Origin of the sequence: Acetobacterium bakii, from assembly GCF_001263355.1 — a bacterium.
Lineage (GTDB): Bacteria > Bacillota > Clostridia > Eubacteriales > Eubacteriaceae > Acetobacterium > Acetobacterium bakii.
The window spans coordinates 1-57,671 of the sequence record NZ_LGYO01000011.1; the positions used below are offsets into that span (position 1 = coordinate 1).

59 protein-coding genes and 1 pseudogene (1 of these 60 running past the window's edge) are annotated in these 57,671 nt (G+C 41.4%); 44 read left to right on the forward strand and 16 right to left on the reverse strand.

The window, feature by feature from the left end:
• Positions 1–97: 97 nt before the first annotated feature.
• The 3 genes from AKG39_RS05130 to AKG39_RS05140 form a co-directional block, all read right to left on the reverse strand.
• A complete protein-coding gene (locus tag AKG39_RS05130) occupies positions 98–670 on the reverse strand; it encodes a biotin transporter BioY (RefSeq protein WP_201780247.1) in 573 nt (190 codons plus the stop codon).
• Entirely contained in the window at positions 667–1,653 is a 987-nt protein-coding gene (locus AKG39_RS05135; protein WP_050739298.1) for a biotin--[acetyl-CoA-carboxylase] ligase, read from the reverse strand. Before AKG39_RS05135 ends, AKG39_RS05130 begins: the two co-directional genes overlap by 4 nt.
• Positions 1,654–1,743: 90 nt before the next feature.
• Positions 1,744–3,264 carry a Sapep family Mn(2+)-dependent dipeptidase gene (locus AKG39_RS05140; protein ID WP_242852558.1) on the reverse strand — a complete coding sequence of 507 codons (1,521 nt, stop codon included), beginning with the start codon at positions 3,262–3,264 and terminating at the stop codon, positions 1,744–1,746.
• A gap of 142 nt (positions 3,265–3,406) precedes the next feature.
• Here AKG39_RS05140 and AKG39_RS05145 point away from each other — a divergent pair, with 142 nt between their 5' ends.
• Positions 3,407–4,030, forward strand: coding sequence for a DUF975 family protein (locus AKG39_RS05145; RefSeq protein ID WP_050739299.1), 624 nt, complete (start codon positions 3,407–3,409; stop codon positions 4,028–4,030).
• A 262-nt stretch (positions 4,031–4,292) separates the two neighbouring features.
• On the opposite strand, the gene AKG39_RS05150 is transcribed toward AKG39_RS05145, so the two are convergent.
• The gene (locus AKG39_RS05150) at positions 4,293–4,577 is read right to left on the reverse strand and encodes a hypothetical protein (RefSeq protein ID WP_050739300.1); all 285 of its coding nucleotides are present in this window, start codon (positions 4,575–4,577) and stop codon (positions 4,293–4,295) included.
• Between the two features lie 256 nt (positions 4,578–4,833).
• On the opposite strand from AKG39_RS05150, the gene AKG39_RS05155 reads away from it, so the two are divergent.
• Complete coding sequence (locus AKG39_RS05155; protein WP_050739301.1) at positions 4,834–5,637, forward strand: HAD-IIA family hydrolase; 804 nt, start codon at positions 4,834–4,836, stop codon at positions 5,635–5,637.
• 84 nt (positions 5,638–5,721) lie between these two features.
• Here the strand turns inward: AKG39_RS05155 and AKG39_RS05160 are convergent, their stop codons facing one another.
• From AKG39_RS05160 to dnaA, 9 genes are all read right to left on the reverse strand, one after another.
• Positions 5,722–6,006 carry a PTS sugar transporter subunit IIB gene (locus AKG39_RS05160; RefSeq protein WP_050739302.1) on the reverse strand — a complete coding sequence of 95 codons (285 nt, stop codon included), beginning with the start codon at positions 6,004–6,006 and terminating at the stop codon, positions 5,722–5,724.
• A gap of 32 nt (positions 6,007–6,038) precedes the next feature.
• Positions 6,039–6,689, reverse strand: coding sequence for a ribulose-phosphate 3-epimerase (gene rpe / locus AKG39_RS05165; RefSeq protein ID WP_050739303.1), 651 nt, complete (start codon positions 6,687–6,689; stop codon positions 6,039–6,041).
• Positions 6,690–6,733: 44 nt separating this feature from the next.
• On the reverse strand, positions 6,734–7,186 hold the full coding sequence (locus AKG39_RS05170) for a PTS sugar transporter subunit IIA (protein WP_050739304.1): 453 nt from the start codon (positions 7,184–7,186) through the stop codon (positions 6,734–6,736).
• Positions 7,186–9,687 (reverse strand): DNA gyrase subunit A, encoded by a 2,502-nt coding sequence (gene gyrA, locus AKG39_RS05175; protein ID WP_050739305.1) that lies wholly within the window; start codon positions 9,685–9,687, stop codon positions 7,186–7,188. Before gyrA ends, AKG39_RS05170 begins: the two co-directional genes overlap by 1 nt.
• A 20-nt stretch (positions 9,688–9,707) precedes the next feature.
• Entirely contained in the window at positions 9,708–11,624 is a 1,917-nt protein-coding gene (gene gyrB / locus AKG39_RS05180) for a DNA topoisomerase (ATP-hydrolyzing) subunit B (protein WP_050739306.1), read from the reverse strand.
• Entirely contained in the window at positions 11,608–12,762 is a 1,155-nt protein-coding gene (gene recF, locus AKG39_RS05185; RefSeq protein ID WP_050739307.1) for a DNA replication/repair protein RecF, read from the reverse strand. Before recF ends, gyrB begins: the two co-directional genes overlap by 17 nt.
• Entirely contained in the window at positions 12,762–12,995 is a 234-nt protein-coding gene (locus AKG39_RS05190; RefSeq protein ID WP_242852559.1) for an RNA-binding S4 domain-containing protein, read from the reverse strand. Before AKG39_RS05190 ends, recF begins: the two co-directional genes overlap by 1 nt.
• Before the next feature lie 190 nt (positions 12,996–13,185).
• Positions 13,186–14,298 carry a DNA polymerase III subunit beta gene (gene dnaN, locus AKG39_RS05195; RefSeq protein WP_050739309.1) on the reverse strand — a complete coding sequence of 371 codons (1,113 nt, stop codon included), beginning with the start codon at positions 14,296–14,298 and terminating at the stop codon, positions 13,186–13,188.
• Positions 14,299–14,508: 210 nt separating this feature from the next.
• Positions 14,509–15,864, reverse strand: coding sequence for a chromosomal replication initiator protein DnaA (dnaA, locus tag AKG39_RS05200; RefSeq protein ID WP_050739310.1), 1,356 nt, complete (start codon positions 15,862–15,864; stop codon positions 14,509–14,511).
• 468 nt (positions 15,865–16,332) lie between these two features.
• Here dnaA and rpmH point away from each other — a divergent pair, with 468 nt between their 5' ends.
• From rpmH to metG, 25 genes are all read left to right on the forward strand, one after another.
• Positions 16,333–16,467 (forward strand): 50S ribosomal protein L34, encoded by a 135-nt coding sequence (gene rpmH, locus AKG39_RS05205; RefSeq protein WP_050739311.1) that lies wholly within the window; start codon positions 16,333–16,335, stop codon positions 16,465–16,467.
• A gap of 60 nt (positions 16,468–16,527) precedes the next feature.
• A complete protein-coding gene (rnpA, locus tag AKG39_RS05210) occupies positions 16,528–16,869 on the forward strand; it encodes a ribonuclease P protein component (protein ID WP_050739312.1) in 342 nt (113 codons plus the stop codon).
• 1 nt (position 16,870) lies between these two features.
• Positions 16,871–17,083 (forward strand): membrane protein insertion efficiency factor YidD, encoded by a 213-nt coding sequence (gene yidD, locus AKG39_RS05215; RefSeq protein ID WP_164730792.1) that lies wholly within the window; start codon positions 16,871–16,873, stop codon positions 17,081–17,083.
• A 40-nt stretch (positions 17,084–17,123) separates the two neighbouring features.
• Complete coding sequence (gene yidC, locus AKG39_RS05220) at positions 17,124–18,080, forward strand: YidC/Oxa1 family membrane protein insertase (protein ID WP_050739313.1); 957 nt, start codon at positions 17,124–17,126, stop codon at positions 18,078–18,080.
• 35 nt (positions 18,081–18,115) lie between these two features.
• Positions 18,116–18,745 (forward strand): RNA-binding cell elongation regulator Jag/EloR, encoded by a 630-nt coding sequence (gene jag, locus AKG39_RS05225; protein WP_050739314.1) that lies wholly within the window; start codon positions 18,116–18,118, stop codon positions 18,743–18,745.
• A gap of 165 nt (positions 18,746–18,910) precedes the next feature.
• Complete coding sequence (gene mnmE / locus AKG39_RS05230; RefSeq protein ID WP_050739315.1) at positions 18,911–20,290, forward strand: tRNA uridine-5-carboxymethylaminomethyl(34) synthesis GTPase MnmE; 1,380 nt, start codon at positions 18,911–18,913, stop codon at positions 20,288–20,290.
• A gap of 10 nt (positions 20,291–20,300) precedes the next feature.
• A complete protein-coding gene (gene mnmG / locus AKG39_RS05235; RefSeq protein WP_050739316.1) occupies positions 20,301–22,208 on the forward strand; it encodes a tRNA uridine-5-carboxymethylaminomethyl(34) synthesis enzyme MnmG in 1,908 nt (635 codons plus the stop codon).
• Positions 22,201–22,920 (forward strand): 16S rRNA (guanine(527)-N(7))-methyltransferase RsmG, encoded by a 720-nt coding sequence (rsmG, locus tag AKG39_RS05240; protein ID WP_050739317.1) that lies wholly within the window; start codon positions 22,201–22,203, stop codon positions 22,918–22,920. The genes mnmG and rsmG overlap by 8 nt, the downstream gene beginning before the upstream one ends.
• A 210-nt stretch (positions 22,921–23,130) precedes the next feature.
• Entirely contained in the window at positions 23,131–23,895 is a 765-nt protein-coding gene (locus AKG39_RS05245) for a ParA family protein (protein ID WP_050739318.1), read from the forward strand.
• 2 nt (positions 23,896–23,897) lie between these two features.
• Positions 23,898–24,794 carry a ParB/RepB/Spo0J family partition protein gene (locus AKG39_RS05250; protein ID WP_050739319.1) on the forward strand — a complete coding sequence of 299 codons (897 nt, stop codon included), beginning with the start codon at positions 23,898–23,900 and terminating at the stop codon, positions 24,792–24,794.
• Positions 24,795–24,845: 51 nt separating this feature from the next.
• Positions 24,846–25,940: a hypothetical protein gene (locus AKG39_RS05255; protein WP_050739320.1), complete on the forward strand. Its 1,095-nt coding sequence runs from the start codon at positions 24,846–24,848 to the stop codon at positions 25,938–25,940.
• Positions 25,937–26,581, forward strand: coding sequence for a CvpA family protein (locus AKG39_RS05260; protein ID WP_050739321.1), 645 nt, complete (start codon positions 25,937–25,939; stop codon positions 26,579–26,581). The genes AKG39_RS05255 and AKG39_RS05260 overlap by 4 nt, the downstream gene beginning before the upstream one ends.
• Before the next feature lie 9 nt (positions 26,582–26,590).
• Entirely contained in the window at positions 26,591–27,463 is an 873-nt protein-coding gene (locus AKG39_RS05265; RefSeq protein ID WP_050739322.1) for a mechanosensitive ion channel family protein, read from the forward strand.
• Positions 27,453–27,647: a DUF951 domain-containing protein gene (locus AKG39_RS05270; protein WP_050739323.1), complete on the forward strand. Its 195-nt coding sequence runs from the start codon at positions 27,453–27,455 to the stop codon at positions 27,645–27,647. The genes AKG39_RS05265 and AKG39_RS05270 overlap by 11 nt, the downstream gene beginning before the upstream one ends.
• A gap of 8 nt (positions 27,648–27,655) precedes the next feature.
• Complete coding sequence (locus AKG39_RS05275) at positions 27,656–28,282, forward strand: stage II sporulation protein M (RefSeq protein ID WP_050739324.1); 627 nt, start codon at positions 27,656–27,658, stop codon at positions 28,280–28,282.
• Positions 28,283–28,430: 148 nt separating this feature from the next.
• Positions 28,431–28,718, forward strand: coding sequence for a 30S ribosomal protein S6 (rpsF, locus tag AKG39_RS05280; protein ID WP_050739325.1), 288 nt, complete (start codon positions 28,431–28,433; stop codon positions 28,716–28,718).
• Positions 28,719–28,729: 11 nt separating this feature from the next.
• On the forward strand, positions 28,730–29,170 hold the full coding sequence (locus AKG39_RS05285) for a single-stranded DNA-binding protein (protein WP_050739326.1): 441 nt from the start codon (positions 28,730–28,732) through the stop codon (positions 29,168–29,170).
• A 17-nt stretch (positions 29,171–29,187) separates the two neighbouring features.
• Positions 29,188–29,415: a 30S ribosomal protein S18 gene (rpsR, locus tag AKG39_RS05290; RefSeq protein WP_050739327.1), complete on the forward strand. Its 228-nt coding sequence runs from the start codon at positions 29,188–29,190 to the stop codon at positions 29,413–29,415.
• A gap of 195 nt (positions 29,416–29,610) precedes the next feature.
• Positions 29,611–30,564 (forward strand): YybS family protein, encoded by a 954-nt coding sequence (locus tag AKG39_RS05295; protein ID WP_050739328.1) that lies wholly within the window; start codon positions 29,611–29,613, stop codon positions 30,562–30,564.
• On the forward strand, positions 30,561–32,537 hold the full coding sequence (locus AKG39_RS05300) for a DHH family phosphoesterase (protein ID WP_050739329.1): 1,977 nt from the start codon (positions 30,561–30,563) through the stop codon (positions 32,535–32,537). The genes AKG39_RS05295 and AKG39_RS05300 overlap by 4 nt, the downstream gene beginning before the upstream one ends.
• The gene (gene rplI / locus AKG39_RS05305) at positions 32,534–32,983 is read left to right on the forward strand and encodes a 50S ribosomal protein L9 (protein WP_050739330.1); all 450 of its coding nucleotides are present in this window, start codon (positions 32,534–32,536) and stop codon (positions 32,981–32,983) included. Before AKG39_RS05300 ends, rplI begins: the two co-directional genes overlap by 4 nt.
• A gap of 14 nt (positions 32,984–32,997) precedes the next feature.
• Positions 32,998–34,353, forward strand: coding sequence for a replicative DNA helicase (gene dnaB / locus AKG39_RS05310; RefSeq protein WP_050739331.1), 1,356 nt, complete (start codon positions 32,998–33,000; stop codon positions 34,351–34,353).
• 12 nt (positions 34,354–34,365) lie between these two features.
• Complete coding sequence (locus AKG39_RS05315) at positions 34,366–35,754, forward strand: NAD(P)/FAD-dependent oxidoreductase (RefSeq protein WP_050739332.1); 1,389 nt, start codon at positions 34,366–34,368, stop codon at positions 35,752–35,754.
• A gap of 1 nt (position 35,755) precedes the next feature.
• Positions 35,756–36,598 (forward strand): 16S rRNA (cytidine(1402)-2'-O)-methyltransferase, encoded by an 843-nt coding sequence (rsmI, locus tag AKG39_RS05320; protein ID WP_050739333.1) that lies wholly within the window; start codon positions 35,756–35,758, stop codon positions 36,596–36,598.
• Between the two features lie 53 nt (positions 36,599–36,651).
• Entirely contained in the window at positions 36,652–38,595 is a 1,944-nt protein-coding gene (gene metG / locus AKG39_RS05325) for a methionine--tRNA ligase (protein ID WP_050739334.1), read from the forward strand.
• Between the two features lie 98 nt (positions 38,596–38,693).
• Here the strand turns inward: metG and trxA (AKG39_RS05330) are convergent, their stop codons facing one another.
• The gene (gene trxA, locus AKG39_RS05330) at positions 38,694–39,020 is read right to left on the reverse strand and encodes a thioredoxin (RefSeq protein ID WP_050739335.1); all 327 of its coding nucleotides are present in this window, start codon (positions 39,018–39,020) and stop codon (positions 38,694–38,696) included.
• A gap of 108 nt (positions 39,021–39,128) precedes the next feature.
• Between trxA (AKG39_RS05330) and AKG39_RS05335 the strand changes: the two genes are divergently transcribed.
• The 14 genes from AKG39_RS05335 to abc-f all read left to right on the forward strand — a co-directional run bounded on the left by AKG39_RS05335 (position 39,129) and on the right by abc-f (position 52,138).
• Positions 39,129–40,577 (forward strand): aminotransferase class I/II-fold pyridoxal phosphate-dependent enzyme, encoded by a 1,449-nt coding sequence (locus AKG39_RS05335; protein ID WP_050739336.1) that lies wholly within the window; start codon positions 39,129–39,131, stop codon positions 40,575–40,577.
• Positions 40,567–41,262 carry a dTMP kinase gene (locus AKG39_RS05340; protein WP_050739337.1) on the forward strand — a complete coding sequence of 232 codons (696 nt, stop codon included), beginning with the start codon at positions 40,567–40,569 and terminating at the stop codon, positions 41,260–41,262. The genes AKG39_RS05335 and AKG39_RS05340 overlap by 11 nt, the downstream gene beginning before the upstream one ends.
• Entirely contained in the window at positions 41,255–41,545 is a 291-nt protein-coding gene (locus tag AKG39_RS05345; RefSeq protein WP_050739338.1) for a putative signal transducing protein, read from the forward strand. The genes AKG39_RS05340 and AKG39_RS05345 overlap by 8 nt, the downstream gene beginning before the upstream one ends.
• Positions 41,546–41,574: 29 nt before the next feature.
• Positions 41,575–42,567 carry a DNA polymerase III subunit delta' gene (gene holB / locus AKG39_RS05350; RefSeq protein WP_050739339.1) on the forward strand — a complete coding sequence of 331 codons (993 nt, stop codon included), beginning with the start codon at positions 41,575–41,577 and terminating at the stop codon, positions 42,565–42,567.
• The gene (locus AKG39_RS05355; RefSeq protein WP_050739340.1) at positions 42,567–43,406 is read left to right on the forward strand and encodes a PSP1 domain-containing protein; all 840 of its coding nucleotides are present in this window, start codon (positions 42,567–42,569) and stop codon (positions 43,404–43,406) included. The genes holB and AKG39_RS05355 overlap by 1 nt, the downstream gene beginning before the upstream one ends.
• Positions 43,407–43,473: 67 nt before the next feature.
• Positions 43,474–43,638, forward strand: coding sequence for a DUF362 domain-containing protein (locus tag AKG39_RS19285; protein WP_083439425.1), 165 nt, complete (start codon positions 43,474–43,476; stop codon positions 43,636–43,638).
• 179 nt (positions 43,639–43,817) lie between these two features.
• On the forward strand, positions 43,818–43,979 hold the full coding sequence (gene rd / locus AKG39_RS19290) for a rubredoxin (RefSeq protein ID WP_083439426.1): 162 nt from the start codon (positions 43,818–43,820) through the stop codon (positions 43,977–43,979).
• A gap of 96 nt (positions 43,980–44,075) precedes the next feature.
• A complete protein-coding gene (locus AKG39_RS05360) occupies positions 44,076–44,570 on the forward strand; it encodes a hypothetical protein (RefSeq protein WP_050739341.1) in 495 nt (164 codons plus the stop codon).
• A 237-nt stretch (positions 44,571–44,807) separates the two neighbouring features.
• Entirely contained in the window at positions 44,808–45,383 is a 576-nt protein-coding gene (locus AKG39_RS05365) for a flavodoxin family protein (RefSeq protein WP_050739342.1), read from the forward strand.
• Between the two features lie 14 nt (positions 45,384–45,397).
• Positions 45,398–45,718, forward strand: coding sequence for a thioredoxin (trxA, locus tag AKG39_RS05370; protein WP_050739343.1), 321 nt, complete (start codon positions 45,398–45,400; stop codon positions 45,716–45,718).
• 372 nt (positions 45,719–46,090) lie between these two features.
• Positions 46,091–48,052, forward strand: a complete 1,962-nt coding sequence (locus tag AKG39_RS05375; protein WP_050739344.1) for a YhgE/Pip domain-containing protein — start codon at positions 46,091–46,093, stop codon at positions 48,050–48,052.
• Between the two features lie 291 nt (positions 48,053–48,343).
• Positions 48,344–48,943 (forward strand): TetR/AcrR family transcriptional regulator C-terminal domain-containing protein, encoded by a 600-nt coding sequence (locus AKG39_RS05380; RefSeq protein ID WP_050739345.1) that lies wholly within the window; start codon positions 48,344–48,346, stop codon positions 48,941–48,943.
• 80 nt (positions 48,944–49,023) lie between these two features.
• Positions 49,024–50,382: a 23S rRNA (uracil(1939)-C(5))-methyltransferase RlmD gene (rlmD, locus tag AKG39_RS05385; protein ID WP_050739346.1), complete on the forward strand. Its 1,359-nt coding sequence runs from the start codon at positions 49,024–49,026 to the stop codon at positions 50,380–50,382.
• Between the two features lie 277 nt (positions 50,383–50,659).
• A complete protein-coding gene (gene abc-f, locus AKG39_RS05390) occupies positions 50,660–52,138 on the forward strand; it encodes a ribosomal protection-like ABC-F family protein (protein ID WP_050739347.1) in 1,479 nt (492 codons plus the stop codon).
• Positions 52,139–52,497: 359 nt separating this feature from the next.
• On the opposite strand, the pseudogene AKG39_RS05400 reads toward abc-f, so the two are convergent.
• Positions 52,498–53,396, reverse strand: a pseudogene (locus AKG39_RS05400) (transposase); the annotation flags it as partial.
• Between the two features lie 294 nt (positions 53,397–53,690).
• Between AKG39_RS05400 and AKG39_RS05405 the strand changes: the two are divergent.
• From AKG39_RS05405 to AKG39_RS05415, 3 genes are read left to right on the forward strand one after another with little or no spacing between them, the layout of a single operon-like run.
• Positions 53,691–55,811: a xanthine dehydrogenase family protein molybdopterin-binding subunit gene (locus tag AKG39_RS05405; RefSeq protein ID WP_050739350.1), complete on the forward strand. Its 2,121-nt coding sequence runs from the start codon at positions 53,691–53,693 to the stop codon at positions 55,809–55,811.
• A complete protein-coding gene (locus AKG39_RS05410; protein ID WP_050739351.1) occupies positions 55,804–56,271 on the forward strand; it encodes a (2Fe-2S)-binding protein in 468 nt (155 codons plus the stop codon). The genes AKG39_RS05405 and AKG39_RS05410 overlap by 8 nt, the downstream gene beginning before the upstream one ends.
• Positions 56,265–57,083, forward strand: coding sequence for an FAD binding domain-containing protein (locus tag AKG39_RS05415; protein WP_050739352.1), 819 nt, complete (start codon positions 56,265–56,267; stop codon positions 57,081–57,083). Before AKG39_RS05410 ends, AKG39_RS05415 begins: the two co-directional genes overlap by 7 nt.
• Before the next feature lie 36 nt (positions 57,084–57,119).
• On the opposite strand, the gene rsmH is transcribed toward AKG39_RS05415, so the two are convergent.
• Positions 57,120–57,671, reverse strand: the 3' portion of a protein-coding gene (gene rsmH / locus AKG39_RS05420; RefSeq protein WP_050739353.1) for a 16S rRNA (cytosine(1402)-N(4))-methyltransferase RsmH. 498 nt of this gene lie beyond the right edge of the window; the window shows 552 of its 1,050 coding nt (coding positions 499–1,050); its start codon lies off the right edge, out of view; it ends in the stop codon at positions 57,120–57,122.

A 57,671-nucleotide genomic window follows, 5' to 3' on the forward strand; every position in this document is an offset into this window, starting at 1 on the left:
TTGTGAAAACTGACATCAAAGCAACAATTGTTCGATTCTTTTGAGTTTCGCAATTACCTTTAAAATATTAAATAAAAAGGAACCCTTTTTTCTTATTTCATGCTTCTTTCAACATAGCTCTGTCGATAAAAGGTGCCAGTCGTTTGGCCAATACGACACTCAATGCTATTTTGATTAGATCCGCCGGGAAGGTCATCAGAAATCCGGAAACCATCAAAGCGCCTGCACCCATGGGGGTCCCCAGATAATAGTTGGCAATAAAATAGTACCAGGTCAAGCCCAGGGCATAGATCACCGCGGTTCCGGCCAGCCCAGCCAGGATCAAGCGAAAAATCGATGACTCCGGCTTTCGTTCCGCTATCAATCCAGTCACAAAAGCCCCCAGGGCAAAACCGATGATATAACCAAAGCTTGGTTTTAACACATAGAGTATTCCACCACCTCCGGAAAATACCGGGATGCCCACAAGTCCAATGAAAATATAAACCAAAACCGCAATGGCGCCACGCTTTGATCCCAATAGCATCCCCGCTAAAAGCACAAAAAGAGTTTGGAGGGTAAAGGGAATTCCCGGAAGCGGAATTTTTATAAAGGCGCCCACCGAAATAAGGGCTGTAAACAATGCGCAAAGCGCCAGATTGCGGATGTTGAAAGTATTGTTTTTGATCATTTTTTATCCATCCTTCTTATACTGATTTCACCTGAATTTAAGGTCTGTAACTGACCAGCTTCATTTTCGATAATCAAACCGCCGTCTTCGCTGATGTCAATCGCCCGGGCCGGTAACCAGCTATTATGCTGACACACGCTGATTTCATGGCCCAGCACCATGGAATGGGCTTTGTATTCTTTTAAAAAATCACGGTTTCCCAAATCATTACACAGTTCCAGAACGGCGTTGATGATTTCTGCCGCCAAACGATTTCGGGTCAGGGTATCCGGCTTTTCTCGGAATAACGACCCGGCAACGTCATTTAATTCCCCGGGAAAATTATTTTCAGGCAATCTGAAATTCACTCCAATTCCAATAATCACACATTCCACCAGTCCTGTTTCAAAATTGGTGACAGCTTCGGTGAGGATTCCACAAATTTTCCGGTCTTCCAGATAAATATCGTTCACCCATTTAATTTGAGGGTCTTTATCGGTGACCTTTTTGATGGCCCGATACACTCCTACCGACGCTGCGGTGGTTACCAGTACCGCTTCACTGGCATATACATCAGGGCGTAGAATCAAACTCATGTAAATGCCACTGCCAGCCGGAGAGTAAAAATCCCGGCCCATCCGTCCCCGGCCCTGGGTTTGTTCCTCGGCAATGACTACGGTCCCATGGGATTCCCCATCCATGGCCATTTTTTTGGCCACCTGATTGGTGGATCCAATAGTTTTATAGGCTTTAATCACTAAATTTTTATTTTCTGGTGCCAGCCAGGGAACCATGCCTTCAAAAGACAACACGTCTGATCCGGTTTCCAGACGATAGCCCTTATTGGTGGTAGCTGCGATATCATAACCCTCTTCTTTTAAAGACTTAATGGCCTTCCAAATCGACGAACGGGATACACTTAATTTTTTTGCCAACTGCTCTCCGGAAACACAAATTTCTCGGTTTTCTTCTAATGCCTGAAGTACCGACTGTTTTACTGACATTTAATCACCTCTCTCCATTATTTTACACGAAAAAATCCCATTGTCAACCAAAATTATTTTATGGTCGACAATGGGATTGGTTTGATTTTTTTATTTTGCCAAAACCTCCAGGGCTTTGAGAATGATATCAAAATTTTTCTTCATGCTTTCCAGGCTCCAATATTCATCGGTTTGATGACACATATTCGCTTCCCCGGGAAATCTTCCGCCAAAAGCCACGGCATTATCAAAGGCTCGGGCATAGGTCGCCCCGCCACTGGTCATCGGACCACTGCTATCACCGCTATATTCCCGGTATACTTTTTGGAGGGATTTCACCAAAGCGCTTTCCCGATCCACATGCAATGGTCCTAATTCTTCCAGAATTTCAAATGAAAAACCGTAGGGTTTTACCGCTGCTGCAATTTGTTCTTCGATATCTTTTATTTCAACAGACACCGGATACCGGATATCGCATTCCAATACCGCTTCTTCGGCATCCACCCGGGCAATCGAGGGGTTTAAAGTCAACGCTCCGGAGATCTCATCGGATATCCTGATATTAAAACCATCTAAGCTTACTACTTCAAGCAATTCCAGGAAAGGATGTTTTATTTCTCTTGCCTTTAATTTTTGGGCTAACCGAAAAATTGCATTTACGCCGTTATCCGGTTCGGAGGCATGGGCAGATTTTCCATAACTTTTATAGGTTACCCCATCCACAATGGCTTTTGCATAATCAGGCACTGTGTTAATTTGGTTGCCACTGAAAAAAGTCATTTCATTCGTACCAGAATCCAGGGCCTTCTTTAAACAGATTCTTAACATTCCTTTTTCTGCAAAAATAGCCGGGAAACGGGAATCCGGTGAGAAAGAAGCGCCGGGCAATTCTTCGGTATCTTTATAACGCTTCATACATCGCCATGCATCCCCTTCTTCATCTCCGCCAATAATCAGACGGACTCTTTTATTTAAAGGGATTCCGGTTTCGGCTAAGGCTTTCATGGCATAAAGCGAGACCATGGCAGGCCCTTTGTTATCGATGGCCCCGCGGCCATAAATTTTATCATCCTGAAGGGTTAGATCAAACGGGGGTACCGTCCATCCTCCCCCGACGGCAACGGTATCCACATGATTAAGCATGGCTACCATTTCGTCACCTTCACCCATTTCGATATAACCACAATAGCCATCTAAATTCTTTGTTTTAAATCCGAAATTTTTCCCCAGATCAAGCAGATAATCAATGGCATCATTAATCCCCGTTCCCAGCGGCGCTTCGGAGGTAACCATTCCAGCTTCGTTATTGGTGGATTCAATTTTCAATAGCCCTTTTAAATCAGCTAAAAAAGCTTTTACATCTAAATTACTCTCTGTTTTAATCTCATTTTCAAGAGTTTCCCCTATATATTTAAAGCGTTTCAAGGTAACTCCGTCACGCTCAATTTCTTCATTCCACATCGATGCCGGGCGAACCCAAATACCCTTTTCACCATACATCGGTCGATAAATTACCATGGACTCCAGGGTTTCACTATTCTTTCCGATATGGATTACTTCATATTCTTTTCCTTTGAAATGTCGATAACGACCGATCATAACATTTTCTTCTGCAATTGATTGAATTGTCATCATTCTCCTTCTTTTTTTAGAATCATTCTATTATCGCCGACGAGTCTAAACTGTACCTTAAACCTGTTCGCTGTATACCAAGACTTGTTTAAAACCATTCATTATGATACTATATATTGGAATAAATGAAAAGGAGATTTTTATGAAAACACGACAAGAGATCAAAACACTTTCAAAACAGCAATTTTCTAATAATTATTGGATTGCGGTCGGAACAACTGTTCTAGCCTTTTTAATCATTGGTACCGTTACTGCTGCTTCTTCATTCCTTATGGGCCTTGGTGCACTGTTTTTAGCGCCCCCCATTTTAGTCGGCCTAAACTACTTTTCTTTATGTATTTACCGAGGTGAAAATCCAACGGTTGAAACCATGTTTTCGACTGGATTCAGCAATTATGGACGAAAACTGGGTGGCATGCTGTGGATGTACCTCTTTATTTATCTTTGGACATTACTTTTTATTGTCCCCGGTATTATCAAATCCCTTGCCTACTCCATGACACCCTATATTCTGGCTGATCATCCCAATGTCACCGCTAAAGAAGCCCTTAAAATTTCAATGCGTATGACTGAAGGCTATAAAGGCGATATTTTCGTTATGATCCTCAGCTTTATTGGCTGGTCACTGCTCAGCGGGATCACCTTTGGAATCGTCGGTATTTTCTATTCCAACCCCTACCTGTACATTTCTTTGGCCGGTCTTTATGAAGAATTAAAAGACAACGCTTTGGCAACCGGTACCGTTCATGCTTCAGAATTAGCTTAGATTTTTCCATTCACGTTTACTGTACTTTTATTTTTTTTGTAAAAAAAGAAGACCTCTGCTAAGCTAGCGGTCTGTGAATGTAGGCAAAGTAAAAAGTAAGTCCCGGGGACAATCGTAACATCAGTTGTCGGCATCATGGCGAACAGGCGCTAGCCTGTACGATCATGCAGCCGACAACGATTTACCATTGTCCTCGGGACGATTTTGTCGCCAACCGCGAAGACCTCTGCTAAGTCAGAGGTCTTATTTTTTTGCGCTTAAACTAACGGCCGGTGTAGGGGTTGTATATGGCGAGCTTGCTTTTATCTTCTTCAAGGTTGGCAATTTCTTTTTGCAAAGCTTCAAGTCTTAATATTAAAGCTTCTATCGCCTCTTCATCGACCGGACGTTTTGTCACTTCTCTTGTGATACCTAAAACCAGGAGCTCATCATCCTTATCGTTGTATTCCTTTTTTAATTCTTCAAGGGAATGATCGCAATTGAGCAACTGTTTTTTTATCATACGCATAATCCGCATATCATCATACTTTTTTAAAATCGTTTCCATTGGGTTCCTCTGTCTTCCTGAAATTCATATATTTAAATCTGGGTTTTCAGTTTATCATGGATCCTCGTGTAAATTCATACTCGACAATGAAAAAAATTAGTATCGTTTCATAGAAACTTTTTAATAATATTTGGCCCTATTTTTGTCAACCGATTTTACATGAAACCCCTATTTATTTAAGTCGATTCATGCTTTAATAGTATATAATAAAATGCAAATTATTAAAACAAGTAAAAAAAAATACTGGAGGTAGCAAATGAACGAAGAATTAATCGATATACTTAAGGCAAAAAAAGGCTTTCTGTGCGATATGGATGGTGTTATCTATCATGGCAACCGGCTTTTACCGGGAGTCATCGAATTTGTAAACTGGCTTTATGCCGAGGATAAAAACTTCCTGTTTTTAACCAACTCCAGTGCCCGTTCGCCCATTGAATTAAAGGAAAAGCTCAATCGGCTGGGCCTGGAAATTGATGAAAGTCATTTTTACACCAGTGCTTTAGCCACGGCTAAATTTATTAAAGATCAATGCCCCGATGGCTCAGCTTACGTAATTGGTGACCCCGGGCTAATGAATGCTCTGTACGATGCAGGGATTTCCATGAATGATATGAATCCCGATTATGTCATTGTCGGAGAAACACAGAATTATAATTACACTAACATTTTAAAGGCCGTGCGCCTTATCCAAAAGGGTGCCAAGCTCATTGGCACTAACCCGGATTTAACCGGACCTGACGAGGAAGGGATTATCCCTGCCTGTCGTGCCTTTTTAGCCCCGATTGAACTTGCCACAGGGAAATCAGCCTATTATGTTGGCAAACCAAACCCTTTGATGATGCGCACCGGCATTAAGCGCCTGGGGGTTCACAGTGCCGATGCGGCCATTATTGGCGATCGTATGGATACCGACATCATCGCGGGTATCGAATCCGGTTTAACCACTTTTCTAGTTCTCAGTGGGGTATCCAGCTGTGAAACGGTAAAGGATTTCCCCTATCGACCTGACCATATCTTAACCGGAATTGACGAAATTGTTTCATGTCTGGGTTTAAAATAATACTCCTTACTTGTATAAAAAAAGCCGCAATTCCAGCATGAGTTAACTCACGTTGGAATTGCGGCTTTTTTTATTTTTATTTTTCTATTTTTTTAAGATCTCCACTAACTGATCAATGGTACTTTGGATGTTGATACCCGTCAGAAATGCCCGACCATTAATGATGGGAATGTCAGATTCACCATCGAGCTGGCAAGTACAGACAATGGCATCCGGATGAAGCTCCTGGGATTTTTTAAAGGCATCCGCGGCTTTGGCCTGGATGGTCCGACACTCAATCCCATGCTCTTTCGCAATTGTTTCAATCTTTCGCGCCACCACCGTGGAGGTTGCCAGGGCTGTCCCACATGCAACTAAAACAAGTTTCATCGATTTTTCTCCTCTTTCAGGTTTTTAAACCTTTACTCTTGGATGATTTTTCTAAACCGTTTCATATTTTCTTTCATATCGCCTTTAAAAAGGCACGAGCCTGAAACGATCACATTGGCTCCGGCTTTGACTATTTCTTTAATGGTTTCGAAGTTGACACCCCCATCAACCTCTAAATCAATCAAACGTCCATTGATCATTTTTCGACATGCTTTTATTTTTTCGGTGCTTTCCTTAATATAACTTTGGCCGCCAAAGCCAGGGTACACACCCATTAATAAGATCATATCAATCTGATCAAGATAGGGTTCGAGAACACTCAAAGGTGTATCCGGAGATAAAACAAGTCCGGGCTTGACCCCTTTTGCAACAATAGCATCAATACAAGCCTGGATATCATTTTCCGATTCCATATGCACCGTGATAATATCAGCTCCCGCGTCGGCAAATTGATCAATATATTTGAGTGGTTCACTGATCATTAAATGGACATCAAAAGGAATCGTAATTGTCTTTCGCAGCTGGGCAACCTGGTCCGGCCCCATAGTAATATTAGGAACAAAATGGCCATCCATAATATCCAGATGAAGAAGGTCGGCGCCTGTTTCCTCCACTTTTTTTAAATCTCTTTCAAGATTGGCAAAATCTGCACTGAGCATAGAAGGAGCTATTTTAATAGTCATGATTTTTCTCTTTCTTAACATAATAAATCATTTTTTGATAAAAATTAAATAAACTGATTAATTAGATTGTATATGGTTTTGGGATCTTTTGCACCTTTTATTTTTTTTAAAACCATTTCATTTTGAATAATGGTAATAATAGTCTGCAAAACACCCAATTGTTTGGCCGGGTTTTTAATGGCTAGTAGGAACAGTATTTCTACCAAAACCTTTTCTTTGGGATTTCCCATGCCGGCAAATAACACCGGTTTATCCAAAGTGAGAATTGAGATGCCCTCTTTAATCACATATTTCGCCTCGGTATGCGGAAGCGCAACCCCAACCCGGGTTGGTAAACCCGTGGGAAAATTTCGCTCGCGTTCCATCACCGCTGCTAAAAAACCTTCATCGACATAACCTTGTTCCCAAAGGGGTTTTGCAGCCATTTCGATGGCTGCAAACTGATTCTCGGCACTGAATTTTACTTGAATCCGATCTTTATCGATTAATGATTCCATTATTCCTTTTCAACAGGAACCATGAGGGCTAGTTGTTCTCCCGTTTCATCCTCGAGTTCATCCGTCGGATCTTCCTTGTATACTTTAGAAATGGTTTTAATGGCTTCTTCGGGTTTAAGCTTCATAAGTCGAACACCCTGAGTATTTCGTCCGACAGCAGTAATATCGTTTCCTGAAAGCTTAATGACAACTCCCAGATTATTGATCATCATAATTTCGCCATCCCGGCTAATCACACAGAAACCAACCAATTGTCCGGTTTTCTTGGTGACCTTATAAGTTTGAACACCTTTGCCGCCGCGTTTTTGGGGACGATATAAATCAGAAGCACTGAGTTTTCCATAGCCATTTTCACTGACACACAGAACAAAAAGCTCTTCTTTAACAATATCCATTCCCACAACCACATCATCTTTGCGCAGATCGATGCCACGAACGCCAATGGATGTTCGGCTGATCGATCTGACTTCTTCAGAATTGAAACGAATGGCATAACCGCTTTGAGTACCCATAACGATTTCTTCATCCTGTTCGACCAGTCGAACATTAATAAGTTCATCATCTTCTCTAAGGTTAATGGCAATGATCCCATTTTTTCGGGATGTATCATATTCGGTTAAATTGGTTTTCTTAATGATCCCCTGTTTGGTTGCCATAATCAGGGATTTATCCTCAGTAAATTCTTTTACGGGAATCATGGTGGCAATCTGTTCCCCTGGTTCCAATGGCAACAGATTTACAATGGCTGTCCCCCGGGCGGTTCGTCCGCCTTCAGGAATCTCAAAGGCTTTTAAACGATAAACCTTGCCGAGGTTGGTAAAGAACATCAGATAGTGATGGGTGGTGGTGGTAAAGAGATGTTCGACAAAATCATTTTCCCGGGTGCTCAGCGCAGTAATCCCTTTGCCGCCGCGTTTTTGGGAACGATAATTATCAGCGGTGATCCGCTTTACATAACCGATATGGGTCATCGTTATAACAACTTCCTCTTCTTCAATGAGGTCTTCAATTTCAAAGTCATCCACATCAATATCGAAGGCGGTGCGACGCTTATCGGCAAATTTATCCTTAATTTCCAGCATTTCTGCTCTGATTATTTTTAAAACCAATTGTTCATCGGCTAAAATTGCTTTTAACTTGCCAATGAAAATGAGTAGCTCTCTGTATTCTTCTTCGATTTTTTCACGTTCAAGACCGGTCAAACGCTGGAGCCGCATGTCCAGAATCGCCTGAGCCTGAATTTCGGATAAACTGAATCGTTCGATGAGCTGCGCTTTGGCTATTTTACCATCGGCTGCGCCTCTGATAATCCTGATGACTTCGTCGATATTATCCAGGGCAATTTTCAAACCTTCTAATATATGCGCTCTGGCTTCGGCCTTTTTTAAATCAAAAATAGTTCGTCTGGTGATAATTTGTTTTTGATGCTCAAGATAGTGGAATAATACCTCTTTTAAAGTCAGAACCTTAGGTTCATTCTTAACCAGAGCCAGCATAATGATCCCGAAAGTATCCTGCAACTGGGTATGTTTATAGAGTTGATTGATAATAATGGTTTCATTGGCATCACGTTTTAAATCGATGACAATGGATATGCCCTTTTTAAGGTCGGTTTCATCTCTTAAATCGGAAATACCTTCAACCTTTTTTTCCTTAACAAGGTCGGCAATTTTTTCAACCAGTTTGGCTTTATTGACCATATACGGAATTTCGGTGATAACGATCTGTTTTTTTCCTTTTTTAGTGGTGATAAATTCGACTTTTCCGCGCACCTTCACCCGGCCGCGGCCAGTACGATAGGCACTTTTAATGCCTGATTTACCCAGAATAATCCCAGCTGTCGGAAAATCAGGACCTTTGATATGCTTCATCAGTTCATCGATGGTAATCTCCGGATCATCAATAAATGCCACGGTGCCATCAATGATTTCACCCAGGTTATGGGGCGGAATATTCGTTGCCATTCCGACGGCAATTCCCGAAGAACCATTGACTAAAAGATTGGGATATTTTGAGGGTAATACCGACGGTTCCTGTTCTGATTCATCAAAGTTCGGAACAAAATCAACGGTTTCTTTATTAATATCGCGCAGTAATTCAACTGTTATTTTCCCCATTTTGGCTTCGGTGTAACGCATTGCCGCAGCACTGTCGCCATCAACCGAACCAAAGTTTCCCTGACCATTGACGATCAGATACCGGGTGGACCAATCCTGGGCCATCCGGACCATGGCATCATAAACAGATGAATCGCCATGGGGATGGTACTTACCTAAAACATCCCCAACAATACGCGCTGATTTACGAAAGGTTTTTTGGGGATCCAACCCCAATTCACTCATGGCATAAATGATCCGCCGATGAACCGGCTTTAACCCGTCTCTGACATCCGGCAAGGCCCGGCCGATAATGACACTCATGGCATAGTCAATATACGAGGTTTTCATTTCTTCTTCTATGTTAACGTGTTTTATGCGATCAAATTCAATTAATTCTTCCATTTATTATTACTCCTTCTTGTCTATATGTCCAGATTCTTAACTTTTTTGGCGTTACGTTCGATGAATTCTTTACGTGGCTGGACCTTATCTCCCATCAGAATGGTGAAGACTTCATCCGCGTAAGAAGCGTCATCGATATCAACCTGCAGCAAAGTCCGGACACTGGGATCCATGGTGGTTTCCCAAAGCTGATGGGCATCCATTTCCCCAAGGCCTTTATATCTCTGAAGACTGATTCTTGAACGATCTTCCACACCTTCCAGCTTTTTTTCCAAATCTTTATCGGTAAAAGCATATTCAACATGTTTTCCCCTGGTTATTTTATAAAGTGGCGGCTGAGCAATGTACACATAGCCTGCTTCAATAAGCCCTGGCATATAACGGTAAAAAAAGGTCAGCAGCAGGGTCCGGATATGAGCGCCATCCACATCAGCATCGGTCATGATAACAATTTTATGGTAGCGGGCTTTGCCAACATTAAAATCTTCGCCAACCCCGGTACCAAAGGCAATAATCATGGATTTCAAGGAATCCGTGGTTAAAATTCGATCCAATCGCGCTTTTTCAACATTTAAAATTTTACCGCGAAGGGGTAAAATTGCCTGGGTTTTAGAATCTCGACCGGATTTAGCCGAACCACCGGCGGAGTCCCCTTCGACAATATATATTTCAGATAAAGCGGGATCTTTTTCACGGCAATCCGCTAATTTCCCCGGAAGTGCCGTTGAATCTAAAGCACTTTTTCTTCTTGTAAATTCGCGGGCTTTTTTTGCTGCTTCTCTTGCTCGGGCCGCGGATAGTGTTTTTTCAATAATACTTTTAGCGATGGCAGGATTTTCTTCCATCAGGGCCGAAAGCTGATCTCCGACAATGGCTTCAACAATCCCCTTCACTTCAGTGTTGCCAAGTTTGGTTTTGGTCTGTCCTTCAAATTGAGGATCAAGCAGTTTAATGCTCACAATGGCGGTTAAACCTTCTCTGGCATCTTCACCGGTAAGATTTTTATCATTTCCCTTTAAAAAGCCATTTTTTCGGGCATAGGTATTAACACTTCGGGTGAGAGCGCTTTTAAAACCATTTAGATGTGTTCCCCCTTCAGGGGTATTGATATTATTGGCATAGGAAAAGATGTTTTCCGAATAACCGGTGGTATATTGAAAAGCAATTTCGATGGCATAGTCATCCTGCTCTTTTTCAAAATAAGAAATTTTATCGTACAAGGGATCCTTGTTGCGATTCATATATTCGACGTAAGAATGAATCCCCCCACTGTAGCAGTAGGTTTCTTTTCGCTTAGGGGTATCTTTTTCATTATTGAGTTTTATGCAAAGCCCTTTATTTAAAAAGGCCAATTCTCTCAGGCGATGTTCTAAAACATCAAAATCAAATTCAGTTTCTTCAAAAATGTCCCGATCCGGTTTAAAATAAATGGTCGTTCCAGTCCGATTGGTGGTTCCGGTAACTGTTAAATCATCGACTGGTTTGCCCTTTTCATAGGTTTGAAAAAATATCTGACCCTTTTGTTTGATTTCAACGGTGAGTTTTTCGGATAAGGCATTTACCACCGAAACCCCGACACCATGAAGCCCTCCTGAAACCTTGTAGCCACCACCGCCAAACTTACCACCGGCATGAAGAACGGTTAATGCGAGTTCAACCCCGGTTTTTCCCTGGGCATGATTCATACCGGTGGGAATTCCCCGGCCATCATCCACAACCGTAATCGAGTCGTCGGCATGAAGGGTTACATTAATATTTTTACAATAGCCGGCAAGGGCTTCATCAATACTGTTATCCACAACTTCGTAAACCAAATGATGAAGTCCCCGGGATCCGGTGTTTCCAATATACATTCCCGGTCTTTTTTGAACAGCCTCCAGGCCCTCCAGGACCTGTATCTGATCGGCGGTATAAGCATCTCTATTCTTTTCTGGCATTTGTTTCCTCCTGATTTTCATGGTGTTCATTTGTTTTTTTAATTACTTTTCCCTGATGAATATGAATGATATTTTTATGATCGGCTATTTGGTCAATTTCGGGTAATACATCTTCAGTACAGGTAATAAAGGCCTGGGTTTTATTTAAAAGCTTTAATATGCTGCGGCGTCTACTTTCATCAAGTTCTGAAAAAATATCGTCTAAAAGCACCACCGGATATTCTCCGGTGTTATCATAGTATATCTCTATTTGGGATAATTTAAGGGAAATAGCAGCTGTGCGTTGCTGACCTTGTGAGGCATAACGTCTGGCATCTTTTCCATTAATTTCAATAAGGATATCATCCACATGGGGTCCATATAAGGTGGAGCCCCTTTTAATTTCTTCTTCGCGACACTGTTCCAGTCTTTTTTTGAAATTATTTTTCAACTGTCCCATATCTTCCAGGGATTCAATAATATTATTTTGATAATATAAAGTCAGTTTTTCCTGGCCGTGACTCAATGTTTTATGAAGATCACCAGCCTCTTTATTTAATCGATGTAAATAACGAATTCGATGGTTCATGAGTCGTGTGCCCACACTGACGAGCTGTTCATCCCATACTGACAGGGTTTCTCTCAGGCTTGGCTGATAATGAATATTTTTTAATAAGGTATTTCTCTGATTCAGAATCTTTTCATAATCTCTAAGTAAATGATGATACTCCGGTCTAAATCCGGAAATTTCCTGATTTAAAAAACGGCGCCGTTTATCCGGCCCTTCTTTGACTATTTTCAGATCATCCGGTTCAAAGAGAATGGTATTGAAAATCCCATTAATTTTATCGCGTTTACCTGGCTTTTCATCTAAAAATGTCTGTCGCTTACCATGACTGCTTTTCATGGCTATTTTGTGTTTTACATCAGCACTTACCACATGGGCATTCACAAAAAAATCAAAATGATCCCATTGGGAAAGTTCTGATACATTTGAAGCGCGGTGACTGTAACCCCGAGATAAAAAAAACATGGCTTCAATGAGGTTTGTTTTTCCCTGGGCATTTTCACCAAGAATAATATTTATTCCTTTTTCAAAAGCAATGGTTTCATTTTCGTAATTACGAAAATGAATCAACTGTAGATCTTCGATAAACATTAGGAAAGTGGCCCTTTTACCTCCAGGGTATCAAAATCCTGAATTTCTACGATATCACCATTTCTTATTTTTTTACCTCTTTGGGTACACAACTCGCCGTTCACCCGGACTAAACCATCGGCAATCATAAATTTAGCATCACTGCCATTTACCACAATGCCTGCAAATTTAATGAGTTGATCCATTTTTATATACTCTGTGTTAATTTCAATAATTTGCATATTTTTCCCCATTAATTTTATTTTTCGCAAAAATGAAAGAGCATTGCATGAATCCCCTTTATTTCTGTCAAAATTGCTTTAATTTTCATATTATAATGATTTAACTAAAACATTATAACATAAATACTAAAAAGAAGTCTGAGAAATCATGAATTTATCTTAAATAAACTCGGGATTTCTCAGACTTTTATATACTTGATTTTTAATCTTCTTCGGCAACGCGAACCGGTAAAATAAGATAGACAAAATCCGTTCCCTCAACAGGAAGAAGAACTCCCGGTCCCACTGAAGTCGTCATGTCCATAATAAATTCTTCCCCATCAATGACCCGGAGGGCATCGATTAAAAATTTTGAATTAAAGGCAATTTTCAATGATTCCCCGGTATTCACAATGGGGATCACTTCATAGACATCACCAATATCTGCATTTGAAGTTAATATTAACTGATCCTGGTTGAAATCCATTTTGATCAGATTATTTTTACCTTCCCGGGCTAACAGAGCCGCGCGTTCACTACTTTCCAAAAGCAGCCGGCGATTAATCCGCACCTGGGTAGTTTTTTCCACGGGAATAATTTGTTTGTAGTTAATAAAGTCACCTTCAAGAAGCCGTGACGTGAACTGGGTGTTGTCCATTTCAAAAAATATCTGATTTTTTGAAAATTTGACAACAACTTCGCCAGTATAATTCGCTAATACCTTATTAATTTCGGATAAGGATTTAGAAGGGATAATAACACTAAGATCATCTTCCATATTTTCTTTGATATTTCCTGATCTTAAAGCAAGTCTATAACCATCTAAAGCTATTAAATTTATTTTATTTCCTTCTAATTCTATTTTAACCCCTGTCAATACCGGAATATTTTCATTGGTTGCCACCGAAAATAAGGTTCCTCTTATTAATTCTCTTAGCACCGACGATTCCAGAGAAAAAATATGATCTTCAATGATTTCCGGAAAAGCTGGAAATTCATCAGTGGCCAATCCTTTAAGAGTAAAGTTTGACAGCAGACAGGATATTTTCATTTGGTTATGATTATCACTTTCAAAAAATACTTCACTACCTGACATTTTCCTTATTAGTTCACCGGTTATGGTTGATGACAGAACAATTTTTCCTTCCTGTTCAACAGTAGCGGGAATATTAATTTCAATCCCAATTTCTAAATCAGTGCTTCTTAATAATAAATTGTTATTTTCAACACTGAACAGAATGCCTTCAAGAATGGGAAGGGTTGTTTTTGAAGAAACTGCTTTTTGGGCAATATTTAGAGCACCCATTAAACTTTCTTTTGAACAATTGAATTTCATAAGATACCTCTTTTTATTTAATTTTGGGAAACCCCTTTAGTTATAATACTATATATAATTAATAGTAATAATAGTAGTAGGGGGTGTGGATACTGTGGATAAGTCTTAAAAGCTATTAGGGCAATCAAAAAAGCCTTTTTTTTAGGGGGGATAAGCTGTGGATAACCCCGGTGTAATCAGGGTTGGGACTGTTGATGATTTGTTGATGGTTTAAGCACCGTGAATTTCCCGCTGGATCCGCAGAATGAGGTTTTTAAAATCGGTGTTTTTTTCCATCTCTTCGGTTATTTTCTGGCAGCCATGAATGACGGTGGAGTGATCCCGGCCACCAAATTCTTCACCAATGCGGGGTAGCGAAAGGTCGGTGATATCCCGTGTGATATACATAGCAACCTGCCGAGGCAATGAAATAGCCCGGGTTCTTTTTTTAGAATTCATATCTTCCACGGTAATATTAAAGTATTTTGCAGTAACTTCCTTAATATATTCACTGGTAATAACAATGTCTTCTTTTTTTCTAAAAATATCCTTAAGGGCATTTTTAGCCGATTCGATATTAATGGGAGCGTTGTGAAGCTTGGAATAAGCAAAAACAGTTGTCAATGCACCTTCGAGCTCGCGAATATTGGAATGGATGCTGTCGGCAATAAAACTAAGGACCTCATTGGGTATTTCATCACTGAAGGATTCAGCTTTCTTGCGGATAATGGCAATCCGGGTTTCAAAATTTGGAGCCGTAATATCAGTAATCAAGCCGCTTTCAAAGCGTGAACGCAGCCGTTCTTCAAGGGTTTGTATTTCCCGGGGAGGCCGGTCACTGCTGATGACAATTTGCTTATTTTCCTGATGAAGAGTATTAAAGGTATGAAAAAATTCTTCCTGAGTTCCTTCTTTTTTTGCTAAAAATTGGATGTCATCAATTAAAAGAATATCAGCACTTCGGTATTTATTGCGAAAGGAAATATTTGTTTTATTCTGGATGGCATCAATGAATTCATTGGTGAATTTTTCACAGGAGACATAAATAACCTTTTTATGCGGAGCATAAGATAGGATATAGTGTCCTATTGCCTGCATCAGATGGGTTTTGCCTAAACCGACACCGCCATAAATAAACAAGGGATTATATCGTTCTGAGGGCGCTTCCGAAACGGCCACACAGGCGGCATGGGCAAAACGGTTATTTTCCCCGATAACAAAGCTGTCAAAGGTATATTTTGGGTTCATGGAAGTACTGCGATTCATTGAAAGATCAACTTCCTGGGGCGTGTTTTGGGTTGGACTGGTGATCGTGGTTTCCGGAATCATCGCATCTTTTTCTTTTAAAACGATCTTGACTTGTCCAAGTTTACCGGTCACCTCTGCCAGGGCATTCGTGATCAACGGAATGTGGCGACTTTCCAGGATTCCTTTTTCAAATTCATTTTCGGTTAAAAAATAGTAGGTATTATTGACATAATTAATGGGTTTGATTTTTAAAAACCAGGTATTGAAACTTGTTGAGCTAATATCCGGCTTAATTATTTCCAGGGCTGCATCCCATGTTTTTCTAAAAGAAGTGTCCACTAAATGAACCTCCAGTTTCCTAAATTTAAGTAACGGCGCTGTGGATAAACCGCTGATTTATGCACAGAATATCTATTTTAATGTTAATAGGCAAAAAAATCAAGGGAATAATTGAAATACCTGTGGATAATAAAAAAAAGTTATCCAGATAAAAAAAGAGGTAAACAGAAGAATATTAATAAAAATACACAAGTTATCCCCAATTAATCCACAAATTACGATATTTTGTGGATTAATTGATAAAGTATCAACATTTGTCCACAATTCGGTGATAACAGTATAACAAATTGCGGATGAGCATTCAATCAAATTTATTATAAACATAGCAAATGAAAAGTGTTGATAAATAATTTAAAGGAATTAATAATATATCTTGACAGAAAATCGCCAAGATTATATAATTCTAGGGTAAAAGTATTATAAACTTATAAACAAATGAATATAAAATGTAAGTCAGGGGGTGTCGAAATGAAAAGAACTTATCAACCAAAAGTAAGACAACGTAAGAGAGAGCATGGTTTTAGAAAAAGAATGTTCACTAAAAGTGGTCGACTTATTTTAAAGAAAAGAAGACAAAAAGGAAGAGAAAAATTATCAGCATAGTCCTTTCCAGACCGTTTTTTAATAAGCGGTCTTTTGTTTAATGAAAAAAGGAGAATTCCTTTGGCAAAAATAAATTCCCTTAAGAAACAAAATGACTTTAACCGAGTTTTTAAAACAGGGGAAGTATTTGGAAATAAGACCTTTGTGATGTATTATCTTAAAAATGGTTCAGAGGCCAATCGACTGGGGATTGTTGTCAGTAAAAAAGTTTCTAAAAAAGCGGTTGTCAGAAACAAAATCAAAAGAAGAATAAAAGAAGCCTATCGGCTTAATGAAGATTCTTTTGCTATGGGATTTGACATTATTATTATCGCAAAGGGATCATGTCAAGAAGAGAAATATAATAACATGGAAAAATCATTGAAACATTTGTTTTATAAGAAAAATCTCATGAGGTCATAAAATGATAAAGAAAAGCCTGGTATTATTAATTCGGGGGTATCAGAAATTTATATCCCCGTTTTTAGGAAATAACTGTCGTTTTAGTCCAACCTGTTCAGAATATTTTATTTTAGCCGTTGAGAAATATGGCGTTTTCAAGGGAATCTATTTGGGTACAAAACGCATTGTTAAATGCCATCCCTTTAATCCCGGGGGATATGATCCCCTTCTCTGATGCCAGGCATTAAGGGAGAACTACTTTAAGGAGTTATTGAATGGATTTTCTATACCAAAGTTTTGGCTGGATTCTTTTACAGATTTATAATATTATTGGAAACTACGGATGGGCAATCATTGTCTTTACATTATTGATTAAAGCTATCCTGTTACCGCTTAATATTAAGCAAACCAAATCCATGAAGGATATGCAGCGACTTCAACCAGAAATACAAAAATTAAGTAAAAAATACAAAAACAATAAAGAAAAATTAAACGAAGAAACACTAAAACTGTATAAAACATTTAAAGTGAATCCAGCCGGCGGCTGTTTGCCTCTGTTAATACAATTTCCGATTTTAATTGGACTTTATGGGACATTAAGAGCACCGGATGTTTGGGTATTTCCGAACGGGGCGATTGAAGCGATTGACATGTCCTTTTTGTGGATGCAAAGTCTCAGTGTTCCCGATCCAATTTATGTGTTGCCAATATTGGCGGCGTTGTTTACCTTTATCACACAGAAATTTACAATGTCCACCAGCAATATGAATCCGGATGATCCCAATGCAAAAACCCAGAAAATTATGCTTTATGCAATGCCAATCATGATTGGATATATTTCCATTTCCATGCCGGCTGGGGTTGCCTTATACTGGGTAGTACAGAATATCTTTACTTTTTTCCAACAATTTATTATGATGCGTATGCCGGAACCTGATTTTTCAGTGGAAGAAGCCGAACGACGTGTGGCCGAAGCGGAACGCGAAAGACGGGAAGATTTAGCCGCAAAACGGGCTGCTAACAAACCAGACGGGCAGAAGTCAAACAAGCAAATTGAAAAAAAGAAACCTTTGACAAAACCAGCTTCAAACAAAAAGGTTCAGCATAAAAAGAATTATCAAAAGCCAGTGGAAGAGCGTAAAGCGCCTATTACTGAGATTCCGCAACGAGATGCTTCCCAGGAAGCAGATTATCAAAAGGCTAAGGAACGCTACGATAATAATAAGGAATAAAACCCATACTACCTAAAAGCTAAGGAGGGGAATTAATGAATAAGACAGTAACAGGTACGGGTAAAACCGTTGAAGATGCCATTAATCATGGTTTACAGCAATTGGGTGTTACCAGAGAGCAGGTCGAAACAAAGATAATTCAAGTGCCGGACAGTGGTTTAATGAAGATTTTTGGTAAAAAAGAAGCCATTGTAGAGGTGACTCTTCTGAATGATCCCGAACAGCATGCCATCGATTTTTTGACTGAAGTCTTTGAAGCCATGAAAATTCCCTGTGAGATCGAGACCCATCTTGAGGATAATGTTTTATTCATTGACCTCAAAGGTAATGATATGGGAATTCTTATCGGTCGTCGGGGACAGACCTTGGATTCCCTTCAATATCTGGTTAGTCTGGTGATTAATCGCCATAGCGAAGATTATATCCGGATTGTCCTTGACACCGAGGATTATCGTGCAAAAAGAGAAAAAACCCTGGAGGATCTTGGCGAAAAAATGGCCGATAAAGCCGTTTCCTATAAAAAGAAAATGATCCTCGAGCCCATGAATCCATCGGAAAGACGAATCATTCATGCAAAACTACAAAATCACGAGAAGGTTTATACATTCAGCGAAGGTGAAGAGCCCTATCGTCGTGTGGTCATTCAATGCAAAGATAAAAACTAAACGACCTTTAAGCACTAACGATAGATTGTTAGTGCTTTTTTTTTCTTTAAAGATTACCTGGTTGTCAGCATGGTAAAGTTATTATTATCGATATAATATTAAAAAACAGGTATTTGTATTTGAGAAAATTTAAATTATCAAAGAATTAATCAGTTAGGAGAAAACGTGGAAGTCTTATTACTTAATGAGGATACCATTGCCGCCGTCGCCACAGGTTTAGGCGGGGCCGGCATTGGCATCATAAGAATCAGCGGGGCGAAAGCCATTGAGATTGGTAATGCCCTTTTTAAAAACCCTAAAGGAAAAACCCTGGTCGATGCAGCAAGCCATCAATTATTATATGGGAAAATGATCGATCCGATCACAAAGAAAGATATTGATGAGGTCCTGATTTCTAAAATGAAGGCGCCCCACTCATATACCGCCGAGGATATTGTAGAGATAAATTGTCATGGCGGCATTGTGCCACTGCGCAAAATATTGGGTCTGGTGATTAAGGCCGGGGCCCGATTGGCGGAACCCGGAGAGTTTACCAAGCGCGCTTTTTTAAACGGCCGTTTGGATCTAGCCCAGGCCGAATCGGTCATTGATATTATTAATGCAAAAACCGAAAAAAGTCTGGAATATTCTGTCGCCCAACTTGAAGGACGTTTGTCTCAAAAACTGGAAGAGTTGGATAGTACCCTGGTGGGGATTCTGGCCCATATGGAAGTGAATATCGATTATCCGGAATATGATATAGAAGAAATCAGCTATGAATTTATCCATAATGCGGTTTTAAAGCTCATCAAAACCATTGAAGGCCTGTTACTGGTTGCAGAAACCGGAAAGATCTACCGCGAGGGGATAACCACGGCGATACTCGGGGAGCCCAACGTGGGAAAATCATCGCTGTTGAATACCTTACTCATGGAGAATAAAGCGATTGTCACCGAAATACCGGGAACCACCCGGGATACCATCGAAGAATATATCAATATTGAAGGCATTCCTTTTAAGATTATTGATACTGCCGGAATCCGGGAAACCGATAATGTGGTGGAAAAAATAGGGGTGGAACGGTCAAAAAAACTGTTGAACCAAACCAACCTGGTTGTTTTTATGCGGGATGTTTCCAAACCCATATCGCCGGGAGAGCAGGAACTGCTGGAATTGTTGAAAAACCGAAAAACCATTTATATTGCCAATAAAACCGATGCCATAGGCAATGACGATCAGGATATAGAGCCACCCTGGATTCCGATGTCCTTAATTAAAGAACAGGGAATCGATTTGCTCAAAAGCAAAATGGTTGAGATGGTTTATGACGGAACAGTTAATCAGGATGCCGACTATCTCATTACCAATGCCAGACATATCCATTTGCTTGAAGAGACCAGGGAGAGTCTGGAAAATGCCATTGCCACAATGAAAACAAGTATGCCCATAGAACTTGTTTCCATTGATATTATGAATGCCCTGGAATCGCTAAGAGGGATTACCGGAAAAGCTGTGGGCATCGATATTATTAATCAGATTTTTAAAAATTTTTGTATTGGAAAGTAGAGGAAGATAAATGACATACCTTGGAGGAGACTATGATGTGGTTGTAATCGGAGCAGGACATGCCGGATCCGAAGCGGCACTTGCCACCGCCCGATTGGGATGTAAAACCCTTCTGTTAACCCTCAATTTGGATTCAGTGGCAATGATGCCATGCAATCCATCCATTGGCGGTACCGGAAAAGGACATCTTGTCCGGGAAATAGATGCCCTTGGGGGAGAAATGGGAAAAAATATTGATGCAACCATGATTCAATCCAAGATGCTAAATACCGGAAAAGGCCCGGCGGTTCATTCATTAAGAGCTCAGGCCGATAAAAAAGATTATCAGTTCCGGATGAAAGAAGTGATTGAGAACCAGGATAACCTCCTTTTAAAACAACAGGAAGCCACTGAAATTTTAGTGGAAAATGGGGAAATAATTGGGGTGAAAGTGCATACCGGCGCTGTTTATCCCTGTAAAGCAGCAATTATTTGCAGCGGTACCTATTTAAAAGGGCGCATTTTTATTGGCGAGGTTCAATATGATGGCGGACCCAATGGTTTATTTCCAGCGATGTCCTTATCGGATAGTCTCGAAGAAAACGGGATTGCTTTGCAGCGGTTTAAAACCGGAACACCAGCCCGAGTGGATGCAAAGACGCTGGATTATTCAAAAATGGTTATTCAGGAAGGGGATGCGCACATTGTGCCCTTTTCTTTTGAAACCGATCGTATTGATATTAACCAGGTTCCTTGTTATTTAACCTATACCAATTTGGAAACTCATCGGATTATCAATGAAAATATGGAACGCTCCCCTTTATATACCGGAGATGTTACCGGGGTTGGTCCACGGTATTGTCCTTCCATTGAAACCAAAGTCGTTCGTTTTAAAGACAAGGATCGACACCAGATTTTTATTGAGCCCGAAGGGTTAACCACTAATGAAGCCTATGTTCAGGGGATGTCGTCGAGTTTACCCGAGGATGTTCAAATTGCCCTGTACCGAACGGTTCCCGGCATGGAAAACGTCGAATTTATGCGTTCAGCCTATGCCATTGAATATGACTGCATTCATCCAACCCGATTGAAACCATCTCTGGAATCCAAGGATATTAAGGGGCTGTTCTTTGGGGGCCAGATCAATGGCACATCCGGATACGAAGAAGCGGCGGCCCAGGGGTTGATTGCCGGCATTAATGCCGCTCAATATTTACAGCGGGAACAACCTTTTATCATTGACCGATCAGAAGCTTATATCGGTGTATTGATTGATGATATCATCACAAAGGGCGTTGATGAACCCTATCGCATGATGACGTCACGTTCTGAATACAGACTGTTACTTCGTCAGGATAATGCCGATCTCAGACTCACCCCGATGGGGCATGAGGTTGGATTAATCAGTGATGAACGTTATGAAAAGTTTTTAGCGAAAAAAGCGGCCATTGAAAATGAAATGGTGCGCATTGCCCAGGTGATTGTGAAGCCCACCAATGAAAACAATGAGATACTCAATAGTTTGAATAGTTCGGAAATCAAACACGGTGTAGCCTTGAGTGAATTGATTCGACGACCCGAAATAAAATATCTACAAACTAAAAATTTCGATTCGGATCGGCCCCAACTGCATTGGAGTGTTATTGAACAGGTCGAGGTTCAGTTAAAATACGAAGGATATATTAAAAAGCAATTGCTTCAAGTTGAGCAATTTAAGAAGCTGGAAAACAAATATATTCCCAATGGTCTTGATTTTAGCAGTATTGGGGGACTTCGCATTGAAGCCATTGAAAAGCTTCAGGAAATTAAACCCCAATCCATCGGTCAGGCTTCCCGTATTTCCGGGGTGTCACCGGCTGATTTGTCGGTTTTATTAATTGCATTGGAACAGCGGCGACGTAAGCCGGAAAACAATAAGGGAGAAAATAAAAATGATTGAAAAAGTTGCGAAACTGATAAAAGCCGGGGCAGACATTCAGATAGAGATTAATGAAGCCCAGGGCGAAAAGCTGATTAAATATATGGAAGAGATATTGGAAATAAATAAGCAGATTAATTTGACCCGGATTACCGAAGAGGATGAATTTATTAAACTGCATCTACTAGATTCCTTAACCCTTTTAAAATACATAGACAATCCCTGTGCTTCGATTTTAGATGTCGGGACTGGCGGGGGTTTCCCGGGAATCCCTTTGGCGATCATGCTGGCGGATGCTCACATTACCTTAATGGATTCCACCAAGAAAAAACTGAGGGTTGTTGAAAATATTGCGAAAAACTTGGAGATTGACAACATTGAGATGCTTCATGGCCGGGCCGAAGAATTTGGTCAGATGAGAGGTCATCGGGCCTGCTATGATGTGGTCACTTCAAGAGCAGTTGCCAACTTGACACTGCTCTCGGAATACTGTTTACCGTTGGTAAAAGTGGGGGGGATATTTTTGCCGATGAAAGGCCGAGAATATGAAAATGAATTAGCTGAGGCTGAAAAACCAATCCAGATTCTGGGTGGGGAAATTAAAACCGTTGAAGAATGTTTGCTGCAAAGTGATTGGGTTCATGTTATAATAGTCATTGAAAAATCAAGAAAAACGCCGGGATTTTACCCGAGAATTAACGGCAGAATAAAAAAAGAAGGATTTCCGGTATAAAGCACCATAAAAAAGATGGTTTAAAGAATTTCTTGATAAAATTATATAGTTGTTTTCCTGGAGATGTTTCACGTGAAACATCTCCGGGAAAAGCAGCAGGTATTGAAATTTTCTCTGACTCATGATGTTTCACGTGAAACATCATGAGTCAGAGTACCTATTGTTCTTCAAAAAAATATGGGATAAAAACAACAAATAAGGAGTTGCGACATGGCAAAAATTGTGGCAGTATTTAATCAAAAAGGTGGGGTTGGAAAAACAACCACGAATATTAATTTAACCACTGCCCTAAGCATGCAGGGATATCGGGTGCTTGTTATTGATATTGATCCACAGGGAAACACCAGCAGCGGATTTGGAATTGATAAATACAAGCTTGAAAAAAGCGTGTACGACGGCATTATCCACGGCGACAATTTAAAAGAGATTATCTTGACCACTACCTTTAAAAATCTTCATATCCTGCCATCCAATCCCGATTTGGCGGGCGCAGAAATTGAATTAACCAATTTAACGCAGAGAGAACTTTGCTTAAAAAATGCCATAAAAGACATTGAAGAATTCTACGATTTTATTTTTATTGATTGTCCGCCTTCCCTTGGTCTGCTGACCATTAATGCTTTAGCCGTGACCCACAGTGTCTTAATTCCCATTCAATGCGAATATTATGCACTTGAAGGGGTTGGCCAACTTATGAATACCATTAGTCTAGTGAAACAGGGCCTTAATCCACAATTGAAAATCGAAGGTGTGGTGATGACCATGTTTGATAGTCGAACAAATCTGTCCAATCAGGTCGTTGATGAGGTTGTGGATTTTTTCAAAGAAAAAGTTTATGAAACCATGATTCCCAGAAACATAAAATTGGCAGAAGCGCCAAGTTATGGACAGACCATTTTTGAGTATGCCAACACATCAAAAGGTTCAAAAGCATACCTTGCGCTGGCAAAAGAGTTTATCCAAAGACAGGAGTAAATATGGCAAAAAATACAGGTTTAGGAAAAGGATTAAGGGCGCTGATTCCCGATGAGGTGATTCTTTCAGCTGACGGTGAGGATCTCGAACTAGATGTGGAAAAACTGGTTTTTCATGTCAAAACCAGCAACATTCGACCAAATCCCGAGCAACCCCGAAAAAGCTTTGATCGGGGAAAACTTGAAGAATTAGGGGCATCTATTAAGGAACATGGGATAATTCAGCCATTGGTTGTAAAACCGGATGGTAAGGGATATACTATTATCGCCGGCGAACGACGTTGGCGTGCGGCTAATATGGTGGGCTTAAAGGATGTTCCGGTGATTGTCAGAGATTTGCCGGCCGAAGAAGTTCTGGAAATTGCGTTAATCGAAAACGTTCAAAGAGAGGACCTCAACAGCATCGAAGAAGCGCTTGCCTATGAAGGCCTAATGGGAAAGTTTAATCTTACCCAGGGAGAGATTGGCATTCGGATTGGAAAAAGTCGGACGGCGGTGGCAAATACATTGAGACTGTTAAAATTGCCGGAAGCTATTCAAAATGATGTTGCTCAGGGACGGATTAGTTCAGGCCATGCCAGAGCTATTCTGATTATGGAAGAACCGGAAAAAATGACAGCATTCGCCAAAGAAATAATGGAAAAAGGATTGAGTGTCAGAGAAACCGAAAAACGGATTAAGAAGCTGCAAATTGAAGGCATGGTTTCACCGTTGCAAAAGAAAAAAGTAGATACCAGCGCTTATGTCATGGAGATCAGGGATGCTTTGGAAAAAAGATTTGCCACCAAAGTTAACTTTAGCAGCCATGGGAAAAGCGGTAAAATAGAATTATCGTATTTCTCGCTAGATGAACTCGATCGGATTTTAGCCCTGTTAGGATATAATAAAGATGATCAATGAAAATTGACTGTGGCAATCAGAATTTAAATAACAAGGAAATGGAGACAACTTATGAGTCAAATAAAAAGAAAACGACGTTTAACTGCCATCGAGGCAGCAATTCTTGGGAATATTTTATATTTAATCATAGTTATACTTTTTAAAAGTGCTTTTGATTATATTGGCAGAACAGGCGGATTCAATTATCTGTTTAATAGCATTGAACTAGCGGCAGTGGGGTTGTTCTGGATAATTTTATTCGGGCAAAACTTTAAGAATATTTATGCCGGTGAAAAGCCAAGAGCCTTAAAATATATATTTTTCATGCTGACGCCAATTGTGTTATTAACGATTGCCCTAACGCTGGTATCTTTGTTTTGGCCAGGTCAGGATACCAATAGTATTTGGAATCAATTTTCATTTATCGCGGCACCAACAATATTCTGGTATTTACCCTATGGTCTTATTTATCAATTGATTGGGGACTATGTATCGATCTTTGCTTTTTTCGGCATTGCTCTGGGAATAACCGTGTTGTTTCAAATTGCGGGAATGGCAATCGGTCGAGTTTTGGGACGCAAGTATCGAGAAGAAACCGTTGAACAGGTTGCGGTAGAAGAGAAATTTGATTCAAAAGCGAAAAAAGAAAAGAAAAAATGGAGAAAAAAAGACAAGAAAAAACCGCAACCAAGCATTGGAATGGAGCGGCTTTCAGAGGAAAGTGTACATGAAGGTTTCAGACCCGTCGAACAGGAAAGTGTGAAGATGACCGAAGTTCATATCGATGATGAACCGAGTGAAGAAGCGTTCTATGTACCTAAGGTTACCATTGAGGATGCCTTTGGCGGTGGCATGTTGGGACCGGATACCGTGAAAAGCGAACCATTATTTATTAAAGAACCGCCCATTGAAAACCCAGTTGCAGAGGCCATAACCACAGAGGCTGTTGAAGCGTCTGCAGCCAATAAAAAATCCGAGGTTGGCGCTGAATTGGAATCCCGACTTTTAGCGGAATGGAAAATGACCCACCCCGATGAAATGGAAAAGATTCCGGAAGAGCCGAGCAAGCCAGAGGAAAAAGGTGATAAATCTTTTTTCATGGAAACCAGTAAAATTAAAATTATTGATGAAGACGACATCGAAGAATATTACAGGAACAAGAAATGAGTTTAACCACACTGGATTATATTGTTATCCTGGTCTGTATTATTTCAGGACTCATTGGATATCAGCGAGGTGCAATAAGAACCCTGATTAGTTTTGGGGGATTTATTGCATCTTTTGCAATTGCCTGGATTTTTTCCCCGGTTTTAGCGGACTGGCTTTTAAACCTTGGGGTATTCAATGGGTTAATGGAAACTGTCAACATCAATGGCGTCGCTCAGGCACTTTTCGATTCTGGCATCCAACAGGCGGTTAGTGCCAATTCAACAATGGGACAGGCAATTCTGGTTGGCGGCCAAACCATTGTCATTGAAAATGTTGATCTACTAACCCAGTCATTAGTTTATGGAATTGCGAGAAGTATCAGCTTTCTCCTGCTGCTGCTCGCGACGGGTATTGTGATTGGAATACTGCAAATGTTGTTTAGTGGTGTTTCACGCATCCCCATCATCGGTGGGCTTAATCGATTGTTGGGATTGGCCCTGGGCTTAGTCCTGGGCATCTGTTTATGTGGAATTGTGGTCTGGGTTATAACCGCAATCAATACCTTTACCGGCGGGGCAACAAACCTACCGACCTTTGAAGGAAGTGCTCTGATAGAAGTAGTGACGCCCTGGGTTGCGAATTTGACAGGATTAAATTAGGGAGTTTTTATGGAAAATTTATGGAATCGCTTTGATGCGATGATTCTGGAAATAGATGGATCGCATTTTTTAGAAAAGATTATTATTTCGATTGTTATTTTAGTGGCGGTGGCTATAGGCTTAAGAATTCTATATGGGATCGTCGATCGGGTTTTCAACGACGATAAACCGGGAATTGAACCAAGAGAAGCCAGGCGACTGGTCACCCTGAATAAGGTTGTTAAAACCTTTGCCAGGGCCGCTATTTGGGTTGTGGCAATCATTATGATCCTCGGCCAATATATGGATGTGGCGTCATTGCTGGCAGTCGCCGGGGTCGGGACTCTGGCCATTGGTTTTGGCGCCCAGGGAATTGTGGAAGATGTGATGAGCGGTTTTGTAATCGTCTTTGAGAATCAGTTTAGTGTCGGTGATTACATTACCATCGATGAATCACATTACGGTATTGTTGAATCAATTGGCATTAGAACATCCACGGTGCGGGAATTTACCGGCGGCTTATTTATCATTCATAATGGGAAAATTGATCGCCTGGTCAATTTTTCAAAAGGTCATATTAAGGCTGCGGTTGATGTGAGTGTTGCTTATGAAGAAAACATAGATAAGGTTACAGACATCCTCAAAACCGTTTGCCATGATGTTTTTGAAAGTCATGAGGATCTATTTAATACCCCTCCGGAAGTGCTTGGGGTAACGCGGTTAGATCCATCAGGCATGAATATCCGGATTATCTCCGACGAGGATGCGACTGGTAAATTTCAGGCGGAAATCATTCTCAGACAAAAGATAAAAGAAGCGTTTGATAAAAATGGCATTGAGATTCCCTATAATAAATCGGTTGTTTTTTATAAGGAATCCAAGGAGCAGAATAATGGAGATTAAAGAGTACGCCCTGGGCGATCGTGTTGAAATGAAAAAGAAACACCCCTGTGGCTCTTTCCAGTGGGAAATCATCCGGCTGGGTGCAGATATCAAAATCAGGTGTCTGGGCTGCGGGCATATTGTGATGCTGCAACGTTCCAAATTCAATAAACAAATCAAAAAAATAATAAAAGAAGACATTTGAGGAGGATTATGCTGAATTTTATTAATCTGCAATGGGAATATGCCGCTGACTATTTTTCAAGAAACCTTAAACAGATGTTTTTTATTTATCTGGGGCTTTTTATCACACTGACGGTGTTCAGTATCGTGTTGTTTGCATTTAATCCGGACATCGCAAATGTCTACTACCAGGAAATTCTGAAGCTCTTTGAAGAAAAAGATATTTTAAACAGCAGTGGGTTTGCTTTGTACGCATTAATACTGGGCAACAATGTACGGGCCGGAGGGATGATCATTCTATCGGGATTTATTCCATTTTTGTTTTTGCCTATTTTTTCATTTATCTCCAATGCCATGATTCTTGGGGTGATGGGTGCGGTTTTTCAGAGTAACGGCGTTGGATTAGTGCCTTTTTTAGCGGGAATATTGCCCCATGGCATCTTAGAAATACCCGGGCTTGTTTTAGGAACCATTCTGGGCATTCATATTTGTCAAAAATTAGTGAAAGTTATTTTGCGGCGGACTGTTCCCGGAGAATTTAAACAAGCTATACTTGCGGTATTGCGGATCTTTTTGCTTTGGATGCTGCCTCTGTTTGCCATCGCATCGGGTATCGAAACATTTTTAACACCACTGCTGCTCAATGCTTTCCTATAACAAAAATACCGGGAACCGAGTGGCAGGAGAAGGTATTAAAAATAAATTCATAAAAACCTTGTGTAGTTTTGAAGATATGATATAATTAAAAGCTGATATCCTTGCTCGCTGGAAAAGTGAGCCATAGTCCATGAGGAGGTGAAATGGAATGAGAAAATATGAAACATTATTTGTATTAAAACCGGATCTTGAAAAAGAAATCGTTGAAGAATTAATTGGTAAAGTAAAGACCATCATAGAAGCAGATGGTACTGTAGAAAATGTCAATGAATGGGGCAAAAGAAAATTAGCCTATGAAATTGAAAAAAAGTATTCAGAAGGATACTATGTTGTAGTTGAATTCAGTGCTGAAAACTCAGTTTTGGATGCACTTGATCATTTATACAAAATTAACGAACCATTTATTCGTAGTATTGTTATTAAAAAAGAGAAATAGGGGGTATTTCTGTGAATAAAGTAATTTTAGTAGGAAGACTAACCCGGGATCCTGATGTGAAGAACACCACAACAGGAAAAGCGGTAGCCACTTTTACCCTAGCTGTTGATCGTCGTTTTAAAAACAAAGACGGTCAAAAAGAAGCGGATTTTGTACCCATTGTGGTATGGGGGAAACAAGCTGAACTGGCAGGTCAATATTTGTCAAAGGGAAGCCAAATCGGTGCGTCAGGACGACTACAGGTAAGAAGTTACGATGCACAGGATGGCCAAAAACGCTATGTGACGGAAGTCGTTGCCGATGAGATCACATTCTTGTCATCATCCAACCGAAAAGAATCAACCGGTGGATACCAACAAGCTCCGGCACCACGATCAGATAACAATATGTCAGCAATGGGGTTGGATGAAGATTTCCACCTAATGGCTGACGATGATGATGTACCTTTTTAAGATAGGAGGAAAAAACAATGCCAAAACCATTTAAAAAAAGAAGAAAAGTTTGTGAATTCTGTGAACGTAAAGTAACAGAGGTTGACTATAAAGATGTTTTAACACTTAAGAAATTTATTTCTGAACGTGGTAAGATATTACCACGACGTGCTACCGGTACCTGTGCCAAGCATCAAAGAAAAGTGACCGAAGCTATCAAGCGGGCACGAAATGTTGCACTGTTACCATATACAGCCAACATCTAAGAAGCAATTTTAAGCTGTTCGTCCAGAAAAAATCTGGGTGGGCAGCTTTTTTAGTATTCGGCTTTCCATCTGGCTGACATGGGAAAAAAAGATGGGCATTTAACATTATTGTGATATAATATACAAGTTAAACTGGGAACTGCTAATTAAGTCGTTTCTGATTATAAATCTGTATTTAATCCATTTGGAGGTTCAATGAAAACACGAGGAATTACAGAGGGCGCGATGTTTTGTGCATTGGCAGTCATTCTTGCACTTGCCTGCTTTTACGTCCCTTTTATTGCGATATTAATGTTGTTTATTCCGGTTCCGATAATCGTCCTGGGACAACGGCAGGGACTGAAAGTCAGTCTGGTTGCAAGTGTGGCGGCAACCATTATTATTGCTTTGTTTTTAGGACCCATCAATGCCCTATCATTTGGAGCCCTTTTATTAGTTGTGGGCTGCAGCCTGGGTTATACGTATCATCGGAATGGCAGTCCTTTTATTAAAATAACCGTGGGTTATCTTGGTTTTGGGTTAGTGGTCATTGCATTGATTGCGAGTTATCAGTTTCTTATGGGTGTGAGTTTTACCGCAGACTTTTTCCAGCTGATTGAAACCAGTACCAAGGAAGCAATAACTCTATATGAAACCAGCGGCATTATGGATACTAACCAGTTGTCCGCGGCAAAAGAAACCATGAATGCTCAAATGATCAATATGAAAATGATCATTCCCACAGCCATGCTGTTGATTCCCCTGATTTTTAGCTTCGCCAATGTGGCAATCTCTGATGGGATTTTAAAGCGCCTGCGGTATTCAGTGCAAGGGATTAAACCCCTGGCGCAATGGCAGATGCCGAAATCCCTTAAATACTTTTTATTTATGCTTTTGATGGGCTCGTTTATACTGGATATTTTTCAGGTGACCGCAATTCCCGAAATCTATACGGTTAACATTATGAATTTAGTGTATCTGGTTTATTTTGTGATGGGACTTTCCCTGATTTTCGACTTTATGGAATACAAAAAACAGGATAATAAGGCTCTAAAAGTGGTCGTCGTTATGATTGCACTGCTTTTGCAATTTATCGTAACCATGATTGGCGTAGCGGATACCTATATGGAGATTCGTAAGATTTTTCATGAAGGGAGCAAGGCCAAATGAAAGAATACAAAAAAACATTAATTCGTTTTGCCATTATTTCGGTTTTTGTTTTGTCGATACTGATCGGATTTTACAATATTTATCTGGGTATTTTCGGTTTGATGATCTTCCTGACGCTATTTATTTTTTACAAAAAAAGCAATCCCCGGGATGAAATTCAAATTAATAAAGCCATTGATGAAATCTACAGCGATTTAGATAAAATTAACCAGGAACGCATGTATGAAATGCCCATATCCATGGCGATTGTCGATGGTGACGGGATTATTTACTGGTATAATCAAGCCTTCGGAAAAGCCTTTAAAAAAGAAAAAGAAGCTTTGTTTAAAAAAAATATCGTCGAAGAACTGGAATTCAATTTAACTGAAGCGGTGAAACAGGAAGATTTTACCTTTCATCACGATGACCGGGACTATGGAGTTGTGACCAATGCCTTTACCGATTCGGTCCACAGCTTTGAGTTGCTCCATTTCTTTGATGTTACCGAGCAAAGTCGGCAAAAAGAACTGTACCGCAAAAAATCCCCTTTGTTTTGCTATATTGTCGTTGATAACTATGATGAGATTATTGAGCAATTTCCGAGTCATAAGCGCTCGGAGATTCTCGGAAAAGTTGATCTTAAAATTAATGAATGGGCAAAAAAACTGGGCAGTGTTATTATCGAATATGAAAAAGACCGCTATCTCATGATTTTTGAACGGGGAAAAATCTGTGCCCTTCAAAAGGAGAACTTTCAAATTTTGGATGCGGTTCGGGAAATCGAAAACGATGAAAAAATTCCCATTACCCTAAGCATTGGGATCGGAATTTCCGAAAAAATATTGGGCATCAAAGAATCTCAGGAGATCTCCCATGCCGCCCTTGATATCGCTCTGGCCCGGGGCGGGGATCAGGCAGTGGTGCGCCAGGATGAAAAAATGTCCTTCTATGGCGGGAAAACCGAAGCCACGGAAAAACGCACCAAGGTTAAGGCCCGGGTGAAAGCCTATGGACTTAAAGAACTCATGAAGGAAGCTGACCAGATTCTTTTAATGGGACATCAAAATCCTGACATGGATTGTCTGGGCAGTGCCGTGGGTTTGTTGGGAGCGTGTAAAGCTCTGGGCAAAGAGGGTAAAATTGTGATAAAGGAAATTAATTATTCCATAAAATCGCTGTTTGATTATCTTTTGGAAAACAAAGATTATCAGGATGCCTTTATTACCCCAAAAGAAGCAGAGGCTTACAATAAAAAAAATACCCTGCTGATTATTTTAGATACCCAGACCGTCAGTTATCTGGAATCCCCGGGTTTGATCGAGGATATGGCAAAAATTGTGGTCATTGACCATCACCGACGTTCCGGCAAATCCATCGAGAACACTCTGATGACCTATACCGAGGCCTATGCCTCATCAACCTGCGAACTGGTAACGGAACTGCTCCAGTACTTTGATGAGAAGAATCTCATGAATGCGGTGGAGGCCAATGCATTGATGGCCGGGATGTGTATGGATACTAAGATGTTCACATTAAAAACCGGGGTGCGAACCTTTGAAGCGGCTTCCTACTTAAAGCGGAAAGGTGCAGATACCATTATCAGTAAAATTCTGTTACAGGATGACCTTAACACCTATACCGCAAAATCCGATGCAGTGAAAAACGCCAAGATTTATTATGACAACATTGCCATTTCGACCTTTGAGAACAATACCGATTACGGGAAACTGATTGCTGCTCAGGCAGCGGATGAACTTCTGAATATTAAAGGGATTGTGGCATCGTTTATAATTTTAAAAAACATCGAGGGATTAGCCATCAGCGGACGATCCATGGGTGAAGTCAATGTTCAGCTGATCCTGGAAAAATTAGGCGGCGGCGGACATTTAGCCATTGCCGGCGCTCAGATTCCCGGTGAAGGTAATTTGGAAATAGGAAAAGAATTGGTTCTGGAAGCCATTGAAAAATACAAAAAGGAGAATGAAACGAAATGAAAGTTATATTATTGGAAAATGTTAAAAATGTTGGAAACAAAGGTGATATTGTTGAGGTTAAGGATGGTTACGGCAGAAATTTCCTGCTTAAAACAAAAAAAGGAATCATCGGAAATCGGGAAAATGTAAAAATTGCAGAACAGGCTAAGATTGATGACTCAAAACGTCTCGAAGAAGAACGGGCAGAAGCGGTTGCCTTGGCAAAGGTTCTGGATGAAACAGAAATAAAGATCACCGAACGGGCTGGCGAAGATGGCAAGCTCTTTGGTTCAGTTACCAGTAAAGACATTACTGAAGCCCTGGAAAAAGCCACTGGGATTAAGGTTGACAAACGTAAGGTCGAACTTGAAATGCCGATCCGAAATGTGGGTCGCATTGAGGTAAAAGTGAAAACTTATCAAGGGGTCATTGGAACACTGACCATTGTTGTTGAAGGCGAAGCCTAGGAGAAAAAGCTGTGATGAATCCTAAGGTACCGCCACATAACATCGAGGCAGAGCAGTCGGTTTTAGGCGCTATTCTCATGGAAGAGTCCAATATTAGCCGGGCTGATGAGTTTTTAACCCCTGATGATTTTTATCGGGGCGCGCATCGTGAAATTTATAAAAGTATGCTGGATCTTCACAATGAGCGCAAGCCCATTGACATGGTCACCCTGATGGATGCGCTGAGAAATCGGGGTGTGCTTGACACCATCGGGGGGATTGGCTATCTCAGTGAACTCATTGAGATGGTGCCAATTCATCGAAACTACCTTGAATATTGTCAAATCGTCCATGAAAAATCAGTGATTCGCAGCCTCATTCACACCGCAACCCATATTCTGGAAGAAAGCTACGGTCAGTACGACAAGGTTGGGGATGTCATTGAACGGGCTGAACAGGAAATCTTTAAAGTGTCACAGGGACGGCGGACCGGGGATTTCCAGAGCATTCAGGAAACCCTGGGCACTACTCTTTCACAAATCGAAGCCATTGAAAGCAATAAGGGCAAACTCACTGGCATTGAAACCGGATTTGCGGAGCTAAACACCATTACATCAGGACTCCAGGCCTCGGACCTTATTATTGTTGCGGCCAGGCCATCCATGGGTAAAACCGCATTTGCCCTGAATATTGCCCAGAATGCCGCCATCAAGGACAACCGTTCGGTGGCCATTTTCAGTCTGGAAATGGCGAAGGAACAGCTGGTCCAGCGAATGTTGTGTGCGACATCCCTGGTCGACAGTAATAACGTCCGCACCGGGAACCTGAGCAAAGAAGATTGGGAACGAATTGTGGTGGGATACAACACCCTTTACGGGGCCAATATTTTTATTGATGATACCGCTGGGATAACCATTTCTGAAGTGCGGTCCAAGTGTCGGCGCTTAAAAACCGAGAAGGCCCTGGATCTCATTGTGATTGACTACCTCCAGCTTATGGGCGGCGGCGGAAAATCCGAAAACCGTCAAAACGAAATTTCAGAAATGTCCCGTGGGCTCAAAGCCCTGGCCCGAGAAATGCAGGCTCCGGTCATCGCCTTATCCCAGCTCAGTCGGGCCCCGGATGCCCGGGCTGACCATCATCCGGTGATGTCGGATTTACGTGAATCCGGATCCATCGAGCAGGATGCGGATGTGGTGATGTTATTATTTCGGGAATTTTACTATGATAAAAACCCGGAACTAAAAAATATCGCCGAGGTAAATATTGCCAAACAGCGTAATGGTCCCACCGGCACCATCAAGCTGGCCTGGATTCCGGAATATACGAAATTCAATGATCTGGCGGTAGGCTTCGGTGACGATGACTACGGTTCGGGTTCTTATAATTAAAGGAAGTAAAAAATGAAATATGACGTTATTATAATCGGAGCAGGACCGGGCGGTATTTTTACTGCCATGGAACTGGCTAAAAATGATAAAGACTTAAAAATACTGATGCTGGAAAAAGGGAATTCCATTGAAAAACGGATTTGTCCCAAACGAAAAACCGGGGTATGTGTGGGGTGTAAACCCTGCAATATTACCACCGGTTTTGCCGGCGCCGGGGCTTATTCCGATGGAAAACTGTCGCTGTCACCAGATGTCGGCGGGGAGCTTCCGGAATACATTGGTTATCAGGCAACCGTTGATTTAATCAAATATACCGATGATATTTATCTTCATTTCGGTGCGGATCAGCGGGTCCACGGACTGGATCATCCTGAAAAAATAAGGGATATCCGCACCAAAGCCATTCAGAGCAATTTAAAACTCATCGAGTGCCCCATCCGCCATATGGGCACCGAGGTGGGCTACACCATTTATCAACGGATCCAGAATCATTTACTCAACGATCTGGGAATTGAGATTAAATTCAGAACCCCGGTGCAGAGTTTAATTGTTGAAAACAATGAGGTTACCGGTGTCATTGCCAAAGGCGAGACCTATCTGGCGGACAAGGTCGTTGCTGCTGTGGGTCGGGATGGTTCCGAATGGTTTAAAGCCATGTGTGACGATTATAAGGTGAAAACCATGGTCGGAAAAGTTGATATCGGCATTCGTCTGGAAACGCGCAACGAGGTGATGCAGGAAATCAATGATGCTCTTTATGAAGGCAAACTGGTGTATTACACGCCAACCTTTGATGACAGCGTCCGGACTTTCTGTTCCAATCCCGGCGGGGTTGTTTCCACCGAAAATTATGACAATGATTTAGCCGTTGTCAATGGCCACAGCTATAAATCGGAAAATTTAAAAACCGACAATACCAACTTTGCTTTATTGGTTTCTAAGAGTTTTACCGAACCTTTTAAGGAAGCCATTGCTTACGGGAAACACATTGCCGGTCTGGGAAATATGCTGACCGGGAATAAAATCATGGTTCAGCGCTATGGTGATTTTCTTCGGGGCCGACGGACCACCGCCGAGCGCCTGATGCGAAATAATATCCGGCCGACTTTAATGGATGCGGTTCCCGGAGATCTGTGCCTGGTATTGCCCTATCGGATTATGAAGGATATTGATGAAATGATTCAAGCCCTGAATCATGTGTCACCAGGCCTTGCCAGCGATGAAACGTTGCTTTATGGCGTGGAAGTGAAATTTTATTCAAACAAGGTTGAAGTCGATAAAAACTTCCAATCCAGTGTGAAAAATCTCTATGTTCTGGGGGATGGTGCCGGAGTAACCCGGGGCCTGATGCAGGCTTCGGCCAATGGGGTTTTTGTTGCCAGAAACCTCTATAACGACTAAGATGTCAGGAAAACTCTATATAGTCGGCACGCCCATTGGCAATCTGGATGATATGAGCATTCGCGCATTGAGAATCCTTAAAGAAGTGGATCTCATTGCCGCTGAAGATACCAGGCACTCCATCAAGCTGCTCAATCACTTTGAAATTCACAAAAAAATGGTGGCATACCACCAACACAATGAACAACATTCCAGCGAAGGTCTCATTGAGCTGCTGAAACAGGGACAGAACATTGCCCTGATTTCTGATGCGGGCATGCCCCTGATTTCCGATCCGGGATCGGTGCTGGTGAAAAACTGTGTCGCCCAGGACATCGCCATGGAGGTGGTGCCCGGACCCAACGCCGGGCTTTGCGGGTTGGTGCTTTCGGGTTTGGATACCCGGCAGTTCCTTTTTCTAGGCTTTCTGGGAAAAGAGAATAAAGCCATTAACGAAGGATTGAAGCGGATAAAAGAATCCGAGGTAACCGCGGTTCTATATGAATCGCCGCACCGTTTAACCAAAACCATTGATATTTTGATAAATAATGATTTAGGCCATCGCCAGATGAGCATTTCCCGGGAAATCACCAAACGTTTTGAGGAAAGCAAATACGGCACCATAAAGGACCACCAGGACTATTATAGCGAACATACCCCCAGAGGGGAGTATGTGCTCTGTATTGAAGGAAGAACCCCGGAAGAAGGGACCCCGGGGCAAAATCTGGATCTCAATGCCATGAGCCTGGAAGAGCACTTGGCAGTCTACATCACCGATGGGATGCCTGAAAAAGATGCCATGAAACAGGTGTCCAAGGATCGCGGCTTATCCAAACGAGATGTTTATAACGCCATAAAGCGATAAAATATTTGTGTTTTTTTTGCAATTAGCTAAGAAAACATAAAAAAGGAGAAATTATGTCAGACAAAACATTTTATATCACAACCCCGATTTATTATCCCAGTGGGAGTCTCCACATCGGACATACCTATACTACGGTGGCCGCGGATACCATTACCCGGTTTAAAAAGCTCAAAGGTTATGATACTTACTTTTTAACCGGAACTGACGAACATGGGCAGAAGATTCAAAAGGTCGCAGAAGAAGCCGGTGTGGCACCACAGGTCTATGTGGATGGCATTGTGGAAGGTATTAAAACCCTGTGGGATACCATGAACATCGATTACGATCAGTTTATCCGGACAACGGATCCAGAACATGAAAAAACCATTCAGCGCATTTTTAAGAAGCTTCACGACCAGGGGGATATTTACAAATCCAACTATGAAGGCTGGTATTGCACCCCCTGTGAATCCTTCTGGACCGAAGGCCAGCTGGTCGATGGGAATTGCCCGGATTGTGGACGACCTGTGGAAAAAGCCTCGGAAGAAGCCTACTTTTTCAGAATGTCAAAATATGCGGATCGACTGCTATCATACATTGAGGAAAATCCTGATTTCATCCAGCCGGAATCCCGAAAAAATGAAATGATCAACAATTTCATTAAGCCGGGACTCCAGGATCTCTGTGTGTCCCGCACCTCATTTACCTGGGGAGTGCCGGTGGATTTTGATCCCGGGCACGTGGTTTATGTGTGGATTGATGCCCTTCCCAACTATATTTCGGCCCTGGGCTATCTCAATGACAAACCGAACCTGATGGATAAATACTGGCCGGCGGATGTGCATCTGGTGGGAAAAGATATCATCCGCTTCCATACCATTTACTGGCCGATTATTCTGATGGCCCTGGAATTACCGCTGCCTAAAAAGGTCTACGGCCATGGCTGGATTCTGCTAAAAGGCGGAAAAATGTCGAAATCTGTGGGTAACGTTGTGGATCCTGTGGTATTAGTCGATAAATATGGCGTTGATGCCCTGCGTTACCATGTGCTTCGGGAAATGAATTATGGCTCCGACGGAGTTTACAACGAAGACCTGTTGGTCAGTCACATTAATTCGGATCTGGCCAACGATTTAGGGAATTTATTAAGCCGCACCCTGGCCATGACCGTAAAATACTTTGACGGGGTCATTCCCAAAGAACGGGAAGTCGGGGAATTTGATGATGAGATCATCGCATTAGCCGAGAAAACACCGGGTATCGTCAGTGAATATATGGATAAGCTTGATTTCAGCCGGGCCCTGGAAGAAGTCTGGAAACTCATATCCCGGTCAAATAAGTACATTGACGAAACACAGCCCTGGGTTTTGGGGAAAGATCCGTCAAAGCAGCCAAGACTGGCCCAGGTGATGTACAACCTCACCGAATGTCTAAGAATCGTGACGGTGCTGATTTCAGCCGCCATGCCGGAAACAGCGAAAAAGGTGGCAAACCAGTTAAACTGTCCTCCCGATCAGCTGACATGGGAAAGTATCCAGGCCTTTGGCGGTTATCCAGAAGGGATTAAAGTGGAACGCGGGGCGGTGTTGTTCCCCCGAATTGAGTTGGAGAAAAAAGAAGCGGCGCCTCAAAAAGTGACGAAACAGGACGCTAAAAAAGAAATACCGACAAAGGACGAACAGGCAGAACTCCCGGAAGGCCTGATCACCATCGATGACTTTGCCAAGGTAGAACTTCGTGTGGCCGAAATTGTGGCCTGTGAAGCCCATCCGGATGCGGACCGTTTATTGGTGCTCCAATTAATGGTGGGACAGGAAAAACGCCAGGTGGTGTCAGGAATTGCGAAATATTATAAACCTGAAGAACTGGTTGGAAAAACCGTGATTTTAGTGGCAAACCTAAAGCCTGTAAATCTCCGGGGGTTGGAATCCAATGGCATGATCTTAGCCGCAACCAAGGGTAAAAAGCTTTCATTGGTCACCGTGGACGGGATTCCCTCAGGAGGAAAAGTCTCCTAGCAAAACCAGTAATAAAAAGATATAAAAAAGCCTGGCAAACCAAAGTCAATTTGACTTGTGGTTTGCCAGGCTTTTATGAATGGTTTTTGGGTTGAAATTTATAGACTTTTCATGGTGTCGAGATAGTCCTTTTTATCCTGAACTCCCACAAAACGCTTGACCGCTTCACCATCTTTAAAGAAAACAACGGTTGGGATGCTCATCACTCGAAATTCCTGGGCAAGAACCTGGTTTTCATCCACATTTACTTTACAGACTTTCATGCCGTCGCCCAGTTCAAGGGCAATTTCGTCCACAATGGGCGCAAGGCTTTTACAGGGACCGCACCATTCTGCCCAAAAATCCAACATAACAGACCCTTTAAAGGATAAGACTTCGGTATTAAAATTTTCCATGTTGATAGTAACTATTTTTTCATTTGCCATTTGCATTTCTCCTCTTTTATAAAGTGTTCAACCATTATATAGCAAGATTAAGAAAGATAAAAGATAAATTTCTATAATTAAGAAAGGGCTTTGTGTTAGAATAGAAGCATGAAGAAAAGTATTTTAAAAAAACAATTAGATGGTCTGAATAATCAGAATCACAGTCGCTTTCACATGCCGGGACATAAGGGTCGTGGAGAAGACTTTAATATTTTCAATTATGATATTACGGAAATACCAGGGGCGGATAACCTTCACGATGCCCAGGGAATCATTGCTCAGGTACAGCAGAAATTAGCTGCGATCTATGGCAGTGACGAGGCGGCCATGCTGGTGAATGGCACCACCACAGGTATTCACAGCGCCATTCTGGGGGCCTGCTGTCCGGGAGATAAACTCATTATTCCGACCAACTGTCATCGCTCTGTTTTTGGAGCTCTGGCCCTGGGACGTATCGAAGGAGTGTTTATAACCCCGGAATTTGACAAGCTCATGGGTTTCGCCAGGGAAATAACCCTGGCCAGTGTTAAGGAAGCCATTATAAGATATCCCGACAGTATCGGAATGGTTTTAACCAATCCCACCTATTACGGCACCACCAGTGATGTGAAAGCCATTGCCGGTTTTCTGCATCGGCAGAGAAAATTTCTGATTGTGGATGAAGCTCATGGCGCACATCTTCATTTTAACGATGCGCTGCCTCTTGATGCTATGGCCGCCGGAGCTGATATCAGCATCCAAAGCACCCATAAAATTTTGGGATCGCTGACCCAGAGTTCATTGATTCATTTCCAGGGAAGCCGAATCAATCGCCAACGGGTAAAGTCCTTTCTGGCTCTGCTGCAAAGTTCATCACCCAGTTATCCCCTGATGATTTCCGTGGAAGAAGCGGTGGATAGCGCTTATGAAAAAGGTTCCGGGGTATTTAAGATGATAATAGATGCGCATCAGAATTTCTGTGACAAGCAGGGATCCAATGTGCCAATAACCCTTTATGCGGATGATGCGTCAAGCACCGGTTATGATCGGAGCAAATGGCTGTTTCATACCCAGGGGATTGCCGGAGACCAGGTGGAGGAACTGCTTTCAAAAACCCATGGGATCCAATGTGAGATGTCCGGTAATAATCATGTCCTGGCCATGACCGGGATGGGAACCACCGCAGCCGATATTAACGCCTTAATCCTGGGGATTGCGGATTTGAATAAAAAAATAATGTCGGATGGATTTTCCGGTAAAGCTACTGTTCAAGATAAGCACCGAACAGAAACTGTTTTATTTAAAGATTCGATTAAAACAGAAATGCCGCTGTGGCAGGCCCTTTACAGCAATGAAAAAGAAAGTATACCGCTGGCAGAAGCAGTGAATCGTCTGGCCGGGGATTTTATTATACCCTATCCCCCGGGAATTCCGGTACTGCTGCCGGGAAGCAGGATCAGCCAGAAAATCATTGATGGTTTAAATCAGCTTATTGATAATAGTGTGGCAGTGGTTGGCATCCATGAAAACAGGGAATTGCTGTTACTTAAGGAAGAAGGAGCTAGGAATGAAGCATAAAGGAAAACTCATTGTCATCGAAGGCGTCGATGGCTGCGGCAAAGAAACACAAACCAAACGCCTTTATGAGCGATTCAGGGAAGCCGGCCAAAAGGTCATGACGATCTCCTATCCCCGGTATGATAAAGAATCCTCGGCAATGGTAAAATTATACCTCAGCGGTGCCTTTGGGGAGAACCCCGAAGATGTAAGCCCTTATATTGCCTCAACTTTTTATACCGCCGATCGTTATGCTTCATATAAAGAAGATTACGAGGTATTCTTGAATAATGGCGGAATCGTCTTAATGGACCGCTATACCACTTCTAATATGGTTCATCAGGCGGGAAAAATAAGGGATTCCCACGCGCGCAAACAATTTTTGGCGTGGCTTTGGGACTATGAATTTAAGCTCTTTGGTTTACCGATACCAGATCAGGTTTTCTTTTTAAACATTCCCCCGGCGGTCAATCAGAAGCTGATCGAGAACCGCAAAAATAAAATGACCGGAAATGCTGAAAAGGATATTCATGAAAAAAGCCCGGAACATTTAAACGATGCCTATATGAGTGCTTTGGCACTGGTTGATGAATACGCCTGGATTGAGATTCGCTGCATTAGTAAAGGGGAGCTCAGGAGCATTGAAGATATACATGAAGAAATTTGGAATTATTTAAACATCAAGGAGGATAATACCGATGCTTGAAGATCAATATACATATTTAACAATGGCGAACTCGGATATCGATATGGTATTGTTGAAAAATTATTTAAGTGCTAACGGCATTCCGGTGATTACCCGGGAAAAAGGCTTTGGCGGTCCCATTCGCAGTATTTTTATGGGGAATTTCACACCTGCCCATATCGAAGTGTTTGTAAAAGAAAGTGACTATGACGAGGCCGTTAGACTTCTGGATTATGAGGAATTCAGCGCTGAACTGGATGAAGAATTATGGATGGAAGAAGAAAAAGAAAAAAAATCCCATTAAATAAAGGGACTTCATGAAAGGGAAGAGGAATGCTTGAAAAAATCAAAGGACATCACACCATTACCGAACACCTGAAAAAAGAAATCTTATCAGGTGGAGTAAGTCACGCCTATTTGTTCACAGGCATTAATGGGGTCGGAAAAAAGAAAACCGCTTTAGAGTTTGCCAAGAGCCTACTTTGTACGGCGACTGAAAATAAACCCTGTGGGCGGTGTTCGGTGTGCAGCCAAATTGATCATGGCAACCATCCCGATGTTCAGGTGATTACTCCCAAAGAAGGCGAAACAACCATAAAGATTACCCAGGTCAGGGAAATGGTCGGGAAGCTGTCAATTAAGCCCTATACCGGAGATCTGCGGATGATCATTATCGATGATGCTGATTGCATGACACCGGAAGCTCAAAACAGTCTACTTAAATCCCTTGAGGAACCGTTAAGCTACAATTTGTTTGTGCTGTTGACGACCCATCCGCAATCCATTCTGACCACGATTCGTTCCCGCTGTCAGAGCTATTATTTTCATCCGCTGAACAATGAGGTTGTGGCAGCGATTCTTAAAGCAGAAACAGAATATGACAGCGCGGCCATTAATGGGGTGCTGCATCAATCCGGCGGTTCCCCGGGAATGGGCCTTTACCTTTTGGCGAACAGTGACATTCAAAATGAACGAAAACTTTTTTTAAGAGATGTTTACCATCTTTTAAAAGGCGATGAACTTAAGGTCTTTGCACTGGCGGAAAGCTTATCAAAAGATAAGGCCCTGAGTGAAGAGCGGCTGGGTTTTTTAATTCAATGGTTTTATGAGGTGGGATTGCTGCTGCAAAGTTTTGAGCTGGCTGAGGGACAACAGCCGGATGAAGCCCATATCGCCTACCTGAAAATACTGAATAATGAAAAGAATGAAGCTATCTTGAAAACTTTGTTTGAAATGATGGCAATTCTACAATATAATGTTAACTTAAGACTGCAATGGGAAATGACTTTCATTAAAATAATGGAAATTCAGAAAGGATACAACTAATGGAAAAATCAGTCGTCGGTGTACGATTTAAAAAAGTTGGAAAAATATATTACTTCGATCCACTGGAATTTGAATTGAATCAATTTGATCCGGTAATCGTTGAAACAGTCCGCGGGATTGAATATGGCGAGATTGCTCTGGCAAAACGCTTAGTGGGCGAAGAGGAGATTGTTGCACCGGTAAAGCCGGTGATCCGCAAGGCAACTGAAAAGGATACCAAAGATTTCGAAAAATTAAAAGCGAAGGAAGCCGAAGCGAAGGATATTTTCATAGCCAAGGCAAAAAAGCATAAGCTTGAAATGAAGCTTATTGATGTGGAATATACCTTTGATCATAAAAAGGCGATTTTTTATTTTACCGCTGATGGTCGGGTTGACTTTCGCGAGCTGGTAAAAGATTTGGCATCAATCTTTAAAGTTCGTATTGAACTAAGACAAATCGGGGTCCGGGATGAGGCAAAACTCTTTAAAGGCCTGGGCGTCTGCGGACGAACCACTTGCTGTGCACAATGGCTTGGTGAATTTACACCGGTATCCATTAAAATGGCCAAAGAACAAAACCTTTCCTTAAATTCGACTAAGATTTCAGGGATCTGCGGGCGGCTTTTATGTTGTCTGACCTATGAACAGGAGTTTTATGAAGATGTTTCAAAAAAGCTACCCAGGGTGGGACAACGGGTTATTACCGCAGACGGCGAAGGTGAGGTATTTAAGCTCAGCATTCTCGAAGAAACCGTTTTCGTTAAAATTCAGGTTAGTAAAGATGAAACCGAGGTTAAAAAGTATAAATTAGAGGAAATTGAAGTAAAAAAGTTTGAAAAAACAAAAAAAGACAAATAATCATCTTGATTTCGAGACAAAAAAGGTTATAATAAGAATGTTCTTAATGATAAAAGGAGGGTTTTCAATGGCTTATAAAATTACAGATGAATGTATTGCTTGTGGTTCTTGCATGGACGTATGTCCAGTAGAAGCAATTTCCGAAGGCGATATCTACGTTATTGACGCAGCTAAATGTACTGATTGTGGCACTTGTGCAGAACAATGTCCAGTAGAAGCAATTGTTGAATAATTAGCAGCAAACAAAAAAAGACACCTTTTGGATTACGCTAAAAGGTGTCTTTGTCTTTTATCCCATAACACTATTTTTACTGTCTCAGAACCTGATAAAATGCTTGTAAGTGGGGCGCATCATACCCCAGACCTAAAATAAAAAGAATGGATATTTTTTATATCCACAGGAGGAAGAAAATGCAAAAATATGTATGTGATGTTTGTGGTTATGTGTATGATCCAGAAGTTGGGGATCCAGACAACGGCGTAGCACCAGGAACTTCTTTTGAAGATATCCCAGAAGATTGGGTTTGTCCTTTATGTGGGGTTTCTAAAGAAGACTTCTCACCTGAAGACTGACAATCAGTAAAAAGAGTTGAAAAAAAGAGCCGAGGCTCTTTTTTTTATGGATTTATTGGGTTATAATAAAGATCAATCTTAAATACTGGAGGCACTATGGCAGTAAAAGCGCGAGAAACCCTGGAAGCCAAACAATTAAACTTGGTGGCAATGGTGATTCTGTTTGCGGTGATCATCGGGTACACTTTTCTATACAACCAGGTGATGAATGCAATGGATAATTACCAACTGAAAACAATGATCGGTGTTGTGGCATTGATGGTGATGATCGTAGCCTTTTTATTGTCACTTCGCTTCATTACCACCACCTACGAAATGACCTTGACCCATGATCGGTTAAAAATTATTCGGAAAATATTTTTCTGGAAAAAGGAAGTCGCCGATATTGGTATGAATGAGATTAATGAGCTGATTTTGTTGAGGGATTCAAAAAAAGTTGAGGGCACCACACGGAATTTCACATTGGGAAATATTGAAGGAAAGCGAAAATATGCACTTCACTTTATGCGACAGGGAAAAATTTGCTGTGCAAAAGTCCAATTTTCAGGAAAATTCTATGATTCTTTAAAAAAACAGGTCAAAATAGAATAGCTTAAGGGAAGCTTAAGGATGATAGGGTATTATTTAGTCATAACAAGTTACCCTCTTTCAAAGTTTTTAGAAAAAACCAAGTGCTTTCACACGGCCTTGGTTTTTTTCTTTTTTGTAGTTTGGATAGATGGGAATAAAAAACTTAAAAAGCTAAAAACCATAAGTTGAAAATAGAGACTGTTTTTTTCTCATTAATCGGGTATAATAAGAATATTATAAAAGGAAAGGGTGTTTACTATGGAAATTGTTGCTATTATGGGAAGCCATCGCAATGGACATAATACGGAAAAGGCACTAGACTTTTTTTTAAGTCAGATCAAAGGCAAGCATGAAGTTAATATCTTTAATGTAAATAAAGTACGAGTTGAACCATGTAAAGCTTGTGATTATTGCATACCTCATCAGGGTGAGTGTGTCATTAAAGATGATGCAATGACAGAGATTTATAAAAAGTTTGAAACCTGTGATTTGTTAATTATTGCAAGTCCGGTATATTTCAGTGCCCTTCCGTCAAAGATCAAAGCGATCATCGATCGAACACAAATGCTTTATAATTTAAAAGATAAATCAATTATTAAACCTAAAAAACTAGTGGTTATCGCCCTAGGCGGTGCACCACATTACCCTCGTCAGTTCCAGGCCATTGATAATACCCTGGAATGGTATAAAAAAACCCTGAGCTGTGATGAAATTGGCTTTGTTGGGTTTTCTCACACGGATGATGTTGGGACTATGAAAAATAAAAAATCATTGGAAGCATTGGAAGCTCTTGGGGACAAAGTAAATACAATTGCGAACAAAATGGAAAAATAAAAGGAGGAAATAAAATGGCTAAAATCATTAATGAAAATGAATTCAAAGAACTTGTTATACAAAGCAAGGGCGTTGTACTGGTGGATTTTTTTGCGACATGGTGTGGTCCCTGTAAAGCATTGACTCCAATTTTAGAGGAAGTCGCTACTGAAACAAAGGGAAAAGCAGAAATTTTAAAACTTGATATTGATCAAAATCAAAGCTTGGCCAGAGAATATAAGGTTATGAGTGTTCCAACCATGAAAATATTTAAAAATGGAGAGCCTGTCGAAACCATTGTGGGTCTTCAAACAAAGAGTGTCTTAGTGGAAAAATTAAACTATTACGCAGGCTAAGTCAGTTTATTAGAAAAGACCACTTCAATGAAATGATCTCCGATTGTCGATAAACTACCGTACCGACCAATTATTAATCAGTTGTATGCTTCAATTCGTACAGTCTAAGGACTGTTCGCCTTGATGCACACAACACGATGTAATAAATTGTCGGTACTGCTTTATGTGTTTGGCAACAGTCTCAGACCACTTCAACGAAGCGGTCTTTTTTTATGGATTCAATTATTAAAACTTAAATAAAATAAGGAGATCGTTTTCATTTTAGACAAAGTGATGAATATGTAAAAATTCCCGACATTTAAAGACAATCGTTTAATTACAATAGGTTAACTCAGTGCTATACTCCATAAAGCAAAAGAATGGAGCGAACGAATGAATAAAAAAATTATAAACAAAGCTAATATTGTCAAAATTGTTGTTATTATCGGGGTTATTATTATTCCCTTGATGTATAGCTTTTTCTATCTCAGTGCATTTTGGGATCCGTATTCGAGGCTGGATAATTTACCGGTTGCGGTAGTTAATAATGATACGGGAGCGGTCATCAATAATCAGGAAAGAAATCTGGGAAATGAATTTCTGGAAGAATTAACAAAGGATGGTACCTTTAAGTATAGTGTGACCAATGAGGAAGATGCGATCACCGGTACTGAAGCTTCCGATTACTATGCCATGATTATGATTCCCGATAATTTTTCAACAGATATTGCTTCGGCGGCGGATCTTAAAAAACAAACCGCAACCATTGTCTTTTCGCCAAATGAAAAGCGGAATTATCTTGCCAGTCAGATTTTAGGCAGGGCAGAGATCGAAATGGAAACCAGCCTGCGAGAAAGTATTTCAGGTGAAATTGTCCAAAACCTAACGAATCAAGTGGCAGAAGTCCCCGGTCAATTGGGAACCTTGAATGATGGTTTAACAACCCTTTCGGGGGGATCTTCTGCGTTGGTGTCAGGGTCGCAGCAGCTGGCATCCGGAACCCAGTCTCTGGAATCAGGGACCCAGGCATTGGCATCCGGATCACAGACTCTTAAATCAGGGACTTCTGAATTTGCTTCAAAGTTTTCAGAGTTTAATACCGGAATTAATACTCTGAAAAGCGGATCAGATCAGGTTAGCAATGGTGCCCAGGCATTATCTGGGGGAACAACCCAATTAAATGAAGGCATACAAACATACACCGCTGGGGTAGACGAACTGATTGGCAATGTTAATCAAACCTCTGCCTTTATTGCGTCCTTTGTTCAGGCTCATCCAGAGCTCATGAATGATCCCCAATTTGCCGGTTTTATCCAAAATATGTCCTCTAGCGATAACGCAAATGGTATTCTTCAACTGGAAAATGCCGGAACTCAGTTGAGCAGTGCATCAGAGACGATAGCTACAGGTGCGGCAATCCTTGCCGATGGAACCGATACCCTTAATAACGGAATTGCAACAGTGAGTGGTGCAGCCAGTCAATTAGATACAGCCGCCGACAGTATCTCAACCGGGGCTTCTACATTGGCAAATGGGGTGACAACCCTGGCGGATGGTGCCACGACCCTGGCGGATGGTGCCACAACCCTGGCAGACGGGCAGAAACAACTCAATGGAGGAATTGACACGGCTCAGGATGGCGTGGCCACAGCGGTTGTCAACGCCAATACCGATGCCGCAAAATTAAACGGGCTCAGTGATTTTGTCAGCGCGCCGGTTACGGTTGAAAGTGAAGTTATCGATCCAATTGCAAATTACGGGACCTATTTTTCACCCTATTTTATGTCGCTTTCACTGTGGGTTGGTGCCCTTATCATATTCTTTGGTATTTATTTTGACCCGGATCAAAAATTCAAAATATTATCTCGAGAAAGTCCCAATAAAACAGCCAGAAGCTTTATCTATTTACTTCTTGGTCTTGCTCAGGCAATCCTTTTGGGAACTATCATCAAATATGTATTAGGTTTAGAGATTGCTCATGTGGGTTTCTATTTTGTATCGGTTTGTTTGGTATCCATGGTATTTCTGGCAATTGTTCAGTTTTGTATTGTTCAAATGGGTGATTTAGGAAAGTTTGTGGCACTGACTTTGCTCATTCTTCAGTTAACTTCCTGTGGCGGAACGTTTCCCATTGAGACGGTACCAAAATTTTTCCAGGTGCTCTATCCATTTATGCCCATGACCTATTCAGTAATCATTTTTAAAGATGCCATTACCGGTGCCATCTCAAGTGATTTTTGGTATAGCTTTATGATTCTTGTCAGCTACCTTCTTGTTTTCTTTAGTGCGACGATCCTTTTGTCGGTCTTTAAAAAGAAAAAAACCGAAAAAGAGGTTTGTCAAATTACCGTTTAATACTCTAAATATAATAAAAAGTAAGTCCTGGGGACAATCGTAACATCAGTTGTCGGCATCATGGCGAACAGGCGTTAGCCTGTGCGAGCATGCAGCCGACAACGATTTACCATTGTCCCCGGGACGGGTTTGTCGACAACCTAAGAACGCTGCTCTATAGCAGGGTTCTTTTTGCGTTATAGGAGGTTACGGTCGTCGAAAATCAGGAAAAACTGGTTTAAGGTGCTTTTCTTGATTTGAGAGGCTTGAAATGATATAATTATTTTCAAAAACATCAAGAGGTGTTGGAGCTTGTCAGAATCATTAATTACGAAAAAAGCCATAGCAAAGGGATTTAAGGATCTTCTTAAAAACAAGAGCTTTGAAAAGATTACAATTAAAGAGATTACCGCCCAATGTGGGCTTAATCGGCAGACTTTTTATTATCATTTTCAGGATAAATATGATCTGATCAACTGGATCGTTTATCAGGAAGCGGTTTTAGTGATCACTAAAGATCTTACCATTGATAATTGGGACCTGAAAGTGCTGGAACTTTTGTCGATTATGAAAAAAGATGCTGATTTTTATCAAACTACATTAAATGATATTGATGGTACAGAATTTCAAAATTATTTATTTTCAGCGACAAAAGAGATTTTCACTGAAATGATTGAACACTTAACACGTCATTCGAAAATGAACCCAGAAATAATTCAGGCGATGAATCCCGCGAAAGAAACATTCACAGCCGAATTTTTATCTTACGGAGTGGTGGGAATGATCATTGGCTGGGCTCAAAATGGGATGAAAATGACCCCGGATGAGATTACAAAGAATATAAAAGAAATTATTAACGGCGTACGGGTGTTTGCGGTTACCCGGTATTTTAAAGAATTATCCAAATTGTAAAAAAGGATTAAAAGAGGTTCAGTTTATTTACTGCACCCTCAATTGATGAATCGATTTACATAAATTTTAAGGAGTCCATAATGAAAAGAGATGAAGTGGTAGAGTTAAACATAGAGGGTGTCATTTTTCCTGGAAAATCATGGGGAATGGCAGATGAAAAGAAGATAATAATGAAGAATGGCATCCCTGGTCAAAAGGTATTGGTTCGGATGAAAAAAAGCCGGAAAAAATATGAAGGTCAAATTTTAAAAGTTCTGGAGAAAGCGCCCAACGAAATTGAAGCACCCTGTGATGTTTTTTCAAAATGCGGAGGCTGTACCTACCAAAATCTAAGCTATGAAGAGCAATTAAAATTAAAGGAAAGCTATGTGCTCACGCTGCTTGAAGAAACCGGCATTCAGGGGTTTGAATACCAAGGCATCGTACCCAGTCCGGAAGTGTTTGGCTATCGCAATAAAATGGAATATTCTTTTGGCAACAACGAAAAAGACGGCCCGCTGATGCTGGGACTCCATGAGCAGGGCAGCTTTTACAATATTGTTAAAACCGACGGATGCCGAATTACCGATGAAGATTTTAATAAAATTCAAAAGGCCGCACTTGAATTTTTTGCTGAGACCGAAGAAAGCTATTTTCACAAACGCAGTCACATCGGTTTTTTAAGGCATCTGGTGGTGCGAAAGGGAAAAAACACCGGCGATATTTTAATCAATCTCGCCACCACTACCCAGGGCAGCTTAAACGAAGCGGGGTTTGTTAAAACCCTGACAGATTTGTCATTGCAAGGTCAGATCAGGGGGATCCTTCATACCCAAAATGATGGGGTTGCAGATGTGGTTAAGGCTGAAACCTTAAAGGTTTTATATGGCGAGGATAAAATTGAAGATAAGATTTTAGGATTGACTTTTGAAATCAGCAGTTTCTCTTTTTTTCAAACCAATACCCTAGGGGCTGAAAAACTCTATGCGGTGATCCGGGATTTTGTGGGCCAAGAACAAAATGAGGTGATCTATGACCTTTATTGCGGCACCGGAACCATTGCTCAGGTGTTGGCCCCGGCGGCCAAAAAAGTCGTAGGTATTGAGCTGGTCCCAGAAGCCGTCACCGCAGCAACGGCTAATGCTCAGAAAAATGGCCTTAGCAACTGTAAGTTCATTGCCGGGGATGTAATGGCAGAGGTGGACAATCTCGCGTACAAGGCCGATGTGATTATTTTAGACCCACCCAGAGAGGGGATTCATCCCAAGGCGATTTTTAAAATCATAAATTTCAAACCAAAAATGTTTGTGTATGTATCCTGTAAAGCCACCTCATTAGCCCGGGATCTGCCATTTTTTGTGGAAGCGGGCTATCGCGTTCAAAAGGTTCAGTGCGTGGATATGTTTCCCCATACCGGGCATGTCGAGACAGTATGTTTGATAACAAGGGTAGATAGCTAAGGGTTGGGAAAGCCTGTAAATAAAGGGTTCGAAGATTTATGAATAGAAAGTCTAAGCCTTGAAATATGATTTATGGCTCCATAGGAATATGTCTTAAAAGGCAGATTGGATATAGCAAAATAAGAATTTGAAAGTAGGTGATGAAAGTGAGCAATGATATAGAAGTTGTACATGATAATCTCCATATAGCGGCGGACGAAGTTGGCAGTGGCTATATGGAGCAATGAACTGCCCTGAATTCCGCCTTTGATAATATAAAATTAAAGGAGGATTAACGATGTCTTTAATCAGCGTAAATAATTTGACCTTTGCTTATGAAGGATCATATGAAAACATATTTGAGGATTTGAGTTTCCAAATTGATACTGACTGGAAACTCGGTTTTACTGGACGAAATGGGAGAGGCAAGACCACATTCTTGAAGTTACTGCTCGACAAATATGAATACAGCGGATCAATCTCAGCGAATGTGGATTTTGAGTATTTTCCATATGAAGTGGACCACACAGATTATCTTACAATTGATATAATTCGAGAAATTGCATCAAATGTGGAGGATTGGAAAATCTCCAAGGAGCTTTCCTTACTTGAAGCAAAAAATGATATTATGTACAGACAGTTTTATACCCTGTCCAAAGGCGAGCAGACGAAGGCGATGCTTGTGGCATTATTTCTCAAAGAAAATGCCTTCTTACTGATAGATGAGCCTACCAATCATCTTGATGCTGCGGCAAGAGAAACCGTAAGTAGATATCTTGAGGGTAAAAAAGGTTTCATTCTGGTATCTCATGACCGGTACTTCCTTGATAATTGCATAGATCATGTCCTCGCTATCAACAGGACAAATATAGATGTTTGCAAGGGAAATTTCAGTCAGTGGTGGGAGCACAAGGAGCAACAGGATTCCTTTGAGATTTCCGAAAACGAAAAATTAAAAGGTGATATCAAAAGGCTGTCTGTTGCAGTAAAAAGAACAAGCGATTGGTCAGACCGCGCTGAAAAATCAAAAAAAGGAACGACCAATTCTGGTAGCAAATTGGATAAGGGATATGTGGGCCACAAGGCAGCTAAGATGATGAAACGTGCCAAGAATATCGAGGTAAGGCAAGTAGTGAAAATAGAACAGAAATCAAGGCTATTGAAAAATAGAGAAACATCGGAAAGCCTTAAAATAACGCCACTTAATTTTTATAATGATACACTGGCTGAGTTTGCAGATCTATCGATCTCATATGGAGACCGAATAATTTGTGATAAGGTAAATTTCAAAATTTGCCAAGGTGATAGGATCGCTCTTAAAGGCAAAAACGGCTGTGGTAAATCAAGCCTGATAAAGCTATTATGTGGAGAGAATATACCGCATATAGGAGAATTGCGAAAAAATAACCGACTGACGATATCTTACGTTTCGCAGGTAACAGACTATTTGTGTGGCAGTCTTTCAGCGTTTGCTGACATGCATGGCATTGATGAAAGCTTGTTTAAAGCAATCCTAAGAAAACTGGATTTTTCAAGAGAACAGTTTGATAATAATATAGAGAATTTCAGTGGAGGTCAGAAGAAAAAGGTGCTAATTGCAAGAAGTCTGTGCGAAAAAGCACATCTGTATATTTGGGATGAGCCATTGAATTTTATTGATGTTGTATCAAGAATGCAGATTGAAGAATTGTTGCTTAAATTTCATCCGACAATTATCTTCGTAGAACATGACAGAAATTTTTTAGAAAATATAGCAACAAAGATAATTGAGTTATAGGATTCTTCAAACACGGTAATGAAGATAATATTGTTTTTTTTCGTATTTCAGATTAATGAAAAATAAGCACTAAAAATTTGAATCCATTTTGCATATCAGTAGAAGACTGTCAATAAATAATTGGCAGCCTTTTTTATAGAAGCGGAAAAGAATCAAGAGTTAAAGAATAGAAAGGTTGAGAGCATAGATAAGAAAGATTTTTTGCTGTATTGGGAAGTTGAAATGGTCGCAGGATACAAAGTACTGCAACACTATGTTTAAATCAGAGTTATTTTGATATAAACATGACGAGGGGACGTTTCAGGACCTGTGAAGAAGCCCTGTTTTTTGATCGTTCATAAAATTCGAGTGAATGATTTTCAGAAAACGAAATTAATTCTAAATCTGACGAAAATTTCAGAGAAACAAGAAAGAATAGCGGTCATGATGGCCGCTATTCTTTTTAAATTTACGGCAATAGCAGCCAGCTTTGCCTGTTTGGACATCGCAACCAGACCGTAACTTTTCGCCCGGCCTAGTCCATGGAATTGTTTGAGCTCTGCATTTTTCCCTTCAATGCTGGCTCGCTTTTTATATTTTTCTTTAAAATCATCGATTTTCTGACTTTGGGAGATTTCATAGAATTCTAATGTATTGATCCCGGTATAGAGTGTTTTTTGCACTGCTTTTTTGGCGCAGTCATCGTGTTTTGGACAGGTCCTACAGGTTTCTTTCTCAAAGTAGTACCGATAGCCTTCCGGTATGCCACTTTTTGCATCTTTTCGCTTTCGCTTGAAGTACTTCCGGCTGACGGTTTCATTTCCCTGACTACAGAACCACTGATCGGAATCTTTGTTGTAGGAATATTCACTTTCATCAATACGATAGGCTGCACTGCTGACGGGAACGTAAGAGTGTCCTTCAGCAATTCTTCAATCAGGGTGCCATCAATGCTCACGCTGTTGTTATTAAGAATTCCCTTTGTTACACATTGTCTGACAATTTCGATAATGATCTCATCCAGCAGCTGTTCGCCCAGTTTCAGTTTTCTGAATTTTGATAGCAGACTTCTTTCGGGCCAGGTATCTTCGGGGTTGATGTCCAGAAAATAGAGATAGGTCCGATTGAAACTGGCATCAACGATCACTTTTTCGTCGGAAAGATTGTAGATATGCTGCAAAAACAAAAGCTTACACATCAATTCCGGTTCTTTGGCGGGACGGTCAAAATTTTCACAGTAGGTATCTTTCAACAATTCATTGATAAAGCTGAAATCAACAGCTTTTTTTTATCTGTATGATGATATGACTCCCCCCCTCCCCGATTGGTTGGTTTTGTTTGCACTTAGTATACCAGTCAGGGTTATTATTTTGCTCAGTTTTATAACTATTTGCTCTTTTATTTGCCTAATCTCATCGCATTTCCATGCGGTCACTGGACCTTATCATACACAGCTGATTTTATTTGTTTTTTAGATTGATTGAAGCAGATTGGGGTAGAACATAAATAAAAAATTGGAAAATATAATGGTTTTTGTGCATTTAGGAGTTAGTTGAGGTATTGGAGGTGCGAAATGGAAACCATAAGTAAAGCAATAAAAAAAAAGGATCATGACTCGAAAATAAGCGGCCAAGCGCTTTATGCGGATGATTATGTAATGAACGGTATGCTTTATGGCAGGCTACTGGGATCATCCAAGGCCAGGGCCCGTATTACCGCTATTATTATTCCCGATTTGCCCGAGGGTTACCTTGTGGTGGACAAGTACGATGTACCGGGGACAAACAGGGTCCAAATTATTCAGGATGATACGCCGGTTTTTGCCGAGGAAACAGTGGAGTTTGTGGGCGATCCGATTTTAATGGTCGTCGGGCCGGAATATAATAAAGTGGAGAGCATTCTGGAGAATATTGTGGTTTTATATGAAGAATTGGTCCCCACCTTTAACATGCGCAAAGCAGATACGGTTTTCTTTGATTATCATTATGCCAAGGGCGACTTTGACAAGGCACAAGATGAAGCTGATCATATTTTTGAGGAGACTTTTCAGACCGGTCATCAGGAACATGCTTATCTCGAAACCCAGGGTATCATTGCTTACCCTCATGCTGGGCGCATGGTGATAAGAGGTTCCATGCAATGTCCATATTATGTGCATACTGCAGTCACCAAAGCACTGGGCTATGATGCCAGAAACGTTCAGGTTATTCAGGAGACCACTGGCGGTGGTTTTGGCGGCAAGGAAGATTTCCCATCAATACTCGCTTGTCAGACTGCTGCCGCAGCCCTAAAAACGAACCGGCCGGTGAAGGTTATTTTTAACCGGCGTGAAGATATGGCGTTTACTTCCAAACGCCATCCCTCAGTCTGCACCTATAAAGTCGCGGTTAAGGACAACATGATTACCGGTATGGGCATTGACCTGATATTAAACGGCGGCGCCTATACCACGCATTCATCGGTTGTTTTACAACGGGCGCTGATTTCTTCAAGCGGAGTATATAAAATTGACAATCTCCGGGTTGCCGGCCGTGCGGTGAAGACCAATATGGTACCGAGTGGTGCCTACCGGGGCTTCGGCAGTCCCCAGACTATTTTTGCCCTGGAAATGATGATGGATCATGTCGCCCGAAAATTAGGAACTGAATCACTGGAATTCAAAGAAAAACATATGGTTAAACAGGGGGATACCACAGCTACCAGTGGAAAACATCATTTTCATGTGCCTCTTCCGGAAATGATTCAGCGCATCAATGAGCTGACAGATTATCCGGCTAAGCGTAAACGGTACAGTCGACAGAGCGGTCGGTACCGCAGAGGCATGGGCTTAGCCCTGTCTTTTCATGGCTGCGGTTTCACCGGCAGCGCCGAAGGTGAACACATTAAGCCGGTGGTCAGAATCAGAAAAGCCGCCGATGATCAGGTAGAAATTCTCACCGGGAATACGGATATGGGTCAAGGTTTGAAAACAACTTTCTGTAAAATTGTAGGGGAAACTCTGGGCATTCCCTTTGAGCAGGTGCTTATCGAAAATCCGGATACCGACCGTGTGCCGGATTCCGGACCTACGGTGGCAAGCCGTTCGATTATGATAGTTGGATCCTTGTTGCAGCAGGCGGCTGAAAAACTGAGGCAAATATGGCAGACGGGTGAAGAACAGATTGTCGAAGAACATTATGTCGAACCGAAATTTATTATTCCATTCGATCTTGAACGATTTAGGGGAGATGCCTATCCCACCTATTCCTGGGCGGTGAATGCGGTAGAAGTGGAAATCGATACCCTGACCGCCGAGACCAGGATTCTCGGAGCCTGGGGTATTTATGATGTGGGGGTTCCCATCGATTTGAATATCATCCAGGGTCAGATGCAGGGGGGCCTCCTCCAGGGGATTGGGTATGCGGCAATGGAAAAAATCGATTATAACGCCCAGGGTATAATCCGAAACAATAACTTCAGTGATTACAGCATTCCCACCGCCATGGATGTGCCCAATCTGGTTACCGAAGTGATTAATAATCCCTATACGCATGGCCCTTATGGCGCTAAGGGTGCGGGTGAATTATCATTTGCCGGTGCCGCTCCGGCTTATGTTGAGGCCCTGGAAAACGCCCTGGGGGTTGATTTAAATAAGGTTCCCTTTACCATGGAAGATACCATGGGGGTTTTGCGGGAGGTGCACCACCATGATTAGCTTTATGCTTAACGGGACAAAGGTTGTTTCCACAGCCCGGGCCAACGAGCCCCTGCTTAATGTATTGCGCAATGAATTTCATCTTAGCGGGGTAAAGTGCGGCTGTAACGAAGGCGAATGCGGTGCTTGCGCAGTTATTCTGGATGGTCGCCTGGCAAACTCATGTATGGTGGCTCTAGGCAGTATTCAGGGAAGTAAGGTTATAACCATTGAAGGGTATCGTACTACTGAGCGTTTTACAGTTCTGGATATGGCCTATGCTTCAGTCGGTGCGGTCCAGTGTGGTTTTTGTATTCCCGGTATGATCCTGGCATCTGAATGTATTCTTGCCAAAAATCCCAACCCCACAAGAGCTGAGATTCAAGCAGGTATTTCAGGCAATCTCTGCCGGTGCACCGGTTACAATGCTATCGTCGCAGCGATTGGTATCGCAGCTAAGGAGGGGCAGGGCTTATGGTAAATGGTTATCAGGCAAGATCTTTGCAGGAAGCACTTGACATCCTTAGTAGTGAAGCGGTTATTCCGTACAGCGGGGGGACTGATTTAATGAAGAAAGCGAATGGAAATGCAACATATCTCTTCCTCAATAAGGTACCGGAAATGAAAAACATCCGGGAAGATAGAAAATATATTCGGATTGGTGCCGGATGTACGTTTACTGAAATTATTGAAAGTGAACTGACCCCTGCTATTCTTAAGGAAGCGGCCGCGCTGGTGGCAGCACCGGCTATCCGCAACCTTGGAACGGTGGGCGGAAATATCTGTAATGGCTCCCCAAAAGCAGATTGTGCCCTTATCTTTTTTGTGACGGATTCTAAATTACGTCTGGTCAGCAAAAAAGGCGAACGTGTTATTCCGATATCTGAATTTTATCTTGGCAGAAACCATACCATCTTGCAAAAGGATGAACTGCTTGTGGAGATTTTCATGAATAAAACCGGTTTTGAAAATTATTGCTATAAGAAGGTGGGGGCAAGAAAGGCTTTGACAATGTCGCGGGTGTCTTTTGCCGCCATACTGAATATGGCAGATGGTAAAATCACTCAATGCATGATCGCCTTCGGTGCTGTTGGCGAGGTTATACTCCGACGAAAAGAAATTGATGACATGCTAATTGGCAGGACTATTCCTGAGGCTCGGGCGGTAAAAGAAAATTATCTGGCGGCCTATGAACAGGCCATTAATCCTGTTCAAGGCAGAATTTCGGCCGAATACAAGAAGACCGTTTGCATGAATCTGCTGGGTGACTTTCTTGACAGCAAGGGGATTTAAACTTTAACATAATTCACTAAAAGATTAAAATTTCCATCATGCTTTTATGGCCCAGCGTAGTTTCGCAGAACGGGCACGGCCGTTGGTATTACATTCTTCCGGTGATGGCCGAATAGGGCCTTGTGCTATTTCCCGATAGACGCCTTCTCGAAAAAAGCGTTTAAACGATTTTTTAACCAGGCGATCTTCACCGGAATGAAATGAAAGGATGGCAACCCGACCACCCGGGGCAAGGGTTCCGGGTATCTTTTCTAAAAATTCATATAATACTTCGAATTCATCATTGACATCAATTCTTAAGGCCTGAAAGCAGCGCTGACAGGATTTTTTAATAGCATCTTTCCCATTTTGTCCGGGAATACAGCTTAGCGCATCTTTGATGACTTCCTGGAGCTGGGTGGTTGTTGATATCGCGATTCCTTTTTTCCTTTGGGAAATAATAGCGCCAGCGATTGCTGCAGCATTAGGCTCGTCGGCGTTTTCGATCAGCATCCCTTCTAATTCATCCAGCGAAATTGTTTTTAAACGATCGGCGGCAGAAATACCTTTGTCGGGATTCAGCCGTAAATCCAACGGCCCTTCAAATTT

What these genes read in the sequence shown, in the direction of transcription:
- AKG39_RS05340 (WP_050739337.1), top strand. Translation starts at nt 40,567, where the DNA reads ATGAAGCATAAAGGAAAACTCATTGTCATCGAAGGCGTCGATGGCTGC.
- rpsF (WP_050739325.1), top strand. Translation starts at nt 28,431, where the DNA reads ATGAGAAAATATGAAACATTATTTGTATTAAAACCGGATCTTGAAAAA.
- AKG39_RS05415 (WP_050739352.1), top strand. Translation starts at nt 56,265, where the DNA reads ATGGTAAATGGTTATCAGGCAAGATCTTTGCAGGAAGCACTTGACATC.
- metG (WP_050739334.1), top strand. Translation starts at nt 36,652, where the DNA reads ATGTCAGACAAAACATTTTATATCACAACCCCGATTTATTATCCCAGT.
- dnaB (WP_050739331.1), top strand. Translation starts at nt 32,998, where the DNA reads ATGAATCCTAAGGTACCGCCACATAACATCGAGGCAGAGCAGTCGGTT.
- yidC (WP_050739313.1), top strand. Translation starts at nt 17,124, where the DNA reads ATGGATTTTCTATACCAAAGTTTTGGCTGGATTCTTTTACAGATTTAT.
- AKG39_RS05405 (WP_050739350.1), top strand. Translation starts at nt 53,691, where the DNA reads ATGGAAACCATAAGTAAAGCAATAAAAAAAAAGGATCATGACTCGAAA.
- AKG39_RS05190 (WP_242852559.1), bottom strand. Translation starts at nt 12,995, where the DNA reads ATGGGGAAAAATATGCAAATTATTGAAATTAACACAGAGTATATAAAA.
- AKG39_RS05270 (WP_050739323.1), top strand. Translation starts at nt 27,453, where the DNA reads ATGGAGATTAAAGAGTACGCCCTGGGCGATCGTGTTGAAATGAAAAAG.
- AKG39_RS05145 (WP_050739299.1), top strand. Translation starts at nt 3,407, where the DNA reads ATGAAAACACGACAAGAGATCAAAACACTTTCAAAACAGCAATTTTCT.
- AKG39_RS05295 (WP_050739328.1), top strand. Translation starts at nt 29,611, where the DNA reads ATGAAAACACGAGGAATTACAGAGGGCGCGATGTTTTGTGCATTGGCA.
- gyrA (WP_050739305.1), bottom strand. Translation starts at nt 9,687, where the DNA reads ATGGAAGAATTAATTGAATTTGATCGCATAAAACACGTTAACATAGAA.
- rpmH (WP_050739311.1), top strand. Translation starts at nt 16,333, where the DNA reads ATGAAAAGAACTTATCAACCAAAAGTAAGACAACGTAAGAGAGAGCAT.
- rsmI (WP_050739333.1), top strand. Translation starts at nt 35,756, where the DNA reads ATGTCAGGAAAACTCTATATAGTCGGCACGCCCATTGGCAATCTGGAT.
- recF (WP_050739307.1), bottom strand. Translation starts at nt 12,762, where the DNA reads ATGTTTATCGAAGATCTACAGTTGATTCATTTTCGTAATTACGAAAAT.
- AKG39_RS05355 (WP_050739340.1), top strand. Translation starts at nt 42,567, where the DNA reads ATGGAAAAATCAGTCGTCGGTGTACGATTTAAAAAAGTTGGAAAAATA.
- AKG39_RS05150 (WP_050739300.1), bottom strand. Translation starts at nt 4,577, where the DNA reads ATGGAAACGATTTTAAAAAAGTATGATGATATGCGGATTATGCGTATG.
- abc-f (WP_050739347.1), top strand. Translation starts at nt 50,660, where the DNA reads ATGTCTTTAATCAGCGTAAATAATTTGACCTTTGCTTATGAAGGATCA.
- rlmD (WP_050739346.1), top strand. Translation starts at nt 49,024, where the DNA reads ATGAAAAGAGATGAAGTGGTAGAGTTAAACATAGAGGGTGTCATTTTT.
- rpsR (WP_050739327.1), top strand. Translation starts at nt 29,188, where the DNA reads ATGCCAAAACCATTTAAAAAAAGAAGAAAAGTTTGTGAATTCTGTGAA.
- AKG39_RS05245 (WP_050739318.1), top strand. Translation starts at nt 23,131, where the DNA reads ATGGCAAAAATTGTGGCAGTATTTAATCAAAAAGGTGGGGTTGGAAAA.
- holB (WP_050739339.1), top strand. Translation starts at nt 41,575, where the DNA reads ATGCTTGAAAAAATCAAAGGACATCACACCATTACCGAACACCTGAAA.
- AKG39_RS05155 (WP_050739301.1), top strand. Translation starts at nt 4,834, where the DNA reads ATGAACGAAGAATTAATCGATATACTTAAGGCAAAAAAAGGCTTTCTG.
- AKG39_RS05170 (WP_050739304.1), bottom strand. Translation starts at nt 7,186, where the DNA reads ATGGAATCATTAATCGATAAAGATCGGATTCAAGTAAAATTCAGTGCC.
- AKG39_RS05160 (WP_050739302.1), bottom strand. Translation starts at nt 6,006, where the DNA reads ATGAAACTTGTTTTAGTTGCATGTGGGACAGCCCTGGCAACCTCCACG.
- AKG39_RS05255 (WP_050739320.1), top strand. Translation starts at nt 24,846, where the DNA reads ATGAGTCAAATAAAAAGAAAACGACGTTTAACTGCCATCGAGGCAGCA.
- dnaN (WP_050739309.1), bottom strand. Translation starts at nt 14,298, where the DNA reads ATGAAATTCAATTGTTCAAAAGAAAGTTTAATGGGTGCTCTAAATATT.
- AKG39_RS05275 (WP_050739324.1), top strand. Translation starts at nt 27,656, where the DNA reads ATGCTGAATTTTATTAATCTGCAATGGGAATATGCCGCTGACTATTTT.
- AKG39_RS05375 (WP_050739344.1), top strand. Translation starts at nt 46,091, where the DNA reads ATGAATAAAAAAATTATAAACAAAGCTAATATTGTCAAAATTGTTGTT.
- gyrB (WP_050739306.1), bottom strand. Translation starts at nt 11,624, where the DNA reads ATGCCAGAAAAGAATAGAGATGCTTATACCGCCGATCAGATACAGGTC.
- AKG39_RS05335 (WP_050739336.1), top strand. Translation starts at nt 39,129, where the DNA reads ATGAAGAAAAGTATTTTAAAAAAACAATTAGATGGTCTGAATAATCAG.
- AKG39_RS19285 (WP_083439425.1), top strand. Translation starts at nt 43,474, where the DNA reads ATGGCTTATAAAATTACAGATGAATGTATTGCTTGTGGTTCTTGCATG.
- AKG39_RS05315 (WP_050739332.1), top strand. Translation starts at nt 34,366, where the DNA reads ATGAAATATGACGTTATTATAATCGGAGCAGGACCGGGCGGTATTTTT.
- AKG39_RS05360 (WP_050739341.1), top strand. Translation starts at nt 44,076, where the DNA reads ATGGCAGTAAAAGCGCGAGAAACCCTGGAAGCCAAACAATTAAACTTG.
- AKG39_RS05365 (WP_050739342.1), top strand. Translation starts at nt 44,808, where the DNA reads ATGGAAATTGTTGCTATTATGGGAAGCCATCGCAATGGACATAATACG.
- rsmG (WP_050739317.1), top strand. Translation starts at nt 22,201, where the DNA reads ATGATTGAAAAAGTTGCGAAACTGATAAAAGCCGGGGCAGACATTCAG.
- AKG39_RS05135 (WP_050739298.1), bottom strand. Translation starts at nt 1,653, where the DNA reads ATGTCAGTAAAACAGTCGGTACTTCAGGCATTAGAAGAAAACCGAGAA.
- trxA (WP_050739343.1), top strand. Translation starts at nt 45,398, where the DNA reads ATGGCTAAAATCATTAATGAAAATGAATTCAAAGAACTTGTTATACAA.
- AKG39_RS05250 (WP_050739319.1), top strand. Translation starts at nt 23,898, where the DNA reads ATGGCAAAAAATACAGGTTTAGGAAAAGGATTAAGGGCGCTGATTCCC.
- AKG39_RS05345 (WP_050739338.1), top strand. Translation starts at nt 41,255, where the DNA reads ATGCTTGAAGATCAATATACATATTTAACAATGGCGAACTCGGATATC.
- AKG39_RS05260 (WP_050739321.1), top strand. Translation starts at nt 25,937, where the DNA reads ATGAGTTTAACCACACTGGATTATATTGTTATCCTGGTCTGTATTATT.
- AKG39_RS05300 (WP_050739329.1), top strand. Translation starts at nt 30,561, where the DNA reads ATGAAAGAATACAAAAAAACATTAATTCGTTTTGCCATTATTTCGGTT.
- rpe (WP_050739303.1), bottom strand. Translation starts at nt 6,689, where the DNA reads ATGACTATTAAAATAGCTCCTTCTATGCTCAGTGCAGATTTTGCCAAT.
- rd (WP_083439426.1), top strand. Translation starts at nt 43,818, where the DNA reads ATGCAAAAATATGTATGTGATGTTTGTGGTTATGTGTATGATCCAGAA.
- trxA (WP_050739335.1), bottom strand. Translation starts at nt 39,020, where the DNA reads ATGGCAAATGAAAAAATAGTTACTATCAACATGGAAAATTTTAATACC.
- jag (WP_050739314.1), top strand. Translation starts at nt 18,116, where the DNA reads ATGAATAAGACAGTAACAGGTACGGGTAAAACCGTTGAAGATGCCATT.
- AKG39_RS05130 (WP_201780247.1), bottom strand. Translation starts at nt 670, where the DNA reads ATGATCAAAAACAATACTTTCAACATCCGCAATCTGGCGCTTTGCGCA.
- AKG39_RS05265 (WP_050739322.1), top strand. Translation starts at nt 26,591, where the DNA reads ATGGAAAATTTATGGAATCGCTTTGATGCGATGATTCTGGAAATAGAT.
- mnmG (WP_050739316.1), top strand. Translation starts at nt 20,301, where the DNA reads ATGACATACCTTGGAGGAGACTATGATGTGGTTGTAATCGGAGCAGGA.
- yidD (WP_164730792.1), top strand. Translation starts at nt 16,871, where the DNA reads ATGATAAAGAAAAGCCTGGTATTATTAATTCGGGGGTATCAGAAATTT.
- AKG39_RS05410 (WP_050739351.1), top strand. Translation starts at nt 55,804, where the DNA reads ATGATTAGCTTTATGCTTAACGGGACAAAGGTTGTTTCCACAGCCCGG.
- AKG39_RS05140 (WP_242852558.1), bottom strand. Translation starts at nt 3,264, where the DNA reads ATGACAATTCAATCAATTGCAGAAGAAAATGTTATGATCGGTCGTTAT.
- rplI (WP_050739330.1), top strand. Translation starts at nt 32,534, where the DNA reads ATGAAAGTTATATTATTGGAAAATGTTAAAAATGTTGGAAACAAAGGT.